48 protein-coding genes and 2 pseudogenes are annotated in these 45,033 nt (G+C 62.5%); 25 read left to right on the forward strand and 25 right to left on the reverse strand.

What is annotated here, in order from left to right:
- The 5 genes from WBQ77_RS05930 to ccmA form a co-directional block, all read right to left on the reverse strand.
- On the reverse strand, window positions 1–608 hold a 608-nt coding region (locus WBQ77_RS05930), incomplete at its 3' end, for a DsbE family thiol:disulfide interchange protein (RefSeq protein ID WP_424059357.1).
- A gap of 13 nt (window positions 609–621) precedes the next feature.
- On the reverse strand, window positions 622–831 hold the full coding sequence (gene ccmD, locus WBQ77_RS05935) for a heme exporter protein CcmD (protein WP_424041808.1): 210 nt from the start codon (window positions 829–831) through the stop codon (window positions 622–624).
- A 16-nt stretch (window positions 832–847) separates the two neighbouring features.
- The gene (locus tag WBQ77_RS05940; protein WP_424041807.1) at window positions 848–1,591 is read right to left on the reverse strand and encodes a heme ABC transporter permease; all 744 of its coding nucleotides are present in this window, start codon (window positions 1,589–1,591) and stop codon (window positions 848–850) included.
- 95 nt (window positions 1,592–1,686) lie between these two features.
- On the reverse strand, window positions 1,687–2,355 hold the full coding sequence (gene ccmB / locus WBQ77_RS05945; protein WP_424041806.1) for a heme exporter protein CcmB: 669 nt from the start codon (window positions 2,353–2,355) through the stop codon (window positions 1,687–1,689).
- The gene (ccmA, locus tag WBQ77_RS05950) at window positions 2,352–3,002 is read right to left on the reverse strand and encodes a heme ABC exporter ATP-binding protein CcmA (protein ID WP_424059359.1); all 651 of its coding nucleotides are present in this window, start codon (window positions 3,000–3,002) and stop codon (window positions 2,352–2,354) included. The genes ccmB and ccmA overlap by 4 nt, the downstream gene beginning before the upstream one ends.
- A gap of 318 nt (window positions 3,003–3,320) precedes the next feature.
- Between ccmA and acnA the strand changes: the two genes are divergently transcribed.
- From acnA to WBQ77_RS05965, 3 genes are all read left to right on the forward strand, one after another.
- Window positions 3,321–6,023, forward strand: a complete 2,703-nt coding sequence (gene acnA / locus WBQ77_RS05955; protein ID WP_424059361.1) for an aconitate hydratase AcnA — start codon at window positions 3,321–3,323, stop codon at window positions 6,021–6,023.
- 154 nt (window positions 6,024–6,177) lie between these two features.
- Window positions 6,178–6,957: a DUF1223 domain-containing protein gene (locus WBQ77_RS05960; protein WP_424041801.1), complete on the forward strand. Its 780-nt coding sequence runs from the start codon at window positions 6,178–6,180 to the stop codon at window positions 6,955–6,957.
- A gap of 438 nt (window positions 6,958–7,395) precedes the next feature.
- Entirely contained in the window at window positions 7,396–7,779 is a 384-nt protein-coding gene (locus WBQ77_RS05965) for a DUF2794 domain-containing protein (RefSeq protein WP_424041799.1), read from the forward strand.
- Between the two features lie 325 nt (window positions 7,780–8,104).
- On the opposite strand, the gene WBQ77_RS05970 is transcribed toward WBQ77_RS05965, so the two are convergent.
- The 3 genes from WBQ77_RS05970 to WBQ77_RS05980 all read right to left on the reverse strand — a co-directional run bounded on the left by WBQ77_RS05970 (window position 8,105) and on the right by WBQ77_RS05980 (window position 12,310).
- Window positions 8,105–8,860 (reverse strand): Bax inhibitor-1/YccA family protein, encoded by a 756-nt coding sequence (locus WBQ77_RS05970; protein WP_424059363.1) that lies wholly within the window; start codon window positions 8,858–8,860, stop codon window positions 8,105–8,107.
- 160 nt (window positions 8,861–9,020) lie between these two features.
- Window positions 9,021–11,597, reverse strand: a complete 2,577-nt coding sequence (locus WBQ77_RS05975; RefSeq protein ID WP_424059365.1) for an ABC transporter permease — start codon at window positions 11,595–11,597, stop codon at window positions 9,021–9,023.
- The gene (locus tag WBQ77_RS05980) at window positions 11,594–12,310 is read right to left on the reverse strand and encodes an ABC transporter ATP-binding protein (protein ID WP_424043538.1); all 717 of its coding nucleotides are present in this window, start codon (window positions 12,308–12,310) and stop codon (window positions 11,594–11,596) included. The genes WBQ77_RS05975 and WBQ77_RS05980 overlap by 4 nt, the downstream gene beginning before the upstream one ends.
- Window positions 12,311–12,412: 102 nt before the next feature.
- Between WBQ77_RS05980 and WBQ77_RS05985 the strand changes: the two genes are divergently transcribed.
- From WBQ77_RS05985 to WBQ77_RS05995, 3 genes are all read left to right on the forward strand, one after another.
- Entirely contained in the window at window positions 12,413–13,087 is a 675-nt protein-coding gene (locus WBQ77_RS05985; RefSeq protein WP_424043537.1) for an arylesterase, read from the forward strand.
- Window positions 13,084–13,506: an NUDIX hydrolase gene (locus WBQ77_RS05990; RefSeq protein WP_424043535.1), complete on the forward strand. Its 423-nt coding sequence runs from the start codon at window positions 13,084–13,086 to the stop codon at window positions 13,504–13,506. Before WBQ77_RS05985 ends, WBQ77_RS05990 begins: the two co-directional genes overlap by 4 nt.
- Window positions 13,507–13,612: 106 nt before the next feature.
- On the forward strand, window positions 13,613–15,184 hold the full coding sequence (locus tag WBQ77_RS05995; RefSeq protein ID WP_424043533.1) for an inorganic phosphate transporter: 1,572 nt from the start codon (window positions 13,613–13,615) through the stop codon (window positions 15,182–15,184).
- Between the two features lie 72 nt (window positions 15,185–15,256).
- Here WBQ77_RS05995 and WBQ77_RS06000 read toward each other — a convergent pair whose 3' ends face one another.
- Window positions 15,257–15,751, reverse strand: coding sequence for a DUF1772 domain-containing protein (locus WBQ77_RS06000; protein WP_424059367.1), 495 nt, complete (start codon window positions 15,749–15,751; stop codon window positions 15,257–15,259).
- Window positions 15,752–15,801: 50 nt separating this feature from the next.
- Window positions 15,802–16,380, reverse strand: a complete 579-nt coding sequence (locus WBQ77_RS06005; protein ID WP_424059369.1) for a hypothetical protein — start codon at window positions 16,378–16,380, stop codon at window positions 15,802–15,804.
- A 117-nt stretch (window positions 16,381–16,497) separates the two neighbouring features.
- On the opposite strand from WBQ77_RS06005, the gene WBQ77_RS06010 reads away from it, so the two are divergent.
- Window positions 16,498–17,718, forward strand: coding sequence for a glycoside hydrolase family 3 protein (locus tag WBQ77_RS06010; protein WP_424059371.1), 1,221 nt, complete (start codon window positions 16,498–16,500; stop codon window positions 17,716–17,718).
- Window positions 17,719–17,721: 3 nt separating this feature from the next.
- Here WBQ77_RS06010 and WBQ77_RS06015 read toward each other — a convergent pair whose 3' ends face one another.
- On the reverse strand, window positions 17,722–19,188 hold the full coding sequence (locus WBQ77_RS06015) for a cryptochrome/photolyase family protein (RefSeq protein ID WP_424059373.1): 1,467 nt from the start codon (window positions 19,186–19,188) through the stop codon (window positions 17,722–17,724).
- A 50-nt stretch (window positions 19,189–19,238) separates the two neighbouring features.
- A pseudogene (locus WBQ77_RS06020) lies at window positions 19,239–19,364 on the reverse strand (MBL fold metallo-hydrolase); the annotation flags it as partial.
- Between WBQ77_RS06020 and WBQ77_RS06025 the strand changes: the two are divergent.
- The 8 genes and pseudogenes from WBQ77_RS06025 to ispG all read left to right on the forward strand — a co-directional run bounded on the left by WBQ77_RS06025 (window position 19,324) and on the right by ispG (window position 25,900).
- Window positions 19,324–19,494 carry a helix-turn-helix domain-containing protein gene (locus WBQ77_RS06025; RefSeq protein WP_424043524.1) on the forward strand — a complete coding sequence of 57 codons (171 nt, stop codon included), beginning with the start codon at window positions 19,324–19,326 and terminating at the stop codon, window positions 19,492–19,494. The pseudogene WBQ77_RS06020 and the gene WBQ77_RS06025 sit on opposite strands and share 41 nt — an antisense overlap.
- Window positions 19,495–19,527: 33 nt before the next feature.
- Window positions 19,528–19,962, forward strand: a complete 435-nt coding sequence (locus WBQ77_RS06030; protein ID WP_424043522.1) for a Fur family transcriptional regulator — start codon at window positions 19,528–19,530, stop codon at window positions 19,960–19,962.
- A 194-nt stretch (window positions 19,963–20,156) separates the two neighbouring features.
- Window positions 20,157–20,936 carry a metal ABC transporter ATP-binding protein gene (locus WBQ77_RS06035; RefSeq protein WP_424059375.1) on the forward strand — a complete coding sequence of 260 codons (780 nt, stop codon included), beginning with the start codon at window positions 20,157–20,159 and terminating at the stop codon, window positions 20,934–20,936.
- Window positions 20,933–21,799, forward strand: a complete 867-nt coding sequence (locus tag WBQ77_RS06040; RefSeq protein ID WP_424059377.1) for a metal ABC transporter permease — start codon at window positions 20,933–20,935, stop codon at window positions 21,797–21,799. The genes WBQ77_RS06035 and WBQ77_RS06040 overlap by 4 nt, the downstream gene beginning before the upstream one ends.
- Before the next feature lie 34 nt (window positions 21,800–21,833).
- On the forward strand, window positions 21,834–22,802 hold the full coding sequence (locus WBQ77_RS06045; protein WP_424043517.1) for a metal ABC transporter substrate-binding protein: 969 nt from the start codon (window positions 21,834–21,836) through the stop codon (window positions 22,800–22,802).
- Window positions 22,803–22,945: 143 nt separating this feature from the next.
- Window positions 22,946–24,166 (forward strand): annotated as a pseudogene (locus WBQ77_RS06050) (CobW family GTP-binding protein).
- Between the two features lie 30 nt (window positions 24,167–24,196).
- Window positions 24,197–24,553: a hypothetical protein gene (locus WBQ77_RS06055; protein WP_424041861.1), complete on the forward strand. Its 357-nt coding sequence runs from the start codon at window positions 24,197–24,199 to the stop codon at window positions 24,551–24,553.
- A gap of 78 nt (window positions 24,554–24,631) precedes the next feature.
- Window positions 24,632–25,900, forward strand: a complete 1,269-nt coding sequence (ispG, locus tag WBQ77_RS06060) for a flavodoxin-dependent (E)-4-hydroxy-3-methylbut-2-enyl-diphosphate synthase (protein ID WP_424041860.1) — start codon at window positions 24,632–24,634, stop codon at window positions 25,898–25,900.
- Between the two features lie 3 nt (window positions 25,901–25,903).
- Here ispG and WBQ77_RS06065 read toward each other — a convergent pair whose 3' ends face one another.
- Together WBQ77_RS06065 and WBQ77_RS06070 are read right to left on the reverse strand one after the other, a co-directional pair.
- The gene (locus WBQ77_RS06065) at window positions 25,904–26,518 is read right to left on the reverse strand and encodes a DUF1345 domain-containing protein (RefSeq protein ID WP_424041858.1); all 615 of its coding nucleotides are present in this window, start codon (window positions 26,516–26,518) and stop codon (window positions 25,904–25,906) included.
- Between the two features lie 109 nt (window positions 26,519–26,627).
- Window positions 26,628–27,533, reverse strand: a complete 906-nt coding sequence (locus WBQ77_RS06070; protein ID WP_424059379.1) for a polyprenyl synthetase family protein — start codon at window positions 27,531–27,533, stop codon at window positions 26,628–26,630.
- A 203-nt stretch (window positions 27,534–27,736) separates the two neighbouring features.
- On the opposite strand from WBQ77_RS06070, the gene mtgA reads away from it, so the two are divergent.
- From mtgA to WBQ77_RS06090, 4 genes are all read left to right on the forward strand, one after another.
- The gene (gene mtgA, locus WBQ77_RS06075; RefSeq protein ID WP_424041856.1) at window positions 27,737–28,384 is read left to right on the forward strand and encodes a monofunctional biosynthetic peptidoglycan transglycosylase; all 648 of its coding nucleotides are present in this window, start codon (window positions 27,737–27,739) and stop codon (window positions 28,382–28,384) included.
- Between the two features lie 98 nt (window positions 28,385–28,482).
- On the forward strand, window positions 28,483–28,668 hold the full coding sequence (gene rpmF / locus WBQ77_RS06080; RefSeq protein WP_424041854.1) for a 50S ribosomal protein L32: 186 nt from the start codon (window positions 28,483–28,485) through the stop codon (window positions 28,666–28,668).
- Between the two features lie 284 nt (window positions 28,669–28,952).
- Complete coding sequence (locus WBQ77_RS06085) at window positions 28,953–30,392, forward strand: EAL domain-containing protein (protein ID WP_424059381.1); 1,440 nt, start codon at window positions 28,953–28,955, stop codon at window positions 30,390–30,392.
- A 31-nt stretch (window positions 30,393–30,423) separates the two neighbouring features.
- A complete protein-coding gene (locus WBQ77_RS06090; protein ID WP_424059383.1) occupies window positions 30,424–30,633 on the forward strand; it encodes an EAL domain-containing protein in 210 nt (69 codons plus the stop codon).
- Window positions 30,634–30,668: 35 nt separating this feature from the next.
- Here WBQ77_RS06090 and WBQ77_RS06095 read toward each other — a convergent pair whose 3' ends face one another.
- From WBQ77_RS06095 to hisC, 3 genes are all read right to left on the reverse strand, one after another.
- Window positions 30,669–31,217, reverse strand: coding sequence for a gamma-glutamylcyclotransferase (locus WBQ77_RS06095; protein WP_424042617.1), 549 nt, complete (start codon window positions 31,215–31,217; stop codon window positions 30,669–30,671).
- Between the two features lie 342 nt (window positions 31,218–31,559).
- Window positions 31,560–32,486, reverse strand: a complete 927-nt coding sequence (locus tag WBQ77_RS06100; protein ID WP_424042618.1) for a prephenate/arogenate dehydrogenase family protein — start codon at window positions 32,484–32,486, stop codon at window positions 31,560–31,562.
- A complete protein-coding gene (hisC, locus tag WBQ77_RS06105) occupies window positions 32,483–33,601 on the reverse strand; it encodes a histidinol-phosphate transaminase (RefSeq protein WP_424059397.1) in 1,119 nt (372 codons plus the stop codon). The genes WBQ77_RS06100 and hisC overlap by 4 nt, the downstream gene beginning before the upstream one ends.
- Window positions 33,602–33,833: 232 nt before the next feature.
- On the opposite strand from hisC, the gene metX reads away from it, so the two are divergent.
- Window positions 33,834–35,036: a homoserine O-acetyltransferase MetX gene (gene metX / locus WBQ77_RS06110; RefSeq protein WP_424042619.1), complete on the forward strand. Its 1,203-nt coding sequence runs from the start codon at window positions 33,834–33,836 to the stop codon at window positions 35,034–35,036.
- On the forward strand, window positions 35,033–35,677 hold the full coding sequence (metW, locus tag WBQ77_RS06115; RefSeq protein ID WP_424059385.1) for a methionine biosynthesis protein MetW: 645 nt from the start codon (window positions 35,033–35,035) through the stop codon (window positions 35,675–35,677). The genes metX and metW overlap by 4 nt, the downstream gene beginning before the upstream one ends.
- Here metW and WBQ77_RS06120 read toward each other — a convergent pair.
- Window positions 35,624–36,409, reverse strand: coding sequence for a class I SAM-dependent methyltransferase (locus WBQ77_RS06120; RefSeq protein WP_424043334.1), 786 nt, complete (start codon window positions 36,407–36,409; stop codon window positions 35,624–35,626). The two genes, metW and WBQ77_RS06120, sit on opposite strands and share 54 nt — an antisense overlap.
- Window positions 36,410–36,615: 206 nt before the next feature.
- Here WBQ77_RS06120 and gloB point away from each other — a divergent pair, with 206 nt between their 5' ends.
- The gene (gene gloB / locus WBQ77_RS06125; RefSeq protein WP_424043335.1) at window positions 36,616–37,386 is read left to right on the forward strand and encodes a hydroxyacylglutathione hydrolase; all 771 of its coding nucleotides are present in this window, start codon (window positions 36,616–36,618) and stop codon (window positions 37,384–37,386) included.
- A gap of 23 nt (window positions 37,387–37,409) precedes the next feature.
- Window positions 37,410–37,829 (forward strand): cupin domain-containing protein, encoded by a 420-nt coding sequence (locus WBQ77_RS06130; protein ID WP_424043353.1) that lies wholly within the window; start codon window positions 37,410–37,412, stop codon window positions 37,827–37,829.
- 87 nt (window positions 37,830–37,916) lie between these two features.
- Here the strand turns inward: WBQ77_RS06130 and phbB are convergent, their stop codons facing one another.
- Together phbB and WBQ77_RS06140 are read right to left on the reverse strand one after the other, a co-directional pair.
- Window positions 37,917–38,639 carry an acetoacetyl-CoA reductase gene (gene phbB / locus WBQ77_RS06135; protein WP_424043336.1) on the reverse strand — a complete coding sequence of 241 codons (723 nt, stop codon included), beginning with the start codon at window positions 38,637–38,639 and terminating at the stop codon, window positions 37,917–37,919.
- A gap of 141 nt (window positions 38,640–38,780) precedes the next feature.
- A complete protein-coding gene (locus WBQ77_RS06140) occupies window positions 38,781–39,962 on the reverse strand; it encodes an acetyl-CoA C-acetyltransferase (protein WP_424059387.1) in 1,182 nt (393 codons plus the stop codon).
- Window positions 39,963–40,187: 225 nt separating this feature from the next.
- Here WBQ77_RS06140 and phaR point away from each other — a divergent pair, with 225 nt between their 5' ends.
- On the forward strand, window positions 40,188–40,802 hold the full coding sequence (gene phaR, locus WBQ77_RS06145; protein WP_424059389.1) for a polyhydroxyalkanoate synthesis repressor PhaR: 615 nt from the start codon (window positions 40,188–40,190) through the stop codon (window positions 40,800–40,802).
- A 47-nt stretch (window positions 40,803–40,849) separates the two neighbouring features.
- Here the strand turns inward: phaR and WBQ77_RS06150 are convergent, their stop codons facing one another.
- The 5 genes from WBQ77_RS06150 to ftsE form a co-directional block, all read right to left on the reverse strand.
- Window positions 40,850–41,194: a hypothetical protein gene (locus tag WBQ77_RS06150; RefSeq protein WP_424059391.1), complete on the reverse strand. Its 345-nt coding sequence runs from the start codon at window positions 41,192–41,194 to the stop codon at window positions 40,850–40,852.
- A gap of 229 nt (window positions 41,195–41,423) precedes the next feature.
- A complete protein-coding gene (locus WBQ77_RS06155; RefSeq protein WP_424043343.1) occupies window positions 41,424–42,149 on the reverse strand; it encodes a lysophospholipid acyltransferase family protein in 726 nt (241 codons plus the stop codon).
- A gap of 5 nt (window positions 42,150–42,154) precedes the next feature.
- On the reverse strand, window positions 42,155–42,871 hold the full coding sequence (locus WBQ77_RS06160; protein ID WP_424043345.1) for a YdcF family protein: 717 nt from the start codon (window positions 42,869–42,871) through the stop codon (window positions 42,155–42,157).
- Window positions 42,872–42,957: 86 nt separating this feature from the next.
- Entirely contained in the window at window positions 42,958–43,956 is a 999-nt protein-coding gene (locus tag WBQ77_RS06165; RefSeq protein ID WP_424059393.1) for a cell division protein FtsX, read from the reverse strand.
- A gap of 11 nt (window positions 43,957–43,967) precedes the next feature.
- Window positions 43,968–44,645, reverse strand: coding sequence for a cell division ATP-binding protein FtsE (gene ftsE / locus WBQ77_RS06170; RefSeq protein WP_424043350.1), 678 nt, complete (start codon window positions 44,643–44,645; stop codon window positions 43,968–43,970).
- A 137-nt stretch (window positions 44,646–44,782) separates the two neighbouring features.
- Here ftsE and WBQ77_RS06175 point away from each other — a divergent pair.
- On the forward strand, window positions 44,783–45,033 hold a 251-nt coding region (locus WBQ77_RS06175; RefSeq protein ID WP_424059395.1), incomplete at its 3' end, for a zinc-ribbon domain-containing protein.

Here is a 45,033-nt window from a genome sequence, read left to right on the forward strand (position 1 = left end):
AGCGGCAGGATTTTCGCCTCGATGATCTCTTGGGTCAGCGGTCCGGCCTGCCGGAACGCGACCATTCCGTCCCCTGAGATCACGTAGGTCTCCGGAACTCCGTACACGCCGAAATCGATCGCCGTCCGCCCCGAGCGGTCGACGCCGATATGCGTGTACGGATCGCCATAGCCGCCAAGGAAGCGGCGGGCCGCGCTCGCATCGTCCTTGTAGTTGATGCCGTAGAACGGGATGCTGGGATCCTGCGCACGCAGTTCCTCCGCAAGCGCCATGACGTTCGGATGCTCCTCGCGGCACGGTGCGCACCAGGATGCAAAGAAATGGACGACCGCGGGCGTGCCGTTGCCGAGCAGTGCGGAGGTCACATTCTGACCTGCGTCAGTGCTTGCGCCGGCCTCCATCAGTGGCGGCAGGTCGAACTGCGGCGCCGGCTTTCCGATCAGCGCCGAGGGCAGGTTCGACGGGTCGCCTGCCCTCAGGGCAAGAAAGAACAGGCCGGCAATGGCCGCGAAAGCGATGAAAGGCAGCAAGACGCCGAACCGGCGCTTGGGTGCTTCGGTCTTCGGCTCGGTCTCTTTTCCGCCGTTCGGGCCGGCTGGTTCGGTCATACAGATCTCTTCATTAGGAGGCGGTTCGCGTCACGGTTGACGTCGCCGCGGGCCTTGGCTTCGCCGCGGAACGCCGGGTGATGCCACGCCGTTCGAGGTCGGCCAGCAGACGGCGCTGTCTGCGGTCGTCGACCAGCGTCGCGACGGTCAGTACGCCCAAGGCGGCAAAGGCCACCGCGTAAGCGGCGATAATAAAACTGGCATGAGGTCCGAGGCCGAGCATTGAAGGGTCCTAGGCGCTAAGCCCGTGCCGCCTGGGCGACTTGGGTCTGTTGAAGAACGCGCACGCGGCGGCGCAGAATTTCGGTGCGCATGGCGATGAGGTGCAGTAGCACGAAGAGCGCGAGGAATGCGCCACCCATGACGAAGAGCGGTGTCAGCAATGACGATTCGATGGTCGGCCCGTCCGCGCGCAATACGCTCGACGGCTGATGCAGCGTGTTCCACCAATCCACCGAGAACTTGATGATGGGGATATTGACGGCCCCGACCAGCGCGAGGATCGCGGCAGCACGTCCGGCACGGCCCGGCTCCTCGATGGCCTGCCACAAAGCGATCAGACCGAGATACAGGAGAAACAGAACCAGCAGCGAGGTCAGCCGCGCATCCCAGACCCAATAAGTGCCCCACATGGGTTTGCCCCAGAGCGATCCGGTGACCAGGATGACAAAGGTAAAGGTGGCTCCGATGGGCGCCGCGGCTTTCGCTGCAACGTCGGCCAGCGGATGGCGCCAGATCAGCGTGCCGAGCGCGGCGATGGCGATCACCACGTAGCAACCCATCCCGACCCAGGCGGCGGGTACGTGGATGTACATGATGCGGACCGTCTCGCCCTGCTGGTAGTCGGCCGGCGCGACAAAAAAAGCCTGATACAGCCCGACCCCAAGCAAAATAGCTGTGAGCACGGCGAGCCAGGGAATTACCGCTCCGGCAAAGTTCAAGAAGCGCGTCGGGTTGGCGAGGTTGGTCAGAGATAATGTCATCGTTGCTGATCTAGTGACTCTGTCCGAAAAGCGCAAAGCGTAAGCGTAAAGAAAAAACTGAATGCGGCGCCCAAAGTATGGTCGGATGGGCGTCTTCAGCGAAAGCCGGTGCGTAAGGCAGCGGCGGCCGCGATTGGCGCCAGTGCTACGCTGGCCAGGCTGATCGCGCAAAGCATCAGAAAGGGCGGCCAGGGCGAGCCGGGTCCCGTCACCGCCGCTGAAATCGTGGAGACCCCGAAAATCAGCACGGGGACATAGAGCGGCAGAACAAGCAGGGCGACCAAGAGCCCGCTTCGCCGCAAGCCCAGCGTGAGGCTGGCGCCGATGCTGGCAATGAAGCTGACGGCCGGTGTGCCCACGAGCATGGCGAGCACCAGCAGCGGGATCGTGTGAATGGGAAAGTTCAGCAACAGTCCAAGCACCGGCGCGAGCAGCGCCAGCGGCACGCAGGTGGTGATCCAATGGGCAAGCGATTTGGATGCTGCCACGCCGGCGAGCGGCAAGGTGCCCATGGCCAGCACGTCAAGGGACCCATCCTCGTAGTCGTTGTGGAAGATGCGATCGGCCGAAAGCAGCGCCGCAAGGAGCAGCGCAATCCAAAGAAGCCCCGGCGCCACGCGCGAGAGCAAGTTGAGGTCAGGACCAAGGCCAAAGGGGGCGATGGCGATGACCACCAGATAAAAGCCGAGCGCAACGCCGATGGCGCCCCCTTCGCGAAAGGCAAGCGCGATGTCGCGGCGGATGAGCGCAAGCGCGGCCTTCACGGTGTTGACTCCTCGGCCGCGTCCACGGTGTGCAGGTCGAGCATATGGGTGAAGGCCCCGCCGAGCGGAACGTGAGTCGACACGATGGCGATCCCGCCGGCCTTCCCATGGCTCTCGATGGCCTGGCGGAGCCGCTCGACGGATGCGACGTCGAGCGAAACGGAGGGCTCGTCCAGCAGCCAGATTGGGCGCGGGCAGGCAAACAGACGCGCGAGCGCCAGTTTCCGCTTCTGGCCGGCGGACAGATATCCCGCTGAGATGTCGGCAATAGGCGTCAGTCCGAAAACGCCGAGTGCTGCGTCCACGTCGGCGCCGCTCGCGTCTGTCCGAAGGTAATCGGTCCAGAACGTCAGATTCTCCCGGACGCTCAAGCTGGCCTTCACCCCGTTCAAATGCCCCACATAGTGGCAAAGTTCCGCCACAGGCGTGTCGGCTTCAGCACCAGACACAGAGACTTCCCCCGCCGCGAGCGGCAGCAGACCCGCGATCTGACGCATGAGGCTGGTTTTGCCGGTCCCGTTCGGACCCTGAACCAGGAGCGCGTCTCCAGGCGCAAGCGCGAAAGACAGGTCCTCGAAGAGGCGGCGCCCGCCGCGGTCGCAGGCAATCCCTCGGGTTTCGAGCGTGACGGTGAAAGGGCTGCTCATGAAAGGGTCTATGGCCAGGCTGCGCAAAGTTTCGGCACGTCAATGCGCCTTATGGATGGAAGACGCGTCTCTTCGCGTCATTGTCTGGTCGTCGCAAGGGTCTTTATAGTGGCCCAAAAGTGTGTATCCAAAGACCAAGACGCCCCAACCTCTCGGGATAATTACGAAAATGGATTCCCAAGACCGTGCTTTGGACGCCCTGTCCTGCGGTCTGGCCAAAGTCAGGGTGCGTTGGCTACTTATTTGCAAGCCATTGGTTTGGGATCATAACTGCTGGCTGGGACTTGCCCATTGTTCGGGCGCGCAAAGGAGAATTCATTGACATCGGCGGTTTTGACCTCACTCGACAGCTTCAAGTGCCGGCGCACTCTGAAGGTCGGTAAGCACGAGTATGAGTATTTCGATCTGAAGGTGGCGGAGAAGGCCGGACTGACCGGCGTCGGCAACTTGCCGTTCTCCTTGAAAGTGCTGCTCGAGAACCTGCTCAGGCATGAAGATGGGCGCAGCGTGACATCGGACGACATTCGGGCGCTCGCCGAATGGGTGCAGAACAAGCGCAGCGACCGCGAGATTGCCTTCCGGCCGGCGCGGGTGCTGATGCAGGATTTCACCGGCGTGCCCGCGGTGGTGGACCTGGCGGCAATGCGCGACGCGGTCGCCAAACTCGGCGGCGACTCCAAGAAGATCAATCCGCTCGCGCCCGTCGATCTCGTGATCGACCATTCGGTTATGGTCGATGCCTTCGGCTCCGGCGCTGCATTCAAATTCAACGTCGACAAGGAATACGAACGCAACGGCGAGCGCTACGCGTTTCTGCGCTGGGGCGCCGGTGCCTTCGACAATTTTCGCGTGGTGCCGCCGGGCACCGGCATCTGCCACCAGGTCAATCTCGAGTATCTGGCCCAGACCGTATGGACGAAGGAAGAGAACGGCGCGACGTTCGCCTATCCGGACACGCTTGTGGGGACGGACTCCCACACCACCATGGTCAACGGACTCTCGGTGCTCGGCTGGGGCGTTGGCGGCATCGAAGCGGAAGCGGTGATGCTCGGCCAGCCGATTTCCATGCTCCTTCCCGAAGTGATCGGATTCGAACTCAAGGGCAAGCTGAAAGAAGGCGTCACGGCGACCGATCTCGTTCTCACCGTGGTCGAGATGCTACGCGAGAAGGGCGTGGTCGGAAAGTTCGTCGAGTTCTTCGGCCCGGGGCTCGGCAATCTGCCGCTGGAGGACCGGGCGACGATTGCCAACATGGCCCCGGAATACGGCGCGACGTGCGGCTTTTTCCCCATCGACAAGGAGGCGCTGGCCTATCTTGGGGCGACTGCGCGCAAGGACTCGCGCGTGGACCTGGTGAAGGCCTACGCCAAGGCGCAAGGCATGTACCGAAAGGACGACACGCCAGATCCGGTCTTCACCGATACGCTGTCGCTCAATCTCGCGGACGTCGTGCCGTCCATCGCAGGACCAAAACGGCCGCAAGATCGTGTGGCGCTCACCAACGCCGCCACGGCCTTCAACAAGGTCCTCGACCAGGAATTCGGCAAGGCCGCCGAGGCGGACAAACGTGCGCCCGTGGAGGGCAAGAACTACGACCTCGGCCATGGCGACGTCGTCATTGCCGCCATTACCTCCTGCACCAACACCTCAAACCCTTACGTGATGGTGGGCGCGGGCGTCCTGGCGCGCAATGCGGTCGAGAAGGGCCTCAGCGTGAAGCCCTGGGTCAAGACCTCGCTGGCGCCGGGCTCGCAGGTCGTCACCGATTATCTTGAGCAGGCGGATCTGCAAAAGGATCTCGACAGGCTTGGCTTTAACCTGGTCGGTTATGGCTGCACCACCTGCATCGGCAATTCGGGACCGCTGCCGGAGGAGATTTCGCACACGATCCATGAGAACGGACTCGCCGTTGCCTCGGTGCTGTCGGGGAACCGGAATTTCGAAGGCCGGATCAACAACGATGTGCGGGCGAACTATCTCGCATCGCCCCCGCTTGTTGTCGCCTATGCCTTGGCGGGGTCGGTGATGACCGACATCACCACCGAGCCGCTGGGCACGGGCAAGAACGGCAAGCCGGTCTATCTCCGAGACATCTGGCCATCGACGAAGGAAGTCGCGAAGCTCGTGCGCAAGGCCGTCAAGAAGTCCATGTTCAAGGACCGCTACGGCGACGTGTTCAAGGGCGATCCGGAGTGGCAGGCGATCGCTGTCGAAGGCGGGCTCACCTATCAGTGGGATACGACGTCGACCTATGTGCAGGAGCCGCCATACTTCGCCGACATGACTATGGAGCCGGCGGCGCTGACCGATATCGAGGACGCGCGCATCCTTGGCCTGTTCTTGGATTCGATCACGACAGACCACATCTCGCCGGCCGGCGCGATCAAGGCGGACAGCCCCGCTGGCCGCTATCTCACCGACAACAGCGTGGCCCAGGCGGACTTCAATTCCTACGGGTCCCGGCGTGGCAATCACGAGGTGATGATGCGCGGCACGTTCGCCAACACGCGAATCAAAAACCAGATGGTGCCGGGCGTCGAGGGCGGTGTCACAGTGCATTACCCATCCGGCGAGCGTTTGGCCATGTATGACGCGGCGATGCGCTATAAAGAGGCGCACGTTCCGCTGGTGGTCTTCGCCGGCAAAGAATACGGCACCGGGTCGTCGCGCGACTGGGCGGCCAAGGGGACGCGACTCCTCGGCGTACGCGCCGTCGTCACCATGAGCTTCGAGCGCATCCATCGGTCTAACCTGATCGGCATGGGCGTTCTGCCGCTCACCTTCACGGACAATGCGTCTTGGGAGACGCTCGGTCTCGTGGGCAGCGAAACCGTGACTCTGAAGGGGCTTGGGGATATACAGCCGGGCCAGATCGTCGAGGCCGTCATTACCTATCCGGGCGGTAACTCGCGGACCGTTCCGTTGAAGGTCCGTATCGACACCTTTGACGAGTTGGATTACTACCGGAACGGGGGCATCTTGCACTACGTGCTGCGTGGTCTCGTGAAAGAAGCCGCCTAAGAGCACTTGGCCTGGCTTAATATGGGGTGCGTCGGCCAACACCGGTTCGGGGCCTGATTTGCCGATATTTCGGTGGATTCAGGTCACCGAGTTGTGACCGTTCGCGATCCGATTTTGCCAGAAAATTAGGCTGGATTCCGGCATGGTGTGTGTCATGACCATTGCCATTTCCAGATCTTCACTGTTGCATTTTTGCGGCGCGTTGGCGTTCGTTCTTGTCGGTATCGGAGCCCCCTCCTATAGCCTTGCTGGAGAGCCGGCCGAGAAGAGCAACACGCCCGTTCTCCTGGAGCTCTTCACCAGCCAGGGCTGCTCGTCGTGTCCGCCGGCCGATGCGCTGTTGGAGGCCTTACGGAAAAAGCCGGGCGTGATCACGCTGTCCTTCTCCGTGGACTATTGGAACTATCTAGGCTGGCACGACACCCTGTCGAACCCCGAGAACAGCGAACGGCAGCGCGACTATGCACTCTCGCGCGGTGACGGCAAAGTCTACACGCCGCAAGTAGTGGTTGACGGCATCAAACATGTGAACGGCGCCAACGAAGCGGCCATCGAGATGGCCATTCGCACCGCCGAGCGGCGGCTCAAGGATGTGAAAGTGCCCATAACCATGCGAGCGGACGGCGATAGTCTGGTCGTCGATATAGCCGCGGCACCTGCAGAGTCCGATATGCGCGAGGCAACCGTGTGGCTTGCGGTGGCGAAGGACGAGCAGACCGTGGAGATCACGCGCGGTGAGAATCGCGGCGAAACCATCACCTATACTCATCCCGTTCGCGAACTCATGCCGGTCGGCATGTGGAAGGGCCAGCCGATGTCGCTTCGCCTGCCGCTCAAAGATCTGCACGGGATCGGCGGCGATTGTCTGGTGTCGATGCTGCAGGTGGCAGGTGCTGGCCCGATCCTCGGCGCCGCGATATTCGAAAACCGCTAGGACCACGCTCAGCACAAGGACGAACTCGGTCAGCGCGAAAGAGGTGAGAAATGCTTGCACGCGCGCAAATCTAGTTTGCCATGTCCGTTCTCAAGCGATTTCGGAACAGAATCGAGCCCCGAAAAAACAAAGGACCGGCAAACGCCGGCCCTTTGCAGTGCCACTAAAAACATTGGCCCTGCCCTCAAGAAAGGCCCCGGGGGGCTGGGGGGCTTAGATTCCGAAACCTCTCAACGAGAACCGGGCCATAAGGCAACGCTAGTTATCATAAGGCTTTGTGGGGCGCGCCGTTGACTGAAACGGGGCGGAACTGTGATTTATATTACGATTTGTTACAAGCCATGCCTGGGGCGCTGCTTGTGTCGGTGCGGCGCGTCAGCCGCTTGAAATTCCCCCGCCACACAGTCATCATGACGGTTCCGTCACAGGAGGCGCGCCTTGAGCGAAACGGATCCAATAGTCTTGCCGCTAGCACGAGACGCTGGCGGCGACCGGTACGGATCTGAGGGGGCAGGGCGTCGCGAAGGCATTTCGTTCGATCGTGCGGAACTCAGCCAAATTCTTAATGTCTACGGGCGGAAGGTCGCGAGCGGCGAGTGGCGCGACTATGCCATCGACGTTTTGTGCGAAAAGGCCGTTTTTTCGGTCTTCCGGCGCTCCTCGGAGATGCCGCTCTACCGCATCGAGAAAACTCCCAAGCTGGCGCGCCGCCAAGGCGCCTACAGCGTGGTCGCGGCCACCGGGCTGATCCTCAAGCGCGGACACGACCTGAAGCGCGTTTTGCGGTCTTTGGACAAGGGTTTGCAGCTCGTCAAAGCCTGAAAGGGGGCTGCTGCCGCGTCTCGGCTAGCCCCGCCTGCAAGCGGTCAATCTCAGCAAGCAACCACTGTCAGCAGACAATCTCTAACAGCAGACAATAGAGAAGCCCCGGAGACGGGGGGGACTCGGGGCTTCTCTGGTTCCGTACGGGGGGAACCTCGCGACGGAGAGGGATGCTCGCCGCGAACATCGGACTTGGAGACGATCCGCCATTTTTCAACCCTTGGGTAGGCGGGAGCCGCCGAATCCCAGACGACCGCGTCCAAGAACGAAAAAGGCCCCGGTGGGATGCCGGGGCCTTTCGTGCTTCTGAAATGCTGCGTTACGCTTAGCGGCGATCGCCCAAAAGCTGCAGCAGCATCATGAACAGGTTGATAAAGTCGAGATAGAGCCGAAGGGCGCCCATCACGGCCTTCTTGCCGGCCACGGTGCCGTCGTCGTTGACGCTGTACATCTCCTTAATCTGCTGCGTGTCGTAAGCCGTCAGGCCTGCGAACACGAGTACGCCGATCACGGACACGGCGAATTGCAGCGCCGTCGAGCCGATGAACAGGTTCACGAGCGATGCGAGGATGATGCCGATCAGGCCCATGAACAGGAACGAGCCCCAGCCGGAGATGTCCTTCTTCGTGGTGTAGCCCCATAGTGACAGCGCGCCGAATGCGGCGGCGGTGATGAAGAACACCCGCGCGATGCTCTCACCCGCATAGACGAGGAAGATCGACGAGATCGACGCCCCCATGAGCGCGGAGAATAGCCAGAACAGCATCTGGGCCGTGCCGACGCTCAGGCTCTGAATCTTGAACGACAAGAAGAACACCATCGCCAGTGGGGCGAAGATCACGATCCACTTGAAGGCGCTGGCATACATCAGGTTGCCGAACGATGTCAGCCCCGTGATCGAACCGTCCGCACCTGTCACGACCGACATGGAGTAGATCACATAGGCAACGACGCCGGTGATGGCCACGCCGGACGCCATGTAATTGTAGACGCGGAGCATGTAGGAGCGCAGCCCCTCGTCGATGGCGCCGACATCGGCGCGTCCGACGGTCTGCTCATAACGTCTGTCGAGTTCCGCCATTAACTTAAATCCTTTGTTCCGTTGGTCAGGTTGCGTATGGCAAAGGCCACATTTACTGAGAATATGGGGTTTTCAGGCTATTTCCGCAAGATGAAGGCATCGTGTCCGCACCATCGGAAACGCCTATCGAATTATCGTCTTTCTTCAACGGATTTCACGACTACTCCGCCCGCAGATAGGGCGCCGCCTTGACCGAAAGCACGCGCCAGGTGGTGATTGCCGCCACGGACAGCACCAGGGTCAGCGCGATCGCGATGGTCATGATGGCGGCCCACGGATCGAAGACGAAGGTGATATCGAAGGCGAAGGTGCATAGCGCCCAGGCCGTGACCGTGGCGATGATCACGGCAAGTAGCGCCGTGGCAAACCCAAGCAGGCCGAACTCGATGAGTTCGGCGCCGAGGATCTGGCGCCTGGTAGCGCCCAGGGTCTTGTAGAGCACGGCGAGATAGGTCCGGCGCTGCTGGCCCGCGGAGACCGCGCCGGCGAGCACCGCGGCGCCGATCAGCAAGGTGAAGCCTGCGGTCGCGCTGATTGCCGCCATGAGCTTGGACAACATGGCCCTGGCCGCGTCGACGATGTCGCTGATCTTGATGGCCGTAACCAGGGGGAAGCGTTCGGCCAGAGACTGGACGATCTCGGCTTCGGTCTCGGGCGGTGTGCCCTTCGGCAGTTCGAGCGTGGTGACGAGCCGATGCGGCGCACCTTGCAGCGTGCTCGGCGAGAACACCATCACGAAATTGATGGCGAGCGACTCCCAGTCGATTTTGCGCATGGAGGCGATCTTGGCTTCCACGTTGCGGCCGAGAATGTTGACCGTAACCATGTCCCCGAGTTTGAGTCCGAGGCCGCGTGCGAGTTCGCCGTCGAACGAGACGAGCGGCGGTCCATCGTAGTCCTCGGACCACCATTCGCCTTCTTCGACTTCCGAGGAACCAGGGACGCTGTCCGTATAGGTCAGGCCGCGATCGCCGGAGACGACCCAGCGCGTGTCGGGAGACACCTCGGCCTTGTCAACGGGCACGCCTTTCAGTTCGACGATACGCCCGCGCAGCATCGGCGCGTTGTCCATTTTGGCGTCGGGTTCGACAGTCTTGGCTGTCTTCTGGAAAGCGGCGAGGCTATCCGGCTCCACATCGAGGAAGTAATAGGCGGGCGCGTCGACCTCCACATGACTTTCGATCTCGGTCAGCAACGAGCCATGGATCAGGGCGACGGCAATCAGGAGGCCAAGGCCGAGCCCCAGCGAGACGGCGATGGCGCGGGCGAGCGATCCCGGCGCGCCGATGCTCGCCCAGGCGAGCGCCACCGCGGGCGGTTTCGTGCGCCGGTGCCGGGCGGCATAGCGTTGCACCAAGGCGCCGAATCCCAGCAGCAGCCCGAACGCTACAAGAATGCCGAGGGAGATGGCGGCGGTCACAAGCCGTTCCTCGCTTGCCGCGATCGCCAGCACGAAGAGTGCAAGTCCGGCCACCGCCGACCCGATCGCAAAGGGCGTGGCCGAGCGCTCGCGCTCGTCGGTGAGGCCGGAACGCATGAGCCGCGCGGGCGACACGAGGCTGGCACGGCCCAGGGGCCACAACACGAACAGCACCATGGTGAGGAGGCCAGCCAGCGCGGCCACGATGAGCGGCGCCGGATGGGGCTCGATGGCGAGCGGCAATGGCAGGGCGTCTTCGTAGAGCGTTGCGACGGCGAGCGGCGCGAGCGCGCCGATCGCCAGGCCAATCACGATGCCAATGCCGGCGAGCATTGTCGCCTGGATCATGTAGACATTGAGTACGAGCCGGCTGGTGGCGCCGAGGCATTTGAACGTGGCGATGATGTCGCGCTTTTTTGCCATGTAGCTTTGGATGGCGTTGCCGACCCCGATGCCGCCGAGGAGCAGGGCCGTCAGTCCGACGAAATTGATAAACTGGGTGAAGCGCTGCGCGTCGCGCCGGAGCGAGGGGGCCGGATCCGTCCAATCGCGTATTGCAAAGCCGCTTTGCGGAAACGCCGTCTCCATGGCTTTGCGTGCGTCCGTGAGGTTGTCGCGATCCGTACCAGCGTCGTTCGGCATCTTTACGCGGTAGATCCAGCGGATGAGGCTGCCCGGCTGCACCAAGCCGGTCTTGTCCAGCGTGTCGCGGGACATCAGGACTTTCGGCCCGTAGGACAGGCGGTCGGCGAGCCGGTCCGGCTGCTGGCCGAGCGTGCCGCCGATCTTCGTGGTGGCTTCGCCGATCTTGAGCGTATCGCCGATCTCAAGCCCTAAACGCTCAAGCAGGATAGGCTGCACCAAGACCGTGCCGTCCTCGCGCCAAGCAGGGCCCAGACCTAGGGGCTCGATCACGTTTACCTCCCCGTAAAGCGGGTAGGCCTCATCCACGGCCTTCACTTCGACAAGCGCGCTCTTGCCGTCCTCGCCCCGGGCCATGGCGCGGAAGCTTGCGGACTGAGACACCTGCCCGAGGTCGTACAGAGCGGCGGATTCTTCCTTTGTCGCCTGGCGGTGAACGACTTCGAAAGACAGGTCGCCCCCGATCAGTACACGTCCCTGATTGGCAAGCGCCTTGTCGAAGGCCGCGGCCAGCGAGCCGATTGCGGCGACGGCGGCGACGCCAAGGGCAATGCAGAGGACGAAGACCACGAGTCCGCCGGCGCCCGCCCGCAATTCGCGCAAGGCAATCGTCATTGCGAGCGAAGAGCCCGGGGTGGCCGAAGGTGGGTCCGTGATGGCCGTGTGTGCGGTCACGAGACGCTTGCTCGGGCTTCGATGCCGTCGTCCACGATTCGCCCGTCCGCCACGCTCACGATCCGGTCGCAGCGCGTGGCGAGCTCATGATCGTGGGTGATGAGCAGAAGTGTCGCGTCCGTCCGCTCTTTGAGCGCGAAGAGCAGATCCATCACATGTGCGCCGGTCGTCAGGTCGAGGTTGCCCGTGGGCTCGTCGGCGAGAATAAGTGTTGGCCGCGTGGACAACGCCCGGGCGATGGCAACGCGTTGTTGCTCGCCGCCGGATAGCTGACCTGGAAAGTGCGAAATGCGATGGGACAGCCCGACTTCATCTAGCGCCTCGCGTGCGACTTTCATGGCATCGTCTTTCCCGAGAAACTCCGACGGCAGGGCGACATTCTCGATGGCCGTCATGGTCGGGACCAGGTGGAAGGATTGGAACACAATTCCGATCTTGGAAGCGCGCAGCCGCGCCAAACCGTCTTCGTCGAGCTTGCCGAGGTCGGTGCTGGCGATCGTGACGCGGCCCGACGTCGCGCGCTCAAGCCCGGCCGTGACCATCAGGAGCGTGGATTTGCCCGAACCGCTGGGGCCGATGACGGCCACAGCCTCGCCCAACGAGACGTCTAGATCGATGCCGCGCAGGATGGCTACGACGCCGGCGCGCGATGGAAGCGTGACATGCACGTCTTCAAGCTCTATCGCACGTCGCTGTTTCAGGGGTTGGTCCATGTTCGAAAACTGGTCTAGGGCTTGCCTGTGTCAGGGAATTGGCGGGGTCGATTCGGCCGGCACCGCACCGTAGCCGCATAGAGTAGGGGCAAACAGGTCCAAATGATGAAATGCCAGAATGTTCGGGTTCGCCTTCTAGGTGCGGTGCTCGGGGCGCTGTGGCTAGGCGTTGCGGGCGTTTCCTCCGCCGTTCACGCTGACCAGGATGAGACTGTCATCGTCGTCTTAGGCGACAGTCTGACGGCGGGCTACGGCTTGCCCATCGAGCAATCCTTTCCAGCCCAGCTCGAAACTGCATTGCGCAAACGCGGCCACAAGGTCCGTGTGGTCAATGCCGGCGTGTCGGGCGATACGGCGGCGGCGGCCCTGCGGCGCCTCGATTGGGCCCTTTCGGGCGACACCGACGCGGTCATCTTGGAGCTTGGCGGCAACGATGCTCTGCAAGGCCTGCCGCCGGAAGCGACCAAAGCGGCGCTGTCGGATATCCTTAAGCGGCTTGAGGCCGAAGGGCTGCCGGTACTGCTGGCCGGCATGGAAGCACCCCGTAACATGGGGAAAGAGTATGTAAGTGCCTTTGGTGCGATTTATTCCGACCTCGCCGCACGGCATAGTGTGCTGCTATATCCATTCTTTCTAAAAGGGGCCGCGCTCAATGCGGGTCTGATGCAAAAGGATGGTATTCACCCCAATGGCAAGGGTGTAACCGTCATCGTTGACAACATTCTGTCCAAAGTTGAGGCGCTATTGGTCGCGTCCCAAGCAAACGGGGACGGATGAGCGAGCCGTTGAAACAAGTCGCGGCGTTGCCCGTCATTGAGACTTCGGAAGGCCCGAAGGTGCTTTTGATCACCACGCGCGGGCGCGGTCGGTGGACCATCCCCAGAGGGTGGCCCAAACAGGGCACGGTGGACAGCGAAATGGCCGCAATAGAGGCCGCCGAAGAGGCCGGTGTCGCCGGCAACGTCGATAAGACGCCGATCGGTTCTTTCACCTATACCAAGCGACTTCATTTCTACTCGTGGGCCAAATGTGTCGTTGACGTTTACCGGCTTCGCGTCAAGACGCATCATTTGGACTGGCGGGAGAAGGGTGCCCGGAAGGCTCGTTGGGCCTCGCCCGACGAGGCGGCGTCGCTCGTTGCAGATACTGAGCTTGCGTCTTTGCTGCGAAGCATATTCCCTTCGGACGCCGCGTAAGCACCCTCAGAGGCAAAACGACCTGTCCCGGGCGCTGCGCTGGACCATTGAGTCTGCTCACGCGAATGCCCAGATGCTTTTTTGGCCAAGCAGGGGATAGGGGTGCATGGCGGATCGGGGAGACGGCGAAAAGAAAAAGCGCGCAGACCGCGTTGTCAGGTCGCGCGTTGCCGTTGTGTCGTTCCGCCGGCGGGCTCTGGAGCCCGGTACCCCGCTGGACAAAGACCTTCGCAAGATCGAACGGCTTGAAGAGGCGACGCGCGCCGTCTCGCGCAATAGTATCGCGCTGGGCGCCACGTTGATCTTTTTGCTTATCGCCGCATTCGTGGCTGACAGCCAGGCGCAGACCGGCCAGAGCGGCGTCTTGATGGTGCTCGCCGCCGTGATCGGCGGCTATCTGGCGCTGACGATCGGTGCCAACGACGTCGCGAACAATGTGGGCCCTGCGGTGGGCGCCCGCGCCTTGACCATGACCGGGGCGCTTGCGCTCGCGGCGGTGTTCGAATGTGCCGGCGCGTTGATCGGCGGCGATGACGTGGTCGAGACCATATCGGAAGGCCTGATCGACCCGGCGCTCCTGCCGAACACTAATATCTTCGTCTGGGTCATGATGTCCGCCATGCTGGCCTCCGCAGTTTGGGTGCACCTTGCGACCTATGCCGGAGCGCCCATCTCGACGACCCACGCGATTGTGGGTGGCGTTTTGGGTGCAGGACTGGTCGGGCTCGGATTCTCCGCGATCGATTGGATCGTGGTGGCCAAGGTCTTCGCAAGTTGGATGCTGTCGCCGCTGGTGGGCGGTTTCGTTGCCGCCAGTCTCGTCGCCTTCATCGAGTTCAACATGATTTACAGGCCCGACAAGATCGCGGCTGTGCGCCGTTGGGTGCCTGTGCTTGTCGCGCTCATGGCCGCCGTCTTCTTTGCCTTTATCGCGCTCAACGTCTTCGGGAATGTTTGGGCGCTGGGTGTGCATTTGGTCGTCCCCGCCAGCGTTGTCGTGTTCGGCATCGTCTACCTTCTGGCGGGGCCTTGGGTGCATGCGCAGTCCGAGGACATGGAAAACCGCAATCAGCATGTCCGGCAGATGTTTCGCGGGCCGCTAATTTTCGCGGCCTGCCTGCTCTCCTTCGCCCATGGTTCGAACGATGTGGCAAATGCGGTCGCACCGCTTGCGGCCATTCTACAGAATGCCGGTCAGCCCGAGCTTTTGGGCGAGGTGGGAGTGCCGTTCTGGGTCATGCTGATTGGAGCCGTGGGCATCAGTCTTGGCCTGTTCCTGTTTGGTCCCAGGATCGTCCGCGTTGTCGGCGAGCAAATCACCAGAATGAATTCGATGCGGGCGTTCTGCGTGGCCGTTGCCGCGGCCTTCACGGTCATGGTCGCCTCCGAGCTCGGGATGCCAGTGTCGACGACGCAGACCGTGGTGGGCGCCGTGTTCGGTGTCGGCTTCTTTCGCGAGTATGCCTCGCGCTATAGCCGGCGGCGGCGCTACTACATCCTGACGAAGAAGGGGCATCATGCGCCCGCGGTGCCTCCCGCATCCCGCGATGAAGCGCGCCGCCGCAAGCTTGTGCGCCGGTCCCACTTCATCGGGATCGTGGCGACATGGGCCATTACGGTTCCATCCGCGGCCGCCCTGGCCGCTCTAATCTATAGTGTCATCGACTGGATTCGCTGACAGCCAATGAGGCGCGCATGGCCGCGCTTGCGGAAGTGGAAAGAGCGCCCGATTGGGACTGGGCCGCCTCGCTCAGAACGGCATGCCGATCTCGGCGAGCGCCAGCATGAAACAGGCGCAAGCCAGGAGCGTGGTGATTGCGCGCACATGGTTCCATCGCATCCAGGCTAGGCGGTAGCGGTGCCATTGATCGCGTGCGCCGTCTGCATCGGGCGAGGCTGCAAGAAGTGCATTGTTCAACGGCACGCTGCGCAACATGGTGACGCCGAAACCGCCGATTAGAAACAACGCCGCCCCGGCGAACGCATAGTGCGCATGGTCTTCTCGCCAGGTGAAGATCGTCATGGCGCCAAGGGCGAGGCACAGCAGGGCCGTTCCGAAAAACAGAACAAGGAAGACCGGCGCCTTGATGGCGCCGACCGTGGCCTGCATGGCGACAATCCCGCGCTCCGCTGTGAGGCCGCCAAGCGCGCGCAGGAAGAACGCCGAGAAGGCAAAGAAGTTGCCAGCGAGCAGCGCGGTGCACAGGGCGGCGCACATCGTCAGCACAAAGAATAATTGAGTCATGCGGCGGACGTGCTAGCGGCCGGGGCAGCGGGCGGGCGCGGTCCCGTCGCTCACCAATTGGGATTGGTGCATTTCACGCCCCTTTCTTTCACGGACGAGATTTTTCCGGTCTCGATCTCGATTTGCCAGGCCTTGTTCATGTTCGTCCACCATTCCGAGGCGTCCCTGCCGCTCGTCTCGCCCATGAAGCGCAGCGTGTAGTCATCGCCCTTCATGCAGGAGGTGGAGAACGTATAGCCTTTACGGGGCTTGCCGGTGATCAGGGCATCGGTGACCTCGAAGCCGGACCCGCCCCCCGCGCTCCCGTCCTTGGCCGCGAGGACCAGAACGGCGCCGTCATCACGAGCATAGTGCCGGACGTAGATCGGCGGCAAGACGAGACCACCACCAATATTGGTCCAGCCGTCAAGATTGAAGCTGCCCGAATAAGTCTTTCCGATCAGACTCTTGGCGAAGTCCTCGTCTGATACGGGCGCCGGTTCCGCACCGCTCTCGGCGCTTGTCTCGGCCTCTGCGCCGGCTTTCGGCTCTGTGTCGGCTGTCGCTTCGGCTTCGACGCGCGCGACTCCCGTCGAAAGGAGCGCGAAGAGACAGGCGGCAGTCAACGACCAGATCGGTTTGCAGTTCATTCCTCTCACCCACATCGTTGTGTCCTCGCGGACGCGGTTCCGGCGGCGGGCCGCTTCCACGGTTCGCGCTGTACCCTATTCAAATTCCCAGCAAGATTCGCCACTAATCTTGCCCTTATGTCATTCCGTCCCGGCCTCGTCCCAAGCATGGCGCTCGCCTTCCTGGCCGTGCTGTGTCTCGCGACCCATGTTCTCGTGGCTCATGTCTTCGTGACGGTTGCGCTTAGCAAGGAGGGCGGCGGCCGGTCCACCCACGCGATCGACGCCGGCGATTGTGCATCGGCACGTGTCAGTGCGATGATCGGCCAAACTATCATGGTTGGTTTTGCCGGCCGACGCGAACAAGACCCAGGGGTTCGGGCTGTTGTCGCGCAGCTGCGCGATGGAACGGTCGGCGGTGTGATTCTGTTCCCCAACAATATCGGCGACAGAGCCCAGCTCAAGGCGCTGATCGACGTCCTGCGCAGCGCCCCGTCCGGCCTGCCGCCCTTTATTGCGGTGGACCAGGAAGGCGGCGCGGTTCAGCGCCTCCGAGCAAGAAGGGGCTTCGAGTGGTTCCCCTCCGCCAAGCTGGTAGGTGAGAACCCGAGCCTCGACTCCCAGGAAATTGCCGAGGAGATCTACGCTCAGATGGCCGCGGAACTCGCCGGCCTCGGCTTCAACATGAATCTGGGCCCCGTCGTCGATGTGAATACCAACCCGAACAACCCCGTGATCGGCGCTCGGGGCCGAAGCTTCGGTGGCACATCCGACATCGTATCGCCCATGGCAGCGGCCTTCATCAACGCGCACCATGCGGCGAACATCGCCACCGTGGCCAAGCATTTCCCAGGGCACGGCTCCAGTGTGGTCGATAGCCATCGCACGCTTGCCGACATTTCGCAGACCTGGCAGGAGGAGGAACTCGACCCTTATCGCCGGCTGATGCTTCAGGGCCTGCTTGATGGGGTGATGATGGGGCATCTGTACCATCCCCGTTTCAGCGACCTGGAAGACCTTCCCGCGTCCTTGTCCGCAAAGGCAGCGGCGGTGCTCAGGCGGAGCGACGGGCTCGGGTTCGACGGCGTGATCGTCAGCGACGACATGGACATGGGGGCTATCGTCGAGGCTTTCTCGCCGGAGGAGGCCGCGGTGCGGGCGATCTGGGCCGGCACGGATATCGTGATCTTTTCCAATATCGAGCGCGGCGATCCGGATTTCGGCGTGCGCCTCCATCAGGCGTTGGTCAAAGCCGTTTGCGATGGCCGCCTTGGTGAGGCCCGTATCGAGGAGGCCTATCGCCGGATCGTGCGGCTGAAAGGGCAGCTCAAGACGAGCACGCTCCCCCGCGCTTGGTGAGGCCTATTTGAGGCTTTCGAGTGCGCGCAGGGCCCGGGCCCGCGCGGCCGCATGGTCGACGATGGGCTGCGGATAAGTTCGTCCCAACAAGACGTCCGCAGCCGCCAAAATGGCGGGCGGGGCATCCCAGGGCGCATGAATGTCGCGCGAGGGCAGGCGCGCCAGTTCGGGCACCCAGGTCCGAATGAAGTCGCCTCCCGGATCGAATTTCTGGCTCTGAATAATGGGATTGAAGATGCGAAAATAGGGCGCGGCGTCCGCGCCGCAGCCGGCGACCCACTGCCAGCTCGCGGCATTGTTGGCGAGGTCCGCGTCTACCAGCGTGTCCCAGAACCAAGCCTCGCCCTCCTGCCAGGGCAGTAGCAGATGCTTCACCAGAAACGACGCGACGACCATGCGCGCCCGGCCTGGCATAAAGCCCGTCTGCCATAGCTGGCGCATGGCCGCATCGACGACGGGGTATCCGGTTTGCCCGCGCTGCCAGGCGGAGAGTGCCGCTTCATCCTCGCGCCAGGGAAAGCGCGCGAATTCAGACTTCAAGGGCGTAGTCGGCATGTCCGGAAAAGCCTGCAGGAGGTGGTAGGAGAAGTCCCGCCAGCCCAGTTCTCTCAAGAAGGCCTCGGCGCCGCGCCGCGTTGTGCCGCCTTCGGCCTCTACGGCGTGCCTGACCGTGTGCCAGACCTGGGCGGGGCTGATCTCGCCGAAATGCAGATAGGGCGACAGCCGCGATGTGGGAGTGCCCGGCAGATTGTTGCGACGGTCGGCATAGGCACCCATCCCGTCGTCGACAAAGCCGGTGAGCGCAGCTTGGGCCGCGTGTTCGCCTGGTGTCCACGTCGCTCGAAGCCCGCCCGCCCAGTCGGGGCGCGTGGGCTGCAGCTTGAGATCGACGAGGGCCACACCGTCCGCATGCGCAAAGTCCGTGAGGCTTGGGACGCTGTTTGGAGCAGGTGGTGCCGGACGCGCGAGGCACGCCTTCCAGAACGGCGTGAAGACGCGGTAGGAGCGTCCGTCCTTCTTGACGACGTCCTCCGGTGCGAAAAGCAGCCGGCCCTGATGGAGATGAAACGCGGCGCCGTGTTCACCGCACAGAGAGGCGGCGTCTGTCTCGCATTGGTTTCCGAATGGCTCGTAGCTGTGTATCGCGTGCAACGCGCGCGCGTTGGTCTCGCGCAGGATCTCCGCCAAGACATCGCGTGTGGGGCCTTGGCGCAGCACGAGCGCGCCGCCAAAGCGGGCCAGCGATGTGTCCAGCGCATGCAGGCTCTCATGCAGCCACCAGCGCGAGGCGCCGCCAGGCGCCACGGCACCCTGCGTCTCGCAGTCATGAATATAGAGCGGCAGTACAGGCGCGCCGGATCGTACGGCGGCGGTGAGGGCTTCGTGGTCGGCGAGGCGCAGCTCCTTGCGGAACCACACGATCACAGGTCTTGTGGCGTCGGCGTCTTCGGTCTCGATACGGTTTGGCATTGGCCCATTGCAGGCCGGGAGCGCACCGGGATCAAATCACGATCGTGCCATCAGTCCTTGAGCTGATAAGCGTGCGCGAGCCAGCGGTAGTCGCCGTCCTTCCGCCGTTCGACATAGCCGAGCGAGGGGAAGGGCATGTGGAAGCCGCTGACCGCCACGCGGTCGGCCGCAGCCATCGCTGCTGCGCTAAAAGGAAACAATCTGACCGATGCTGCCCATGCGGCCGGCTTCTCCGATCAGGCGCATTTCTCACGGGAGTTCCGCCGCATCTTCGGTGCGCCTGCCCATCGCAGCCTTTCGGCTTGACGCCAGTCGGAACTGTTATGTTATATCATCGCCATGAGTGCGACCCATCATCATGCCCATAAGGGCCCGGCGCCCAAGCTTTCGCCCAATCAGAGCAAGATCTTGGGGTGCCTACGCGCGGCAGGCGAGCCGATGAGCGCCTACGCCATTCTCGACCGGGTCCGGAAGTCGGGGATTGCGCATCCGCCGACCGTCTATCGCGCCCTGAACGACCTGATGAAGAAGGGCATGGTGCATCGGCTGGAATCCCGCTCCGCCTTCATCGCCTGCGGACATCGCGGCTGCGACGGGCGCTTCGCGTTTGCCATCTGCCGGGCATGCGACAAGGTGGTCGAGATTCCGCTCGGCGAAAGGGATCAGGCGCGGCTTTTGGGACTCGCGCCGGCAGAGATTTCGCCCGAGCAAGTGACTTTGGAGATGGCAGGGCTGTGCGTGGCATGTAGGCAGGCGCAAGCCACGCCGGATTAGACCAACGACTTCGGAAAGGGCTTCGCCTTGCCATTGGACAACTCTCTGCAGCCGGCGCGGCCCGCGCAATCTCAAGTCCTGGCTCATACCCGGGTGCTGGGATTTTCGCTGCTGCGTGCTTCCACAGGGCAAAGGCTCTTGCTTGTGGCCGCGATGCTCGTGGTCCTCTGGATGGCCGTCGCCTGGGCTCTGCAATGAGGACCGCCCTCGTGACCGCGCCAGCGCCCGCTATCAGCTTCGAGAATTTGACACTCGGCTACGACCGCCACCCAGCGGTGCACCACGTCACCGGCGATATAGCGCCCGGTACGCTTCTGGCCATTGTCGGCTCGAACGGCGCGGGCAAGTCTACTCTGCTCAAGGCGCTGGTAGGAGAGTTAAAGCCGCTCAGTGGACGGATCGATTTTCATGGTCATGACAAGCGCGATATCGCCTATCTGCCGCAAGTGGTCGAGATCGACCGCAGCTTTCCCATATCCGTGTTCGATTGCGTCGCCATGGGGCTGTGGCGCGAGATCGGCGCCTCGGGCGGGCTCGATCGCGCCTGCGTGGCGCGCGTGGGGGACGCGTTGGCGGCGGTCCACTTGACCGGGCTTGCGGGCCGGCCGGTTGGCGCTCTGTCGGGTGGCCAGTTTCAGCGGGTGCTGTTCGCGCGGCTCCTGTTGCAGGACGCCAAGATTATTCTACTGGACGAGCCGTTCCGGGCGGTGGATGCCAAGACCATCGTCGATCTCATCGGGCTGATCGAGCAATGGCACGCCGAGGAGCGGACGGTCGTCGCGGTTTTGCACGATATCGATCTCGTGGGCCGGTATTTTCCGCAGACCTTGCTGCTTGCGCGCGAGGTCCTGGCCTGGGGCGACACGACCGCCGTGCTGACACCGGTCAATCTCGACATCTCGCGTCAGTTCAACGAAGGCTACGACGAACACGCCGGGATCTGCGATCACGACGAGGCGCGCGAAACCGCATGATCGAAGTCCTGCTCGAGCCCTTTACCGAGTTCGCCTTCATGCGCCGGGCGCTTGTGGGATCTCTGGCCATCTCGATGACCGCGCCCCCGATCGGCGTGTTTTTGATGCTGCGCCGGATGAGTCTGATGGGCGATGCCATGGGGCACGCGATCTTGCCTGGCGCAGCCATCGGCTATCTGCTCGCGGGGCTCTCGCTCTTTGCCATGAGCCTCGGGGGTTTTGCCGCCGGGCTTGCAGTGGCGCTGGCGGCGGGTCTCGTTGCGCGCTCCCGGGTGATCCGCGAAGATGCGTCTCTGGCAGGGTTCTATCTTTTGTCGTTGGCGCTTGGTGTGTTCCTGGTGTCGGTCCACGGCACCAATGTCGACCTGCTGCATGTGTTGTTCGGTTCGGTGCTCGCGCTGGACGATGCGGCCTTGCTGCTCGTCGCCGGCATCGCCACGGTCTCCCTGATCACGCTGGCGTCGATCTACCGTCCCCTCGTGCTGGAGTGCTTCGACCCGCACTACCTGCGGTCCGTAAGCCGCTGGAGTTCGCCGACGCATCTGATCTTCCTCGTGCTCGTGGTGCTCAATCTCGTCGCCGGGTTTCAGGCGCTCGGTACCTTGATGGCAGTTGGTATCATGTTGCTGCCTGCGGTCAGTTCGCGGTTCTGGGCCGACAGTGCGGGCGGCATGATTGCCGTGGCCGTCATTGCGGCATTCCTGTCGAGCATGGCGGGGCTGCTGATTTCTTACCACTACAGCGTGCCGACCGGTCCGACCGTCATTCTCGCTTGTGGCGCGTTCTATCTGTCCTCGATGCTTGCGGGCCGGCGGGGCGGTGCTATCTGGGGGCTCATGCCGCGCAAACATTTGGAAGCGTAGCCTCTCAACAATCCTTACACGGAGTTTCACGACCATGCGTTTCCGTTTCACACCCCTCCTCGCTGCCGCGGTCTTGGCGCTCGGCGTCTCGAATTCGGCGAACGCTGCCGAAAAGCTCAAGACCATGGCCTCGTTCAGCATTCTCGCCGACATGGTGAAGAATGTCGGCGGCGAGCGGGTCGACGTCAGCGAGCTCGTCGGTTCCGACGGCGATACGCACGAATTCAACCCCACGCCCGCCGACGCCAAGAAGCTGGCTCGCGCTGACGTCTTCTTCGTCAACGGGCTCGGCTTCGAGGGCTGGATGGAGCGGCTCGAGTCTTCGTCGGGCTTCAAGGGCGCCACGGTGGTGGCAACGACGGGCGTCAAGGCGCGCAAGATTGATGAGGATGACGACGCGCATCATGAGGATGCCGATGATGACGATCACGATGAGCATGCTGACGCGCGCCACCATGACCACGGCGACATGGACCCGCATGCCTGGCAGGACCTGGCCAATGGCGAAATCTATGTCGCCAATATCCGCGACGGCCTGATCGCCGCCGATCCCGATGGCAAGGCCGTCTATGAGCGGAATGCGGAGAAGTATATCGCCGCGGTGAAGAAAGAAGACGCAGCCGTCAAGGCAGCGCTCGCGTCATTGCCGCAATCGCACCGGCGCATCATCACCAGTCACGACGCCTTCGGTTATTTCGGTGACGCATACGGGCTGGAAATTGTCGCACCCGAAGGCATTAGCACGGCCAGCGAACCGTCCGCCAAGGACGTCGCCAAAATCATTCGCCAGATTCGCGAGGACCAGATTCCGGCAGTGTTCTTGGAGAACATCACCAACGCAAAAATGCTGGAGCAGATCGCCAAGGAATCCGGCGCTAAGATCGGCGGTACGCTCTATTCCGATGCTCTGTCGGGCAAAGACGGTCCCGCGCCAACCTATATCGACATGTTCAAGCACAATGTCGGCACGCTGACCTCAGCGCTGTCCTCCCAGGCCAAATGACGCTGCGTTGCGGGGCGGTTCCTATAGGCCGCCCCGTCGCGCATGCCCCAGAGTTCAACGACGTCTTTGATGTGACCTTCAATTGTTACATTATAACATATAAACTTATCCATTGTGCACATAGAACTCTAGGAGTATCTCGCGTGCGTGGCGCTGCAGGTGGCGACTTCCGGCTTCCCGTTACCGTCCTGTCCGGCTTTCTCGGTGCCGGCAAAACAACCTTGCGGAATCGCATTCTCGCCAATCGCGAGGGCCGCAAAGTCGCGATCATCGTTAACGACATGAGCGAGATCAACAAGGATGACGAGCTCGTCAGAAAAGGCGGGGCCGATCTCTCCCGGGCCAACGAGGCTTTGGTCGAGATGTCGAATGCGTGCATCTGCCGCACGCTGCGGGAAGACCTCTTGAAAGACGTGCGCCTCCTCGCTGACGAACGGTGCATTGACTACCTCCTGATCGACTCTTCTGGAGTCTCCGAGCCGCTGCCAGTGGCTACCACGTTCGACTTCCGCGATGAGGATGGCGAGAGCCTCTCCGATGTAACCCGTCTGAATGCATGATGACCATCGTCGATGCGGCCGGCCTTGTCGGCGACTATCAGTCCCAGGATTTTCTGACGGATCGCGGTCTCGGCGTTGACGAAACCGACGCGCGCCCCTTGGTCTCGCTACTCGTGGATCAGATCGAGTCCGCCGATGTGATCATGCTCAACAAGCTCGACCTGGCCACGCCGAAACAGGTTTCGGCGGCGCGTGGGATCGTTCGGTCATGGAACAGCAGCGCGAGGATTATCGAGACCAACGATGGCGATGTGCGACTCGCCGAAATCCTCGACACGAGTCTCTTCGATCTCGGCGTGGCGCAAACGCACCCCACTTGGTTCAAGGAGATCAACGGTTTCAAAGATCACACGCCGGAAACAGAGGGTACGGGATTGCGAGGTTCACTTGTCGAGCACGTGTTCCGTTTCATCCCTAGCGGCTTCATGCCTTCTTCAGCGATAGCTGGCCGAACGTAATCCTGGCAAAGGGCATCTTCTGGCTCGGGTCCCGTTTCCAAATGGGTCGGTGAGCTCAGCCAGGCGCGCGCGCTTGTACGGCATGAGGGCATCGGTTTTTGGTGGTCGGCTGTGCCGCAGGCGCTGGCCGGACGATGCCGACAGCTTCAAGGAGGTCATGAAGCGCTGGGACCGCACCTGGGGCGATCGGCTCCAGGAACTGGTAATGATCGGGACTTGCGCCATGGACCGGCAGGCCATCACCGACGCGGTGAACGCGGGCCTCATCAAGATTCCCCGGAAACAGGACCTGGCAAGGGGACGGTGGAAGTCGCTCCCCGATCCATTTCCAGCGTGGCAGCCCTAGCGTTCGGCTTTGGACCGGTTAAAAGGTGCCATGACCGGCGGTTGGCGGCGATGGCTGTGGCTCCTGCTTGCGCTTCTTGGCGCAGGCGTCGCCTATGCCGCGCTCGGCCCGGCCGATTGGCAAATTCGGCTCGGGCTGCACTGGCTGGTAGAGCACTTCCTCGTGTTCTTCGCGGCAACAGTGCTCGCCTGTGTTGTTTACCCAAAGCCCATGCGCGTGGCTGCGGTCCTGCTCCCGATTGCGGTGGGGCTTGAGGTCGCGCAAGGGCTGACGCCGGACCGTACGCCGGACGTCGCAACGGCGCTTGTGGCGGCGGCGGCCGTCGCGCTGGCAGCACTCCTGACGAACGCCTTTATGGCCTGGCGATGGCGCTGCAACTCCGCCTGAACGGAGCGGCCTAGCGCGCAGGGCGCAAATGTGATGTATCCTGCCGCTGAATTGTCGTCCCGCGTGAGGAGACTTCAGGTGACGAGCATCGTGCGGAAACAGACTGTTCCCGTCAGAATTGGGCAGGTGGCCATGGGCGGCGGTGCGCCCATTGTCGTCCAGTCCATGACCAATACGGACACGGCGGATGTGGGCCAGACGGTCGCGCAAGTGGTTTCGCTCGCGCGGACCGGGTCCGAGCTCGTCCGGATTACCGTGGATCGCGAGGAAGCCGCCGCCGCCGTCCCGCTCATCCGCGCGCAGCTCGACACGCTCGGTGTGAACGTGCCGCTGATCGGCGACTTTCACTATAACGGCCACATGCTGCTGGCCGCCTATCCGGATTGTGCAGAGGCGCTGGCGAAATATCGCATCAATCCCGGCAATGTTGGATTCAAGGACAAGCGCGACAAGCAGTTCTCCCAGATCATCGACATCGCGCTCCGATACGACAAGCCGGTGCGGATCGGCGTCAATTGGGGCAGCCTCGATCAGGAATTGCTCACGCGGCTTATGGACGAGAATGCTGTCTCCGCGACCCCGAAAGACGCCCGCGAGGTCATGCATGAGGCGATCGTGCAGTCCGCACTGCTCTCGGCGGATCGGGCGCAGGAACTCGGCATGGGTGCGGACAAGATCGTGCTGTCCGCGAAGGTGTCGGCGGTTCAGGATCTGATCGCCGTCTATGGGATGCTGGCGGCGCGCTCCCACCTCGCGCTGCATCTGGGTCTCACGGAGGCAGGCATGGGCTCGAAGGGCATCGTTGCCTCCTCGGCGGCACTGTCCGTCCTGCTGCAGCAGGGTATTGGAGACACGATACGCATCTCGCTCACTCCGGAGCCGGGCGGCGATCGTTCGCTCGAGGTGAAGGTGGCTCAGGAGCTGCTGCAAAGCATGGGCTTCCGCGCGTTTGTGCCCCTGGTCGCGGCGTGTCCCGGATGTGGACGGACGACCTCCACCACATTCCAGGAATTGGCCCGGGATATTCAGGATTTCATCCGCGACCAGATGCCGGACTGGAAGCGCCGCTATCCGGGTGTCGAAAACCTCAATGTCGCGGTGATGGGCTGCATCGTGAACGGTCCGGGCGAATCCAAGCACGCCGATATCGGCATTTCGCTGCCCGGAACGGGAGAGACGCCAGCCGCGCCGGTGTTCGTCGAGGGCAAGAAGGTCACCACGCTGCGCGGTCCAGGCGCCGCCGCCGAGTTCAAGCAGATGGTGCTGGACTATATCGAACGGCGTTACGGGCACGGTGTGATTGGCGAAGCGTCTGAGCAAGGCGCGCCCCGTACCGCGGCGGAGTAGGCGCTACTTCATCGAAATGGCATCGCCCGCGATTGAGACCGTGAGGGCGATCATCGTTAAATTGAAGACAAGCGAGATCAGGCCGTGGGCCGTTGCCGTCCGGCGGATCGTGCACGAGGTGATTGCCACGTCAGACGCGGCCGTGGACGTTCCGATCACGAACGAGAAATAGATGAAGTCCCAGTAGTCCGGATCTTTCGTGCCAGGAAAACGCATGCCGCCGCCCTGGCCGCGATGCTGCGCGTAATATTTGTGCGCGTAGTGCATCGCGAACATGACGTGCACGAAGATCCAGGAGAGTAGCGTGGTCAGAAACATGAGGGCGAGCAGGGGCGGCTGAACCGTTTCGCTGGCGCTCGCGTTGCGGAGCCAGAAGATGATGGCGCCAAGGCTCGCCATCGCAGCGATGACGGTCAGCACGGGAATGGTGATGCGTCCCTCGCCCTGCAGGGCCGACTCGCGCCGAATCCGGTCAAGGTCCGAGCGCAGGATCATGACGGTCACGAGCACGAGATAGAAGGCCACGCCCGCGTCCCAGTTAATTAGAAACCGCGACTCGAGCATGGCGTCCTCGGGCAGAAGCGCGATGAGCACGATGCAGACCCCCGTCGCAAACATCAGGCGCCACCGCGCCTGCAAGAAGCGCGAGACCCGAGTGCCCCGAAAGCGATTCCGCGGTGCCGGCGAGGTGCTCATGGTCTAATTCGCGCTGGATTCGCCTATGGCCTCAAGAGCGCCGCTCGGCGACGAAGCGTGCCGCCTCGATTAGTGTCGCCGCTTCTTGGCCGAAGGGGTCGAGTGCCTCTTCGGCCTCGGCGACGAGCTCTGCGAGCCGGGCCTTCGCGCCCTCAATGCCGAGGAGGCCCACCAACGTCGCCTTCCCACGCTCGGCGTCCTTGGAAGCGGCCTTGCCCATCGTGGCCGCGTCGCCTTGCGCATCGAGCAGGTCGTCGGCGAGCTGGAAGGCTTGGCCGAAGATGCTGGCATAGCGGACCAGCGCCGCGCGGCTGGATGCGTCCGCGCGCCCGAGTACGGCGCCGGCCTCGCAAGCGAAGCGGAACAGCGCGCCGGTCTTCAATTTCTGCATGGCCATTGTCTCGTCGGGTGAAAAGGGCCGCTGCTCGGCGGCAAGGTCCAGTGCCTGCCCCAAGGCCATGCCCTGCCAGCCGCTGGCTTTGGCGAGGAGATGGGTCAATTCGGCTCTGATCACCGGATCATCGTGGCACCGCGGCGCGCTCACGGTCTCGAAGGCGATGGTCAGGAGCGAATCGCCGGCGAGGATGGCCGTGGCTTCGTCGAATGCGATATGCACCGTGGGGCGCCCCCGGCGGAGGGCGTCGTCGTCCATCGCCGGAAGGTCATCATGGACCAGAGAGTAGCAATGGATGCATTCGAGCGCACAGGCCGTATCGAGGGAGCTCTGTTCGGTTGCGCCGAACAGCCCCGCCGACTGGACGACGAGGAACGGCCGGAGGCGCTTGCCTCCGCCAAGCGCCGCATAACGCATGGCTTCGCCGAGAGGTGAGGCTGTCTCGCCGCCGGCCTCGGGCGCGGCTGCGTTTGAGGCCAGTAGCGCGGAAAGCCGCTTCTCGACGAGCTCGGCCACGCGGTCTATCTCGGTTCGGAATGTCATAGTGGGCGAAGGGATAGCCGAGGCCTTCTGTCGCCGCAAATTGATCGCAGGACCTGTGGGCGTTAGAACGCCCTCCTATGCACGGCAACGACACCGAAGATCCGCCCCGCGGGGCCCCGGCGCACAGGGCGCGGCCCAGCCCGAAAAAGGCTCACAGGCCAAGCGCTTGGGCCGACAGGCATCCATGGCTGTGGCGGATCGGGGTGGGGCTGCTCATCCTAATTGGCCTCGTGCTCGGCAGCATCGTTCTGTACCGCTTCGTCAATCCGCCGATCACCTCAGTCATGATCATCGAGAAACTTCGTGGCGAGACCTTGAAGCAAAGCTGGGTGCCCTTCGATAAAATCTCGCCCCATATGCGTCTGGCCGTGATCGCGAGCGAGGACGGCAATTTCTGCCAGCACCAGGGTGTCGATTGGGCTGCCGTGCGGGAGGTCATCGAGGCGGCGAAGAACTTGGAGCCCGCACGGGGCGCCAGTACCATCCCGATGCAGGTCGCCAAGAATCTCTATCTCTGGGAGTTCCGCTCTTATCTACGTAAGGCGCTGGAGGTCCCGCTCGCCTACGCCATCGTCTCCATCTGGCCCAAAGAGCGCGTGCTGGAGGTCTATCTCAACATCGCTCAGTTCGGTCCGGGCCTCTTTGGCGTCGAGGCCGCTAGCCGGAAGTATTTCCGGAAGCCCGCTTCGGCGCTCACCCAGAGTGAGGCGGTTCTGCTGGCGGCAACGTTGCCGAAGCCGAAGGTGCGCAATCCGGCACGGCCTGGCCGGACCCATCGTGTGGTGGCCAGGGCGGTCCAGCGGCGCTTGCCCTATATCGCCAAACGGGCGGACTGCATCGTGAACCGCTAAAAGGTGGGTTTCGGCTCTGGTCAGAGGCCGAGATTGTGATTATATGAGCGCCAAACGACGACCCCGCGTCGCGCGGGGCCGCATAGAGGTTCAAGAAAATGGCTGTTCCAAAGAGAAAAGTGTCTCGCATGAAGCGGGGCAACCGGCGGAGCCACGACGCTGTCGCGGCCCCGGCCTACGTCGAGGATAAAGATTCGGGCGAACTACGCCGTCCGCATCACATCGACCTGAAGTCGGGCCGTTATCGTGGCCGCCAGGTGATCACGATCAAGGAAGAGGCCTAAGGGTTTAAGTCCCTACCTCTTCTGAGGATTTGCTCAGCTCTGGCGCCAGCTTGCCGGAGCGTTTTTGCCTGTCTGCTGCTGAGTCCGCGCCCCTTGCCGGTAGGGTCTTGCTAACCAAAGACCGAGAAACCAGGCGTCTTGGCGCGCTCCCACCCCGTTTTCAACGCCGAATGGATGCAGTTGCACCCCGCCGATTTTCGGCTTCTTAAGCCTTGCTAGCTAGCGTTCCTCGCAAGGCAACGAGCGCCCAAGGCGCCGCAGTGTTTCCTGTAAGGGGTAGGCGAATGACAAAAACTAATACGGCAGATGCGGCTGGCGAACAGCCGCACATTCAGGTTGCTGACGTGTTGGATTGCATCCGGACCACAGCCTATCGCTGGGATCTTGGGTCCGATCGGATCGACTGGGCGAAGAATGCCGGTGCCGTGTTGGGGGAGATTGATATCGCCGCCCTGCGCCGCGGCCGTGCGTTCGCTCTGCAAATTGAACCCATGCACGCTGCTGACCGCTATGATGGAGTTACGGGCAACGTACAGGCCGCGCCGAACGCCTCCCACCCTTATGCCTTGCAGTATCGCTTCCTGCCGGACGGAAAGCGCGGAAAGACCGCGCTATGGGTCGAGGAGCGCGGCGTCTGCACCACCGACTATAAGGGCGCGCCCGTTCAAGCGCAGGGCACGCTCCGCGTGACCGGCGACCGCCGCCAGCGCACCCGTTCGCAAGGTGCGCGTGGCGACCACGAGTCCCTCCGGTTTTCTAACCGTGCGGAGCTCACCGGCACTCTGGCCAAGCTTCTTTCCACCCACGGCGGAAGAGCCGAAAAGGGCGCCTTTCTGCTTGTCGGCGTCAACGATCTGACGCGCATAAACGAGATCTATGGCTACGATGCCGGGGATAAGGTCATCGCCATCGTGGGCCAGCGCCTTGCCTCGACCGTGCTCGGGCAGGATTGTTTGGGCCGGTTCTCGTCGAACAAATTTGGAATCGTCCTGCATGGTTGCGACGCGAAAGATGTAGCTGCCGTCGCCCGGAGTACGATGGCCGCCGTAGAACGCGACGTTGTGAGCACCAGCGCGGGCGCCGTTGCTGCGACGATCGTTGTCGGCGCGGTGTTGTTGCCCGCCGACGCGAATACCACCCAGGACGCGATCGGCCGTGGCTTGCAGGCGATCGACATGGCGCGGGTCGGTCCCAAAGAGCGCCTCTATTGCTATGATCCGACAGCGCCGCGGGAAGCCGAGCGCAAGAGCAACTTCGCCATAGCCGACGAAGTGATACGGGCCCTGAACGATCGCCGCATCATGATTGCCCTCCAGCCCGTCGTGAACGTGGGCGGCCACGATCCGGAGTTTTACCAATGCCTCGTGCGTTTGCGGCTGCCGGATGGGGCGGTTTTGGACGCGAGCGAGTTCGTACCGGTCGCCGAAGAGCTGGGGTTGTCGAAACTCATCGACCATCGCGCCCTGGAACTGGTCATCGAGCTCTTGCGTGCCACACCCAACCGGAAGCTGGCACTCAATGTATCGGCCCTCTCGACGACCGACGGGCATTGGGTCGACGCGCTCGAGGCTCTGACCGGGAAAGACCGTGGGTTGACGGAACGGCTGATCGTCCAGATCGCCGGGTCCGCCGCAATTTCGGACATGGAAGCCACGGCTGCGTTCGTTTCGGCTTTGAAAAACGCGGGGTGCAAGGTCGCGCTCGACAATTTCGGCGCCGGATAGGCATCCTTCCGGTCGCTTCGTAATCTCGGCGTTGACATGGTCAAGATCGACGTTTCCTTCATCGAGAATCTGGGCAGTAGAAAAAGACGAGACGCTCGTCCAAACCCTGGTTGAGCTGGCTCAAAGTTTCGGCCTTGCGACCGTCGGGGAGTGGGTGAGTGACGCCCTCTCCGTCGAACTCTTGAAGAAAGCCGGCGTCTCCTACCTCCAGGGCGACTTCTTCGGCGCGCCCGAACTGTAAGAAGACAAGTCGGCCGAGGCCGAAAAGTCCGCCAGCTAGGTCTCTGCGCCATCGCCTGCGCTGCGCCGGAGCCGTTCGGCTAGTGTGAAGAGCAGCGCATCGTGCATGCCAAGGGCTTCCAGGTGTTCCACTGTATTCAGGACGTAATCGATATTGGCGCCGGCCTGCCCACGGCCGGCGCGCACTATGCGCAGTTGCGCTTCGAGGTCGAGCAATCCGGCATATTGCGGATGGTGCGGGTCGGCCACAAAGGTGAGCGCCGTCACGGTTTGGCCCGTGCCGTCGCCCAGCGCTATCTCCCGGTAGGTCTCCACATAGACGTCGGTCACCTGTTCCCGCCGGCGCAGGTAGGCGACCGTGTCGCTCTCGGTCCCAGGTTCGACGCGAAAGGCCAAGCCATGACAGTCCCCGCCGTCGTCGAGTCCCAGAACGAGGCCGGGATTGTCGAGCGTGCCGCGGTGCAGTATCGAATAGATGCACAGGGCTCGGTGGGCGCCTTCGAGACGGGCCGGGCTTTGGGCATCGAACGGAAATCCCGGCCGCCACATCAGTGACCCATAGCCGAAGACCCACAGCGCAGACATGTCTTCTCCATTAGTCGGATCCGCCAGGCTTCAGAGGATCCTGACGCGGCAGATTTTTCTCTCGGCGGTCGCGGGCTGATTGTACACAATCTAAGATGGTGCAACGCTGGCGTAGCCCAACACTGCAATTCTCCCGACTGGGCTACGGTTCGATGGAGCAAATCATGAGCGATACCTTTGAAGGATATGCCGGTGATGTAGATTTGGCCGCTGCCATGATGAAAGCATTCGATGAAGCTTCCAAACAACATGGCTTAGGGTTTCCTGGAATCTAGTAGCGCTTCGCGGAAGCCATGGAATCGTGCCCTATGAGGTCGGCGTTACGATCAAGGTCGCAAAGCATTAGTCCGAATCTCCGTGGTACCGGCCGAAATCGGGATCGGCGGTATCCTGTCCCGCGTCGATAACCCCGCGGCGGATGGCACGCGTGCGGCTGAAGTGATCCTCTAGAGACTTACCGTCGTCCCAGCGGATCATGCGTTGCAGCGCCGCGAGGTCCTCGGAGAAGCGGCCAAGCACCTCCAGGACCGCGTCCTTATTGTTGAGGAACACGTCGCGCCACATGACCGGGTCGGAGGCGGCGATGCGCGTGAAGTCGCGAAAGCCGCCCGCGGAGAACTTGATCACCTCGGACTGCGTGACGTCTTCGAGATCCGCCGCCGTACCGACGATGTTGTAGGCGATCAGATGCGGGATATGGCTGGTGATGGCGAGGACGATGTCGTGATGCTCGGGCGTCATCGTCTCGACGGTCGAGCCTAGTGCCGTCCAAAGCGCCACGACCTTCTCCACGCTGGCATCCGTCGAGCGCTCGCACGGCGTGATGACGCACCAGCGGCCTGCGAATAGCTCGGCAAAGCCAGCCTCGGGGCCGGAATACTCGGTGCCGGCCACCGGGTGTCCAGGCACGAAGGAGGCGTGTTCGGGCAGCGCGCTCGCGACGTTGCGCACGACAGCGGCTTTCACTGAGCCCACATCGGTCACGATCGCGCCGTCTGCGAGATAGGGGGCGATCGACTGCGCGGCGGCCGCCATGGCGCCGACGGGCACGGCGAGAATCACGAGCTGCGCGCCAGTGACCGCGTCTTCGGCGGTTTCCGCGATAACATCGCAAAACTGAAGCACGTCGGCGCGTGCCCGCACCTCGGCCGATCCGTCAAATCCGGTAACGGTCGCGGCGAGGTCGCGCTTCTTCATTCCGCGCACCATGGACGAGCCGATCAGTCCCAATCCTATGACGGCGACTTTATCGAACAGGGGCTCCATCATGTGGCGCCCATGAACGCGGACAGTGCGTCGAGCACGGCCACATTTTCGGGTTCAGTGCCAATAGTCATCCGCAAGGCATTGGGGAAGCCGTACTCCTCCACGCGCCGCAAGATGATCCGGCGCTGATGCAGATAGGCGTCGGCCTCCCGCGCTGTCCTTCCCGGAGTATCGGGAAAATGGACGAGCAGAAAATTCGCCACGCTCGGCGTTGCCGTAAGGCCGATCCCGGCGAGCCGCATGGCCATCTCAGGAAGCCATCTCTCATTGTGGGCGACCGCTGCTTCCATATGCGCGTGGTCACCGACTGCCGCGACGCCGGCCGCAATAGACGGCCCGGTCACGTTGAAGGGGCCGCGGATGCGGTTCAGTGTGTCGGCGATGGCATCCGGGCAGTAGGCCCAGCCAATGCGCAAGGAGGCGAGGCCGTAAATCTTGGAGAAGGTCCGCGTCATCACCACGTTGTCGTTTGCTGCAACGAGCGCCGCGCTGGCTTCGTAGTCGTCCCTTCGGACATACTCCGCATAGGCACCATCCAGCACCAGCACGACATGGCCGGGGAGGCTCGCATGCAGGCGTTCGATCTCTGCGGCGGGAAGATACGTCCCGGTCGGGTTATTCGGGTTGGCCAGAAATAACATGCGCGTGCGCGCCGTCACGAGCGCAAGGATGGCGTCCACGTCGGCGGTGCGGTTCGTCTCAGGCGCCACGATCGGGGTGGCGCCGTGTGCTAGAATCGCGATCTTGTAGACTAGGAAGCCGTGCTCGGTGTAGATCGCCTCGTCGCCAGGGCCGAGATAGGCAACGGCGAGCAGGTTCAGCAGTTCGTCGGAGCCGGCGCCGCACACGATGCGCGCAGGGTCCAGGCCATGCTCGGCGGCCAATGCCTCGCGCAAGGGCCGCGCGGACCCGTCAGGATAGCGGGCGAGGCGCGCAGCTTCGTCAATGTAGGCTTCAACGGCCTTGGGGCTCGGACCGAGCGGCGTTTCGTTGGACGAGAGCTTCACGATCGGCCCGGCGCCAGGCAGCACGCTTGTGCCCGGCACGTAAGATGCGATGTCGAGAATACCCGGACGCGGTGCCGGGGCCGTCCGCGCGCTCGGCGCGTCGGCAGCCATCAGATTGGCAGCCATGGGCTTGGTAGCCATGGTTCTGCTCCTTATTGGGGCCTCAAACCCCTGCGAAGGGCTTGTCATACGGCCATTTCTTAAGCCAAGGCAAAGAAAAGATTGAGTCTAATGAGGCCATAGCTAACCCGGCACTGTATAATTCTGGGTTCCATTGTCAGGAGGCGCACACGGTGTGCGTCGCGCGCAAACTAGGAACCGTCTCTGTTAGGCCATTGCGACGATGAACGAGAATCCGGGAGCGGAGAGCTTCGCCGAACTCAAACGGCGCGAGCAGATTACCAATCCCCAAAGCGAAGTGGTGCACTTTCCGGCGAGCGAGGGTCTCCCGCTCGATAGCGGAGCTGTGCTTGCGCCCTTCTCGGTGGCCTATCAGACCTACGGAACGCTGAACGCGGACAAGTCGAACCTCATTCTGGTTTGCCATGCGCTGACCGGCGACCAGTATGTTGCAAGCGCTCATCCCGTCACGGGCAAGCCCGGCTGGTGGGAGACCATGGTCGGACCAGGCAAATCCATCGACACAAATCGCTATTTCATCCTGTGCCCCAACGTGATCGGCGGGTGCATGGGCTCGACCGGGCCTAGCTCGCTCAACCCCGAGACGGGCCGCGCTTACGGACCCGATTTTCCGGTCATCACCCTGCGCGACATGGTCCGGGCCCAAGCCCGGCTGCTGGATCACCTCGGCGTCGACCAGGCCTTGAGCGTGATCGGCGGCTCCATGGGCGGGATGCAGGTGCTCGAATGGGCGGCGACCTATAAGGACCGCGTGTTCTCGGCGATCCCGATCGCTTGTGCGGCGCGCCATTCCTCGCAGAACATTGCGTTCCACGAGGTGGGACGCCAGGCCGTGATGGCGGACCCCGATTGGTGTAGCGGCCTCTATCTCGAAGAGGGCAAGAGCCCGCGCAAGGGCCTCGCCGTCGCGCGCATGGCTGCGCACATCACCTATCTGTCCGACCGGGCGCTGCACACGAAATTCGGCCGCAACCTGCAGGACCGTGAAGAGGTGACTTTCGGCTTCGACGCCGACTTCCAGGTGGAGAGCTATCTGCGTCACCAAGGGATGAGTTTCGTCGACCGGTTCGACGCGAACTCCTATCTCTATATCACGCGGGCCATGGACTATTTTGATATCGCCGCCGATCATGGGGGCGTCCTGGCGAACGCCTTTGCAGGAACCAAGACGCGCTTCTGCCTGATCTCCTTCAACTCCGACTGGCTGTTTCCGACCAAGGAAAGCCGGGAGGTGGTGCATGCACTCAATGCGGTGGCCGCGAATGTCAGCTTTGTCGAGATCGACTCGAACAAGGGACACGATGCGTTCCTGCTGCATGAGCCCGAGCTGTTCGATACGGTGCGCGGCTTCCTTAGCGCGGCTGCCCGCCGGCGTGGGCTGGCAGACGCAAGCGCAGGGGCATGACGATGGATGCTGCCGTGATACCGCCAGAAGTGCGATCTGCCGATACGGCCCGCGTCGATCTCCTCCTCATCGCGGAGATGATCTCGCCCGGCTCGCGGGTGCTCGATATTGGCTGTGGCGACGGTGCTTTATTGCGTATTCTATCGGAGAAGCATGGCGTGGACGGCCGTGGCATCGAGCTCAGCCAGGCCGGGGTGAACCAATGCGTGGCACAAGGCCTATCGGTGATCCAGGGCGATGCGGACACAGACCTCGTCCACTACCCGGATACGGCCTTCGACTACGCGATCCTGTCGCGGACGATCCAGGCCACGCGCAACCCGCGGCATGTGCTTGAGCAGCTCCTGCGCATCGGCCAGCGCGTCGTGGTGTCGTTTCCGAATTTCGGGCACTGGCGTGTGCGCTTGCAGCTCCTGCTCGGCGGTCAGATGCCGCACACCGATACGCTACCGGAACTCTGGTACGACACGCCCAACATTCATCTGTGCACGATCAAGGATTTCCTGGCTCTGTGCGATGCCATCGGCGCACATGTGGAAAGGGTGGTGGCGCTCAACGCCAATGGGACGAAGCTCGTCTCAATGCCCTTATCGACGCAGAATCTCTTCGGAGAGCAGGCCGTCTTCCTGCTCTCGCGCTAGGAGCGGAGTTACTGCGCCCGCCGGCATCGGGATCACGCGCCGGCGCGTTTTGCGCACCGTTTCGCTCACGAGACTGCCGGCATAGACCTGCTTCGTTGCCTCGACCACGATGATCCCGGAAAAGACGGGCCACACCAGATGGCCGAACCGCTCCCAGAAGCCGGGCCAGCGGGTCAGGACCCGCCAGTCGAATGGTGGCAGGTGAAGCACGTAGTGCCAGCTCTCGGGCTGGAACATGGCATCCTTCAGGAGTTGGGTGAGCTGGCTGCGGCTGAAGGGGCTGCCATAGCCGAAGGGCGTCGTGTCCATCCGGGCCCAGAGCCCGCGCCGGTTGGGCACAGCCACCAGAATGCGGCCATTGGGCGCCAGCACGCGCCAGATTTCGCGCAAGAGGGCATGGGGATGCTCGGACCACTCCAGCATATGCACCAGCAGAACCCGGTCCGCCGCCTCATCGTCCAACGGCAGGTCTGTCTCATCCACAAGTACCGTCTGGGATGAGGCCCGCTCGGGCCAGGGCAGCGCTCCCAGGCGCACCGGCGCAAGGGCACCCACGCAGTGGGCGTCTTTTCGGAACTCGGCGAGATAGGGCGTGGCATAGCCGAGGCCGAACACGTTGAGGCCCTTCGCGTCGGGCCAAAACGCCCGAAAGCGCGGCCGCAACAGGCGCCGGACCATCAGCCCGATCCTGCAGGCGTAGAAATTTCGAAGGTCAATCGAGTCGAGATGCATGGCGTCCGTTTGCTTGTGGCACGGCTAGACTTGGGTCGCCGAAAGCCTTCATTCAATCCAAGCTCTATTTCAATCCGAAGCCTTCTTTCAAGCCAAGGATCTGTTTTCAACCCCTAGCCTGCAGAGTACGGTCCGGGACGGCCGATCTGTCCGGCTCGGCGCAGTCGAAGAGAACGACATCCAAGAGAGACATCGAAGAGAGCGATATGGCCAATCTTGAGATTTTCCAGTTTCCGACGCGGAGCGATAATTATGGGGTGCTGCTCCACGACCCCCAGACCGGTGCGACAGCGTCGATCGACGCGCCCGAGGCCGGGCCGATTCAGGCCGCGCTCGCGCAGAAGGGCTGGAATCTTACCGACATTATCGTGACGCACCACCACGCGGATCATACGGCCGGGATCGGCGCGCTGAAGAGCAAGTTCAACTGCACGGTCTATGGGCCAGCGCGCGAGGCCGGTCTCATCCCTGGGCTTGACGTGGAGGTCAAGGAGGGCGACACGGTTGCCGTGGGCCACGCAGACGCAACGGTCATCGAAACGTCCGGCCATACGCGCGGTCATGTCAGCTACCACTTCCCCGGGGAGAGCGCCGTGTTTGTCGGCGACACGCTGTTCTCTGTCGGCTGCGGTAAACTCCTGGAAGGCGATGCGCCTACTATGTGGGCGTCCTTGTCGAAGCTTGCGGTCCTGCCGCCGGAGACGGCCGTCTATTGCGGCCATGAGTACACCGGGGCCAATTGCCAGTTCGCCCTGACCATCGAGCCAGGCAACGAGGCCCTGCAGGCCCGCGCCGCCGAAGTCGTCAAGAACGATGCCAACGGCCGGCCCTCCCTGCCCACGACGATAGGGCTGGAACTTGCCATCAACCCCTTCCTGCGTGCATCGAGCCCCGAAATTCAGACCCGGCTGGGTCTGGAAGGGCAGCCGCTTGAGGTCATTTTCGGCGAGGTGCGGCGGCGCAAGGACCGATTCTAGTGGCCAGAACGCCACCCGCCGAGATCCGAAGCGCCGTCGAGGTGATCGCTCATCTGGCGCTCGAACCGCATCCGGAGGGCGGCTGGTTCCGGGAAACCTTCCGCGACGAGACCGGTCCCCAGGGGCGGGCCCATTCAACGGTGATCCTGTTCCTACTGGCTGACGGGGAGGTCTCGCACTGGCATCGGGTGGATTCTGTCGAGGTCTGGCACTGGTATGGCGGCGCGCCCCTGGTGCTCAAAGTCGCGGACGAAAACGGCGCGGTTCAAGAGTTCACGCTGGGGTCGGATCTGTACGGCGGGGAACATCCCCAAGCCATCGTGCCGGCGCATGCTTGGCAGAGTGCGAAAAGCCTTGGGGCTTGGACGCTTACCGGGTGCACCGTGGCGCCCGGCTTTCATTTCGACGGCTTCGAACTCGCCCCCGAGGGATGGGTGCCATAATGCTCTGTGAACCTTGAGTGTCGCGAAACGTCTTGGGCCGGATCGTTGAGAGCCGCGCCGGGAAGCAATGTTCCCGGCGCGAAGCAGTTAGTCGGAAAGCTGACCGCCATTGATGGTCAGCGTCGAGCCGGTGATCCAAGCGGCTTCGTCGGCGGCCAGGAACACCACGCAACGTGCGACCTCTTCGGCCTCGCCCAAGCGTCCGACCGGAATCTGGCCGACAATGGCTTCCATCACTTTCTCGGACACGCCGGCCAGCAGTTCCGTGGCCACATAGCCTGGTGCGATGGCGTTGGCGGTGATGCCCTTGCGCGCACCTTCCAGCGCGAGCGTGCGGGTAAAGCCGATTATGCCCGCCTTGGCGGCGCAGTAATTGGAGAGCCCCAGCATGCCCTGCTGGCCGTTGATCGAGGAGATCGAGATAACGCGGCCGAATTTACGCTCGCGCATTCCGTTGATGACCTGACGGGTGACATTGAACACGGAGTCGAGATTGGTGCGCATCACCTCCGACCACTGCTCAGGGGTCATCTTGTTTAGCATCGAGTCGCGGGAAATCCCGGCATTGTTCACCAGCACGTCGACCGGGCCGACTTCGGCCTCGACTGCGGCAACGCCCTTCTCACAGGCGGCATAGTCGCCGACATCCCATTTGAAGACCGGAATACCGGTTTCCGCCTTGAAGGCGTTCGCAGCCTCGTCGTTGCCTGCATAGCTGGCGGCGACTGAATATCCCGCGTCTTTCAGCGCCTTGCTGCATGCCGCGCCAATGCCGCGCGTTCCACCAGTGACAAGAGCCACCCTTCCCATAGCATCCTCCCTTGGCGCACTTACGCGCCTGTTTCTTCAACTCTGCCAGACCCATGCCCGGATTGAGCAAGCGCCAAATCGACGTGTGGGGCGGCTCAGGCCACCCCACACGAAATCGTCTCAAAGCTCAAGAGCGATGGATTAGCCGCGCTCAAGGCACATCGCAACGCCCATGCCACCGCCGATGCAGAGCGTGGCTAGACCCTTCTTGGCGTCCGCCTTCTGCATTTCGTGCAGCAGCGTAACCAGCACACGGGTGCCCGAGGCGCCGATCGGGTGGCCGATGGCGATGGCACCGCCATTGACGTTCACCTTGTCGCCGTCCCAGCCCATGTCCTTGTTCACGGCTAGGGCCTGCGCGGCAAAGGCCTCGTTAGCCTCGACCAGGTCTAGATCGCCAATCTTCCAGCCGGCCTTCTCGAGCGCCTTGCGGGAGGCCGGAATGGGACCGGTACCCATGATCGTGGGATCGACGCCAGCCACCGCCCAAGAGGCGATACGGGCGAGTGGGGTCAGACCGCGCTTCTTAGCTTCCTCAGCAGACATCAGGACCACGGCGGCGGCGCCGTCATTGATGCCCGATGCGTTACCCGCAGTCACGGTGCCTTCTTTGTCGAAGGCCGGTCGCAGTTTGGCGATGCCATCGACCGTGGCGCCTTCTCGGATGTACTCGTCCTCTTCCACGACCACCTCGCCCTTTCGGGTCTTGATGGTCACGGCTGCGATCTCGTCCTTGAACTTGCCACCCTTCTTCGCCGCTTCCGCCTTGTTCTGCGAGGCGACGGCAAAGGTGTCCTGGTCGTTGCGGGTCAGTTGCCACTGCTTGGCGACGTTCTCGGCGGTGTTACCCATGTGATAGCCGTTGAAGGCTTCCCACAGGCCGTCCTTGATCATCGTGTCGATGAACTTGACGTCGCCCATTTTGTGGCCGTTGCGCAGGTTCGCAACGTGGGGCGACGAGCTCATATTCTCCTGGCCGCCCGCAACAACAATGTCCGCATCGCCCAGGGCAATCTGCTGGGCGCCTAGAGCGACGGAGCGTAGGCCCGAACCGCAGACCTGGTTGATACCGAACGCGGTCGCCTCTTGCGGCACGCCTGCGGCCATGGCCGCCTGCCGGGCCGGGTTCTGCCCTTCGCCGGCCGTGAGCACCTGGCCCATGATCACTTCGTCCACGTCGCCTGCATCAACGCCGGCCCGTTCTAGAGCCGCCCGGATGGCCGTTTCGCCCAGGGTGTGGGCCGGAACGGCCGAAAGGGACCCGCCGAACGATCCGACCGGTGTCCGTGCAGCGCCGACAATTACAATTTCTGCTTCTTTCATACTGTCCTCCGACTGAAACTCGCCCCCGGTCATACCGCAGTGCATTGCAGCTGGAAAGACAAACAAGCGCTTCAAATTAAGGCGTCCGGCAAAGTCGCTGGTCCCGCGCACGTTGGACGTGCTACTTATTTTCGCAACTGCGACATGGACTGCATATTTTTGGAGTTCCGAGTCCTATCCGGGCCAGGGCGTCTGGCGCGGGCCGAGTTTAGGAGTAAACGACACGTGGCTAGGGATGCGAACCAGGAGAACCGTCCGGTTATCATCAAGAAGTACGCCAACCGGAGGCTCTACAACACCGATACCAGCACCTATGTGACCTTGGAGGATCTTGCCGAGATGGTCCGCGCCGAGCGCGACTTCGTGGTCTACGACGCGAAGTCAGGCGAAGACCTGACGCATACCGTGCTGACCCAGATCATTGTCGAACAGGAGAGCCGCGGCACCAACCTGCTGCCGATCGGCTTTTTGCGTCAGCTCATCCGCTTCTATGGCGACGGTATGCAAAGACTGGTTCCTTCTTATCTAGAATTCAGCCTGGATTCGCTGACCAAGCAGCAGGAGCAGTACCGGCGGCGTTTTGCGAACACGTTCGGGACGGCGGCGTTCGATGCTGTGCAAGATCAGGTGCGCAAGAACTTCGAGGCCTTCGAGAAGGCGCTCGGCATGTTCACGCCCTACGGGACGGAAGGGGCGGGCTCGGAGGGGGACGAGAACGCCGTTGCAAGCGGCGAGACGCCAGCGTCCAAACCCGCCGAGCCAACCGAGGATGATATCGATAAGCTGAAGGCTGAGCTTCAGGCCATGCAGGAACGGCTGGAGAAGCTCTCGCGCACGTAAAGTGCCGCCGCTTCGCGACCAAACGTCTGGAAAAGACTTATGTGGGTCTACGCTGCAGCTGCCGGCTGATGCAGATGCGCGGCCGTCAGATCAGCCTCGACAAATGTGCGTGCCCGGGCCGTATCAGCCAGAAGGTGGATATGAACTTCGTTCGCGCCGATCTTCGCGCCTTCATGGCGCAGACGGGCGAGATTCAGCGACATGGCGCCGTCCTTAGTATTGCCGAAAGCCAGAGCCTCGCGCGAGCCGTCCTCATGACGCCGTACCAAGATAAAATTGGCTTGCGGCAGGGCCGGGCAGCCGACGAGCGAATATACGCTGTGGAGATACCGTCGCCCCGAGGCGCCGCGCCAGTAGTGGAAGGCTTGGTCGAAGGCGGCTTCGGCGCACACCAAAGCCGGCTCCTCCGACGGACCGCAGGAGGTGGTGTCGGTTGTAGCAAACTCAGGAGCGTCTGAAGGGCTCGTCCACATCGTCTATCAGTCCCGTTAACCTTGGTGACACTAACTCAAATAGGTTGAGCGAGCGCAAATTCAAGCCATCGCCGTCCGTTATTCGCTTCTGGAACAAAGTATGAACTTAGCGACGTGCGGCGTCAAGCTTTTAAGTGTTAACAAGGAGTTAACGGTTTTTTCTGGCGGCGGTAGCTTCCGCCATCAGGCGGTCCGTGGCGGTCTCGATGGCCGTCTGCAGACGGCTCATGAATTCGGCCTTCGGTAGGCCTGGCGGGATCGGATCGAGAATTTCCACGATTACGGTTCCAGGCTTGCGGTACCAGGACCGCCGGGGCCAAAACATGCCGGAATTCAAGGCGATAGGCACGCACGGCAGGTCGAGCGCTTTGTAGATCAGCACGATTCCCGTCTTGTAGGCGGGCGGTGCGCCAGGGGGCCGGCGGGTGCCCTCGGGAAAGATAAGGATCTCCCTTTCCTGGGCGGCGCGGTCCTTCGCGTGGCGCAGCATATTACGGAGGGCTGCCGGTCCCTTGTCCCTGTCCACGGGGATCATCTGGAACTTTCGGGAGAACCAACCATGAACCGGAATCCAGAACAATTCGCGTTTCATCAGCAGCGTCGGATCGCGAAAAAGTGGAATCAGCGCAAACGTTTCCCAGGCCGACTGGTGTTTCACGGCGGCCAGGTACGGCGGGGCGGGCAATTTTTCGAGGCCGCGGACCTCGCAATCGAGACCGGCAATGTGCTTTAGGAGCCAAAGTTCGGTGCGGGCATATACCTTGAAGGCCGCCATGGACCATTTGCGCGGCGTGAAGAGGAACGGGAGTCCCAGGGTCACGAAGAGCGCGGCCGTGACGTAGAACAGAAAGCCGAAAACGAGGGAGCGGACCATGTCACTTACGGTTCGGGTTCGTCCTCTGGCGGCACCGAGGTGCCGGGGAGCGCAACGCGCACGAAATTTGTCGCCCAGAGCCGTCCGAGCGCGGGCAGGTATTTCAGGTACTCGGACAAAAGCAGCTTTGTGGTACCGGGAAATTCCCACCAGCGCGCGACTTCCACATTGTTGTCCACAACCGGATAGGGGACGAGATTGACCCCGGGCATGGCGCGCTCCAGCTCGGCGAGCGCGCGCGGCATGTGATAGTTGGACGTGACGACGATCACCGACCCATAGCCGTTCAAGGTCACCCAGCGGGCCGTCTCGGTCGCGTTGTCGATCGTGTTGCGTGCGACCTTATCGATATCTACGCAGCAGTCGAAATATTGTGGGCCAATGGTGCTGAGCCCCTTCAATTGCTCCAGGCTCGTGCCGCGATTGACGCCGGTGATCAGCACGCGCCGCGCCTGCTTCCGCGCCATCAGCCTCATGGCGTCGTCGATGCGGGAGACTCCGCCCGTCAGAACCGTGATTCCGTCCGTCGCATGGGGCGGTTCCTTCGGCTCCCGGGCAAGCCCGTTCGCGAACACGATGAAGCCTATGATCAGCATGACCAGCAGCAATATCGTCGCGTCGAACACGAGGCGGACGAAGCCAATTGGGCCGCGGAAGCGATGGAAGTGCTTCGTGCGGTCCTCCGCGTTCTCGTCACCGTCTATGTCGATACTCTTGTTCAAGAAATACTCCGGACACCTTGCGTCGCGCAGCCTATGCACTTTACCGACCGGGCCAACCCAATAGGAGCTAACACACTCACTTGCGTTCAAGCATGGGTTTTCAGTACGCGAAAGACCCCAAGCCGGGAGGTGACCATGCAGAGCGCAGCGACCACCACGACCGTCAGCGCCAGAAGAAAATAGCCGCCGAGATCGAGTTCGCCATTTCCTAACAGACGGCGGGTTTCCGCTTCCGTGACAGACCCGCCGCCGAGGAGCGACAGCAGGAAGGGCATTAGCATAAAGGTAACGGCCGCCGCGATGGCGCCGACCAGGCCAGCCCTGACGCCAAGACCAAGAAAGTGCTGCTCAAACTCGCGCGATATGAAGCGGTCGCTCGCACCGACAAAGTGCAGCACCTCGATGATCTCGCGATTTGTGGCCATGGCGCTCCGCGTGGCCGAGACTATGACGGCGATGGTTGCTGCGGCGACGAGCGCCAGGACCGCGATGCCGCCGAGTGCGGTCGATCGCGTGATGAGCTTGATTTCGGATTGCCAGCGTCTGTGATCGTCGAGCGTGACCCCTTCGAAGTTCTCCGTGAGCGCGTTTTGGATGGATTCGATATCGGGCGGTTCCGACCGGTCGATCTCCACCGCGATCAGGCGTGGCACCGGCAGCGCCGAAAGAGCGGCGGTTGAGCCAAGCCACGGCTCGAGAAGCTTGGCCGAATCGTCCGCACTCATGGGTTTCACGCGGGCCACGCCGGGTTGCTTTGCTAGGAACAGGGCCACCAGGGTCATCTTTTTCTCGATGTCCGCGGTTTCCAGGGGATTTAGCTCGATCGTGACCTCGCTGGCGATATCGTCGACCCACGCGCTGGCGGACTGATGCACCATGTAGACGCCGCCGGCGGTCAGGCAGGCCAGGAATGTCATGATGGCGATCACGATCGTCAGGGCCCGGCCGGCGACGGACGCGGGCGGGACGATCTGCGAGGAGGGCGCCTGGAAGCTTTTTGGCAGGCGCGCGGCGAGCCGGGCCGGCAGAACGCCGGCGAGCAGGCTGGTCCAGGGATAGTCCTTGATATCGCTGAGGAACGTCACGTTGCTTTTACCTACCGGGCGGTGATTTGGGGCGCGCCGACCTGGAGCTGCCCCTCTTGGAGCATGAGTCGCGGTGCCTCAAGCTGTTCCATCAACCCATAGTCGTGGGTGGCGATAATGACAGACGTGCCCAGCCGATTGAGTTCGACGAAGAGACGCAGCAAGCGATCGCCCATTGCCGGATCCACATTGCCCGTGGGCTCATCGGCCAGGAGCAGTTCGGGGCGGCCAATAACGGCCCGGGCAATCGCCGCGCGCTGTTTTTCGCCCCCTGAGAGGGTCTCGGGATAGGCGTGGATGCGATTTCCGAGGCCGACCCAATGCAGCAGATCGGTCACGTCGTCGGCATAATCGCTCTCGTTCCGGCCCATAACGCGCAAGGGCAGTGCCACGTTTTCCCAGGTGGTGAGGTGGTCCAACAGCCGAAAATCCTGAAAAACAATGCCGATTCGGCGCCTGAGGGCTGCCCGTCCCGCGGGCGCCAAATCAGCTAAATTCTCACCAAAGACGAAAATTAACCCTCGGCTAGGACGTAGCGACATAAAAAGAAGACGCAATAATGATGTCTTCCCGGCACCAGATGGTCCTGTCAGGAAGTGAAAGGAGCCTGGGTGCACGTGAAAAGTGACATCGCGCAAGATTTCCGGACCTGAGCCATATCGCAGCCCGACATTGTCAAAGCGGATCACCCGACTTCCTTGCGCCTCTTAACATTGCCGAATACTGGCACTTTATGCTGAACTCTCCGTCCTGTATCAATGCTAGAGCGTAACCGAATGGGGCGTCCCACATATTCACGGTGTAGTGGGCGATTGCGGCAATCAAAATGGCGACACTAATTATTTGTCCGGCGTGCGGAACCCGGTACCAAATCAAGGCGGCCTTCCCACCCGAAGGCCGAAAGGTACGTTGCGCAAAATGTAGTCACGTCTGGCAGGCGCAGCCTGCGGACCAGGATGCCGCGCCGCCGCCGGCAGCGGCTACACCCCCGGCTGCAGCCCCAGCGGCAACAGCAGCCCCACCACCGGCAGCGGCTACACCCCCGGCTGCAGCCCCAGCGGCAACAGCAGCCCCACC

This window comes from Methyloceanibacter sp. (assembly GCF_049590335.1).
In the GTDB taxonomy this organism is placed as follows: Bacteria; Pseudomonadota; Alphaproteobacteria; order Rhizobiales; family Methyloligellaceae; genus Methyloceanibacter.

Excerpts from the sequence above, each read along its gene's own strand:
- ccmD (WP_424041808.1), bottom strand. The coding sequence starts at position 831 with ATGCTCGGCCTCGGACCTCATGCCAGTTTTATTATCGCCGCTTACGCG.
- WBQ77_RS05940 (WP_424041807.1), bottom strand. The coding sequence starts at position 1,591 with ATGACATTATCTCTGACCAACCTCGCCAACCCGACGCGCTTCTTGAAC.
- ccmA (WP_424059359.1), bottom strand. The coding sequence starts at position 3,002 with ATGAGCAGCCCTTTCACCGTCACGCTCGAAACCCGAGGGATTGCCTGC.
- WBQ77_RS05960 (WP_424041801.1), top strand. The coding sequence starts at position 6,178 with ATGACCATTGCCATTTCCAGATCTTCACTGTTGCATTTTTGCGGCGCG.
- WBQ77_RS05970 (WP_424059363.1), bottom strand. The coding sequence starts at position 8,860 with ATGGCGGAACTCGACAGACGTTATGAGCAGACCGTCGGACGCGCCGAT.
- WBQ77_RS05980 (WP_424043538.1), bottom strand. The coding sequence starts at position 12,310 with ATGGACCAACCCCTGAAACAGCGACGTGCGATAGAGCTTGAAGACGTG.
- WBQ77_RS05985 (WP_424043537.1), top strand. The coding sequence starts at position 12,413 with ATGATGAAATGCCAGAATGTTCGGGTTCGCCTTCTAGGTGCGGTGCTC.
- WBQ77_RS05990 (WP_424043535.1), top strand. The coding sequence starts at position 13,084 with ATGAGCGAGCCGTTGAAACAAGTCGCGGCGTTGCCCGTCATTGAGACT.
- WBQ77_RS05995 (WP_424043533.1), top strand. The coding sequence starts at position 13,613 with ATGGCGGATCGGGGAGACGGCGAAAAGAAAAAGCGCGCAGACCGCGTT.
- WBQ77_RS06000 (WP_424059367.1), bottom strand. The coding sequence starts at position 15,751 with ATGACTCAATTATTCTTTGTGCTGACGATGTGCGCCGCCCTGTGCACC.
- WBQ77_RS06005 (WP_424059369.1), bottom strand. The coding sequence starts at position 16,380 with ATGAACTGCAAACCGATCTGGTCGTTGACTGCCGCCTGTCTCTTCGCG.
- WBQ77_RS06010 (WP_424059371.1), top strand. The coding sequence starts at position 16,498 with ATGTCATTCCGTCCCGGCCTCGTCCCAAGCATGGCGCTCGCCTTCCTG.
- WBQ77_RS06015 (WP_424059373.1), bottom strand. The coding sequence starts at position 19,188 with ATGCCAAACCGTATCGAGACCGAAGACGCCGACGCCACAAGACCTGTG.
- WBQ77_RS06025 (WP_424043524.1), top strand. The coding sequence starts at position 19,324 with ATGTGGAAGCCGCTGACCGCCACGCGGTCGGCCGCAGCCATCGCTGCT.
- WBQ77_RS06030 (WP_424043522.1), top strand. The coding sequence starts at position 19,528 with ATGAGTGCGACCCATCATCATGCCCATAAGGGCCCGGCGCCCAAGCTT.
- WBQ77_RS06035 (WP_424059375.1), top strand. The coding sequence starts at position 20,157 with ATGAGGACCGCCCTCGTGACCGCGCCAGCGCCCGCTATCAGCTTCGAG.
- WBQ77_RS06040 (WP_424059377.1), top strand. The coding sequence starts at position 20,933 with ATGATCGAAGTCCTGCTCGAGCCCTTTACCGAGTTCGCCTTCATGCGC.
- WBQ77_RS06045 (WP_424043517.1), top strand. The coding sequence starts at position 21,834 with ATGCGTTTCCGTTTCACACCCCTCCTCGCTGCCGCGGTCTTGGCGCTC.
- WBQ77_RS06055 (WP_424041861.1), top strand. The coding sequence starts at position 24,197 with ATGACCGGCGGTTGGCGGCGATGGCTGTGGCTCCTGCTTGCGCTTCTT.
- WBQ77_RS06065 (WP_424041858.1), bottom strand. The coding sequence starts at position 26,518 with ATGTTTGCGACGGGGGTCTGCATCGTGCTCATCGCGCTTCTGCCCGAG.
- WBQ77_RS06070 (WP_424059379.1), bottom strand. The coding sequence starts at position 27,533 with ATGACATTCCGAACCGAGATAGACCGCGTGGCCGAGCTCGTCGAGAAG.
- rpmF (WP_424041854.1), top strand. The coding sequence starts at position 28,483 with ATGGCTGTTCCAAAGAGAAAAGTGTCTCGCATGAAGCGGGGCAACCGG.
- WBQ77_RS06085 (WP_424059381.1), top strand. The coding sequence starts at position 28,953 with ATGACAAAAACTAATACGGCAGATGCGGCTGGCGAACAGCCGCACATT.
- WBQ77_RS06095 (WP_424042617.1), bottom strand. The coding sequence starts at position 31,217 with ATGTCTGCGCTGTGGGTCTTCGGCTATGGGTCACTGATGTGGCGGCCG.
- WBQ77_RS06100 (WP_424042618.1), bottom strand. The coding sequence starts at position 32,486 with ATGATGGAGCCCCTGTTCGATAAAGTCGCCGTCATAGGATTGGGACTG.
- hisC (WP_424059397.1), bottom strand. The coding sequence starts at position 33,601 with ATGGCTGCCGACGCGCCGAGCGCGCGGACGGCCCCGGCACCGCGTCCG.
- metX (WP_424042619.1), top strand. The coding sequence starts at position 33,834 with ATGAACGAGAATCCGGGAGCGGAGAGCTTCGCCGAACTCAAACGGCGC.
- metW (WP_424059385.1), top strand. The coding sequence starts at position 35,033 with ATGACGATGGATGCTGCCGTGATACCGCCAGAAGTGCGATCTGCCGAT.
- WBQ77_RS06120 (WP_424043334.1), bottom strand. The coding sequence starts at position 36,409 with ATGCATCTCGACTCGATTGACCTTCGAAATTTCTACGCCTGCAGGATC.
- gloB (WP_424043335.1), top strand. The coding sequence starts at position 36,616 with ATGGCCAATCTTGAGATTTTCCAGTTTCCGACGCGGAGCGATAATTAT.
- phbB (WP_424043336.1), bottom strand. The coding sequence starts at position 38,639 with ATGGGAAGGGTGGCTCTTGTCACTGGTGGAACGCGCGGCATTGGCGCG.
- WBQ77_RS06140 (WP_424059387.1), bottom strand. The coding sequence starts at position 39,962 with ATGAAAGAAGCAGAAATTGTAATTGTCGGCGCTGCACGGACACCGGTC.
- WBQ77_RS06155 (WP_424043343.1), bottom strand. The coding sequence starts at position 42,149 with ATGGTCCGCTCCCTCGTTTTCGGCTTTCTGTTCTACGTCACGGCCGCG.